Source organism: Bacillus sp. FSL R5-0593 (genome assembly GCF_038603755.1).
Taxonomy (GTDB): Bacteria; Bacillota; Bacilli; order Bacillales; family Bacillaceae; genus Bacillus; species Bacillus velezensis.
Genome location: NZ_CP152011.1, coordinates 2967667 through 3025337, shown reverse-complemented (window position 1 = coordinate 3025337; position 57671 = coordinate 2967667). Strand labels below are relative to the sequence as shown.

Genomic DNA, 57671 nt, shown 5'->3' with positions numbered 1-57671 from the left:
TGATATTGTTTCAAGGGGATTTAAAGAAGACGAAGATGACAAAACGCCGGCCGTTTATCAATATGAAGTCACGCCGCAAATGACCAATCAGCTCGGCACGATTTCTTACGGGGTGTTTACGACGATTTTAACCCAGGCCGCCAGCCGATTTTTACGCTCCCGCAAACGCGGCGAGCTGGTCATTGAAAGCATTACGATTTTCTTCCTGAAGCCCGTACAGATGGAGTCGGTCATTGAAGTGAAACCGCGCATTTTAGAGGCGGGCCGGAAATTCGGGAAAATGGAAGTGGAAGTGTCAAGCCAAAGCGGCATCGTTTCAAAAGCGATGCTCATGGTGCAGCTGATGGAGAGAAGTTAAGGGACGCACCCGGGTCCCTTGGCATTCATTATGCGTGGTCCCTCTCCGCTTCCTTTGCATGGATGGGCTCATAATGCTTATAGGCTCTATACCCGGCCCATGCGCTGCCTGCTCCGATTAAAATGAAGACGCCGCCGATGACCAGAGTCAGGACGGAGTGAAACAGAATTATTTGGTTTACTCCGTACAAAAACACCAGCGCGCCTAATGCCATACTTGATTTAGCCGAAAAACATTCTTTCTCCAGCGCCCGTTTCGTCTGGATTCCTTTTACTTTGTAATACACGTAAAAGCAGGCAGAAAGCCCGATGAGAAAAACAAAAACCAGCATAAATGAAATCCTCCATTATATGAGTTTGCAAAACCGTTTATACCGTTGCTGAAAGATTTTCCTTTTCCATGGATAAAGAGTATGATTAAATGAATAAAAACGAAAAGGAGAAAGCGATGAAATCCGAACTGATCAGAACCATATCATTATATGACACCATTATCTTACATAGACATGTGAGGCCTGACCCGGACGCCTACGGTTCACAGTGCGGCCTTACGGAAATCCTGCGGGAAACGTATCCCGAAAAAAATATTTTTGCCGTCGGACAGCCTGAGCCGTCCTTGTCTTTTTTATATTCCCTCGATGAGGTGGATGACGAAACCTATAAAGATGCTCTTGTCATCGTGTGCGACACCGCAAACCAAGGCAGGGTCGACGATCAGCGCTACCATTCCGGCGCAAAGCTCATGAAAATAGACCACCATCCAAATGAAGATCCGTATGGCGATCTGTTATGGGTCGATACGAATGCAAGCTCCGTAAGCGAAATGATCTATGAGCTGTACCTGGAAGGAAAACAGCACGGCTGGAAACTGAATACGAAAGCAGCTGAGCTGATCTACGCGGGTATCGTCGGTGATACGGGGCGTTTCTTATTCCCGAACACCACAAAAAAGACATTAAAATACGCGGGAGAGCTCATTGAGTTCCCATTTTCATCGTCAGAGCTGTTCAATCAATTGTATGAAACAAAATTAAATGTGGTGAAGCTTAACGGCTTTATTTATCAAAATGTGTCACTGTCTGAAAACGGCGTCGCTTCCGTGTTCATTAAAAAAGACATTTTGGAGACATATGGAACCACCGCTTCTGAAGCGTCGCAGCTTGTCGGGACACTCGGAAATATTTCGGGTATCCGCGCTTGGGTGTTTTTCGTAGAAGAAGACGATCAAATCAGAGTCCGGTTCCGTTCAAAAGGTCCGGTCATCAACGGAATTGCCCGGAAATACAATGGCGGCGGACATCCGCTTGCGGCCGGCGCATCCATCTTCAGCTGGGATGAAACCGATCAGATTCTTGCTGATCTGGAAGAGGTATGTAACGAACACAAGTAGAGGGGAGACCCTCTTTCTTAGTGTTCATCTGTCACGGGGATGAACCAGCAGCCGAAATCAGTCAGGTCTTCGTAGACGCGGAGATTACAGATTTGGAGTTCTTTTTTTATGAGGGAAGCGAGTGTGTCTGTTTCTGCATATGCGGAATAGCCTTGTCTGATTCGGGCTGCATGATCTTTTGCCAAGCGTCGTTCACTAAAAACCTCCATTTTCCCTTCCTCCCTTCAGAATCATTGAAAATGTCTCATCTACAGTTTATAAAAAAGCGGAGAAAAAAGCGACAGATCTATGGAAAATTTTTAAAAATGACATAATTACGTCGCAAAAGAAATATGAATTTCGACAGACAATCTCGTATAAATCGTCAGTTCCTTTACTTCAGCTTTAAATTCCTTCTCATTTATGGTGTATATTTTGTTTTCGATCGTCCGTTTTAAAAGCTCCTTTGTTTTATACACGCTTTCAATATCTTTTGTGATGACTTCAGAAATATTATCTTTCACTTGTTCCTCAAATTTCATCTTGTCAGGCTGGGCGATTCTGTATTTTTCCCCATTGATCAGCTTCACATCAACACTTTGGATGAGAAGTCTTTGCTTATTATCCTCATTTAATTTATGAAGATCCTTCTGATAGATGGAGATTTGGTTTTTTAAATCCCGCGCGTGCTCACGCTGCTTTTCAATTAACGTCACCTGTTCTTCCTGAAACGTTCCGTATGTAAACAGAAAGAACAGCCAGCTGACGATGGCTCCGCACATCATTCCCGCGAAAAAACGCTGCCATCCCGGTTTTTTATAATACTCGGGAATTCTCATGATGACATATTCTCCTGGGTCAGCCATGAAATAATCAGCCAGCCGGTCTGCGCGCCACCCATTGCTGAAATAATTAAAAGAAGCTGTTTGAAGATGTCGCGCGTATTGCCTTCGAACAGCCCCCGCTCGAAACTGTATACCGCGTCAAATGTTCCCCCGATGGCCGCGACAAGCGCCCAGATCTTCAGCCTGTTCGCCAATTTTGTGATCGCCGTCAGCGGAGGCTCGCCTGATAAATAAGCTCCGAGGCCGCCGATCAGCGCGCCGCCGAGCAACACACCGAGGGCGATAAAATAACTGCTGATGAAATTCGCCATAAATCCGGCTTCCTGATCCATATATACACCACCTCACTTTTCTATCATATTGAGCGAAACGGACAAGTATGATGATGAGTCAAAAAAGAACATTTGTTTCTTAAGAAAACCCGTCTTATAATGTAGAAAGGCAAAATGAACGTATGGGAAAGGAGTGGCGGCATTGTCTTTTGTTCACCTGCAAGTACATAGCGGCTACAGTCTGTTAAACAGCGCCGCTTCTGTAAAAGAGCTTGTTACACAAGCGAAGGAACTCGGATATTCATCATTGGCGCTGACGGACGAAAATGTGATGTACGGCGCCATTGAGTTTTATAAAGCATGCAAATCAAACGGAATGAAGCCGATTATCGGTCTGACGGCTTCTATATACACGGACGATACGGAGCTTGAAGCACACCCGCTCATTCTTTTAGCAGAGACAAACACCGGATATCAGAACCTGGTGAAAATCTCCAGTGCGCTGCAATCCATGGCAAAGGGCGGCATGAAGCGAAAATGGATGAAGAGCTATCATGAGGGGCTGATCGCCATTACGCCCGGTGAAAACGGGTACATTGAAAGCCTGCTTCAAGCCGGGAAGTTTGAAGAAGCGGTCCGGGCTGCCGAAGGATTCCGGGAGCTGTTCGGAGACGGCCGTTTTTATTTAGGGTACCAGCCGTTTAAAGGACATGAGACGTTATCAGAAGAGATTCTCCGCCTGTCAGCCGAAACGGAAATCGCTGTCTGCGCTGCGGGAGATGTCCGTTATATCAAGAAAGAAGATCAAGATGCGTACCGCTGTCTGTGCGCTATTAAAGCCGGAGAGAAGTGGGAGGATCAGAGCGGGAATCTGCCGGACTTATACTTGAGGGCGCCTGAAGAAATGGCAGAGCTTTACACGCGGCATCCGGAAGCGATTGAAGCAGCCGCGCGTATCGCCCGGCAATGCCGGGTCGATGTCAGCCTCGGACAGACACAGCTTCCGTCTTTTCCGGCGCCGGACGGCAAATCAGCCGATGACTATTTGGCGGAGATCTGTCATGAGGGGCTGCGCCTCCGTTTCGGCACTCCTGATGAGCGCGCTGTCCGCCGGCTTGAATATGAGCTGGACGTCATCAGGCGCATGAAATTCAGTGATTATTTTCTCATCGTATGGGACTTTATGAAGTACGCGCATGAAAAGGGCATTGTGACAGGCCCGGGAAGGGGGTCCGCGGCAGGCTCGCTTGTCGCTTACTCCCTTTTCATTACCGACGTGGATCCGCTTAAACATTCTCTGCTGTTTGAGAGATTTCTTAATCCCGAGCGGATCAGCATGCCGGATATTGATATCGATTTCCCTGACACGAGAAGGGATGAGGTCATTCAGTATGTACAAAATAAGTACGGGGCCATGCACGTCGCCCAGATTATCACCTTCGGGACATTGGCCGCAAAGGCGGCGTTAAGGGATACCGGGAGAGTGTTCGGAATCAGCCCGAAAGAAGCCGACCAGCTTGCCCGCCTGATTCCGTCGAAACCGGGAATGACGCTTGAGGAAGCGAGGCGGCAGTCCGCTCAGCTGAACAGGAGGCTGTCCGAATCCGCCGTTCTTCATAAAGTGTTTCAGATCGCAAGGAAAATTGAAGGTCTTCCGCGGCACACGTCAACACACGCGGCGGGGGTCGTTCTCAGTAAAGAGCCGCTTTCGGAAGTTGTCCCTCTTCAAGAAGGGCATGACGGCGTGTATTTAACGCAGTATGCGATGGATCACTTGGAAGATCTCGGTCTTTTAAAAATGGACTTTTTAGGTTTGCGCAACCTTACGCTTATTGAATCCATTAAAACGATGATTGAAAAAGAGACGAATACGAAAATTGATTTTTCCGAGATTTCTTATCAGGATGAAAAAACGTTCTCGCTATTGTCAAACGGTGATACGACGGGTATTTTCCAGCTGGAATCATCAGGAATGAGAAACGTGCTGAAGCGCCTGAAGCCGTCAAGACTGGAAGACATTGTCGCGGTTAACGCGCTTTACAGGCCGGGACCGATGGAAAATATTCCGTTATTTATCGACCGGAAGCACGGGCGGGCGCGTGTGGAAGTGCCGCACGAGGACGTACGAAATATTCTCAGTGACACTTACGGCGTCATCGTCTATCAAGAGCAGATAATGATGATCGCCTCGCGCATGGCAGGGTTTTCATTAGGTGAAGCGGATCTGCTCAGACGGGCTGTCAGCAAAAAGCAAAAGGACATTCTGGACAGAGAGCGAAGCCATTTTGTTGAAGGGTGCTTAAAAAAGGAGTATTCTGTAGTCACTGCAAACGAGGTCTACGATCTGATTGTAAAATTCGCTAACTACGGATTCAACAGAAGCCATGCTGTCGCATACAGCATGATCGGCTATCAGCTCGCCTATTTAAAAGCGCATTATCCGTTATATTTTATGTGCGGGCTGTTGACGAGCGTCATCGGCAATGAGGACAAAATATCGCAATATCTGCATGAAGCGAAGGGGAGCGGGATTCAAGTCCTTCCGCCGTCAATAAACAAAAGCGGTTTTCCGTTTGCGCCTGAAAACGGAGCCGTCAGATACAGTTTGCGGGCCGTTAAAAACGTAGGCGTCTCGGCAGTGAAAGATATTTATAAAGCAAGAACACATAAACCGTTCGAGGATCTTTTCGATTTCTGCTTTCGCGTACCCGCAAAAAGCGTGAATCGGAAAACCATCGAAGCCCTTATATTTTCTGGCGCCATGGACGAATTCAATCAAAATCGCGCCGCCTTGCTGGCCTCCGTTGATGTGGCTTTAGAGCACGCTGAACTTTTTCGTGCAGACGATGACCAAATGGGATTGTTTTTGGAAGAATCGTTCTCCATTAAGCCAAAATATGTAGAGGCTGAGGAATTTCCGCTCGTGGACAAGCTTCGGTTCGAAAAAGAAGCTCTCGGTGTTTATTTCTCAAGCCATCCTTTATCTGCTTTCAGGGATCTCCTGAAAAAACGGGGGGCGCAAGCGATCACAGCAGCGCGGCAGATGCCGAAGGGGCAGCTGTCAATTGGCGCTTTGCTCGCGGGCATTAAAACGATTCGGACAAAGACAGGTCAGCATATGGCGTTTCTCACATTAAGCGATGAAACGGGAGAAATGGAAGCCGTCGTGTTTCCTGACCAATATAGAAGGCTGTCTCCGCTGTTAGAAGAAGGCGCGCTTTTATTCGCCGCCGGAAAAATGGAAGAGCGTCAGGAGAAGACACAATTCATCATGTCATCCGCCTCTCTTCTTGAGCAGACGGAGGCAGACAGAGCGCCGTCTGTTTACATCAAAATCGAAGGCAGCCGGCACAATCAGGAGTTTTTGGAAAAGATGAAGCGTATTTTACTGGAGCATAAAGGGGAAACCGGCGTTTATCTTTATTATGAAAAAGACAAGCAGACGATCAGGCTGCCGGATACTTTTCATATTCAGGCGGACCATCAGGCGTTATACCGTTTAAAAGAGCTGCTGGGCCGCGAAAACGTCGTGTTAAAATAGTGGTAACAATAATCGTTTTGTTATACAATTGAAACAATTGTGCTATCTTATTTAAAGATTCTGAAATTTTTCACCTCCAGCGATTGTACCAGTCTATGCGGCAGAATATGTAACAAAGTACTTAAAAGGAGTGTTTAGAATGTCATTAAGAGAAGAAGCGTTACATTTACACAAAGTAAATCAAGGAAAGCTGGAATCAAAAGCAAAGGTAGAAGTCAGAAACGCGGACGACTTAAGCCTTGCCTACTCTCCCGGAGTAGCTGAGCCTTGTAAAGAGATTTATGACGATAAAAACAAAGTATATGATTATACAATGAAGGGGAACATGGTAGCAGTCGTAACAGACGGATCAGCCGTTCTCGGTCTCGGTAATATCGGGCCTGAAGCTTCACTTCCGGTCATGGAAGGGAAAGCGGTGCTGTTCAAAAGTTTCGCGGGCGTGGATGCATTCCCGATCGCGCTTGACACAAACGATGTGGACAAAATCATTGACACTGTAAAGCTGCTTGCACCGACATTCGGCGGTGTCAACCTTGAAGATATTGCGGCGCCGAACTGCTTCATTATCGAAGAGCGCCTGAAAAAAGAAACAAACATTCCGGTTTTCCACGATGATCAGCACGGCACTGCCATCGTAACCGTTGCCGGACTTGTAAACGCGCTGAAATTATCAGGTAAATCCATGTCATCCATTAAAGTTGTGGCAAACGGAGCGGGAGCGGCAGGCATCGCGATCATCAAGCTTCTTTACCATTTCGGCGTACGCAACATCGTAATGTGCGACTCTAAAGGGGCGATTTACGAAGGGCGTCCGGCCGGCATGAACGCAGTGAAAAACGAAGTGGCGAAGTTTACAAACCAAGACCGCAACGACGGTTCGCTTCAGGATGTCATTAAAGATGCAGACGTCTTTATCGGCGTATCAGTCGAAGGCGCGCTGACGAAAGAAATGGTGGAAAGCATGGCGAAAGATCCGATTATCTTCGCAATGGCCAACCCGAATCCGGAAATCATGCCTGAAGACGCGCGCGCAGCCGGCGCAAGCGTAATCGGAACAGGCCGTTCTGATTTCCCGAACCAGGTCAACAACGTCCTGGCATTCCCTGGAATTTTCCGCGGGGCGCTTGACGTTCGCGCGACTCACATCAACGAAGAAATGAAAATTGCTGCGGTTGAAGCGATTGCTTCCCTTGTTACAGAGGAAGAATTAAGCGCTGATTATGTCATCCCGGCTCCATTTGACAAACGTGTGGCTCCTGCCGTTGCGAAAGCTGTTGCGAAAGCAGCGATGGAAACGGGCGTCGCCAGAATTACGGTCGATCCTGAGGAAGTGGCTGAAAAAACAAGACAGCTCACGGTCATCGGCGAATAATAACACAAAAATGAAATGGCAGCGCGTTGGAAAAAAACAACGCGCTGCTGTTCAATATACGGACTGCTGGCATTTTTTTAAGGGCAGGTCTTAAAAAAATTTCAGCAGAATCCTTATTTCTTTTGAAAACGCTGACAGATAAGGCTGAACAACGCTTTTTACGGTATGAAATCCGTCCGTTTCCGTCTGTTTTGAAGCAAAAAATGTCGAATGGAGGATGACACCGTTTGACAAAAAAAGTACAATAGTTTCGGTAAAGTTATTATTAAGTCTATCTAATCGGAAGACATGCAGTGAAGAGAACCCTTCACAAAAGGGAGGTAATCATTTGTTAAAGGATATATTCACAAAAAAGAAAAAATATGCTTCCGTGCCGTCTGAGCAGGCAAAACATGATGTTCCGGAAGGCATTATGACAAAGTGCCCCAAATGTAAAAAAATCATGCTCACAAAAGAGTTAGATAAAAACCTGCGCGTCTGCATGAACTGCGGGCACCATTTCCCGATGAATGCAAAGCAGCGCATTGAAAGCCTCCTGGATGAAGATTCATTCGAAGAATTCAACCAGGGAATGATATCTGAAAACCCGCTCGGTTTCCCGGAATACTTAGAAAAAATCGAAAAAGACCGTGAGAAAACATCGCTGAATGAAGCGGTGGTTACCGGAAAAGGAACCATCAGCGGATTCCCGGCCGTGATCGCGATCATGGATTCAACATTCCGAATGGGCAGCATGGGTTCGGTTGTCGGCGAAAAAATCACGCTTGCAATTGAAAAGGCAAAAGAGGAAAAAGTCCCGTTTATCATCTTTACCGCTTCCGGCGGCGCACGTATGCAGGAGGGGGTCTTAAGCCTTATGCAAATGGCAAAGACAAGCTCTGCATTAAAACTGTTCAGTGAGGAGCAGGGACTGATTATTTCTGTCATGACCCACCCGACGACAGGCGGCGTATCGGCCAGTTTCGCGTCTCTCGGTGATTATAATTTCGCTGAACCGGGCGCCTTGATCGGATTTGCCGGAAGACGTATTATTGAACAGACGATCGGGGAAAAACTGCCGGAAGATTTCCAGACGGCGGAATTTTTATTAAAGCACGGCCAGCTTGATGCGGTGATTCACCGAAACGACATGAAAGACAAACTCGCATTTCTGCTGGACATGCACCAAACAGGAGGTGAGCATGAGTGGCTGCAAGATTAGAATTTGAAAAACCAGTGATTGAACTGCAGACGAAAATCGCCGAACTGAAAAAATTCACCCAAGATTCGGAGATGGATTTAAGCGCTGAAATCGCAAGACTTGAAGACCGGCTCAGCAAGCTCCAGGATGAGATTTATAAAAACCTGAAGCCGTGGGACAGAGTGCAGATCGCACGCCTTCCCGACCGGCCGACGACGCTTGATTACATTCAATACCTGTTTACCGACTTTTTTGAGTGCCACGGAGACAGAACATACGGAGATGATGCGGCGATTGTCGGCGGAGTTGCCAAATATCACGGCATGCCGGTCACCGTCATCGGACATCAGCGCGGAAAAGACACGAAAGAAAACCTTGTCCGCAATTTCGGGATGCCTCACCCTGAGGGCTACCGCAAAGCGCTTCGTCTCATGAAGCAGGCGGATAAGTTCAACCGCCCGATTATCTGCTTCATCGACACGAAGGGAGCGTACCCGGGTAAAGCGGCGGAGGAACGGGGACAAAGTGAAGCCATCGCCAAGAACCTGTTCGAGATGGCCGGCCTGACAGTGCCTGTCGTTTGTATCGTCATCGGGGAAGGCGGCAGCGGAGGCGCGCTTGCGTTAGGTGTGGGCAACCGCATGCTGATGCTTGAGAACTCGACGTATTCCGTTATTTCTCCTGAAGGAGCCGCATCCATTTTGTGGAAAGACTCCGGCCTTGCGAAAAAAGCGGCCGAATCCATGAAGATTACTGCGCCCGATTTATTAGAATTAGGAATTATTGATGATATGATTAAAGAAGTGAAGGGCGGAGCTCACCATGATATTAAGCAGCAGGCGGGCTACATTGACGGTATTCTTAAAGAAACGTTAAAATCTCTTCTTCAATTGAACGCCGAAGAATTGATCTCACAGCGCTATGAAAAATATAAAGCAATCGGGAAAGTTTCGGTTGAGGATCAATATATCGGGGTAAACTGAATAGACGTGAAGCCTATGGCTCACGTTTATTTTTTGTGATTTTTGTGATATTCCTTAAATTTTATTTAAAAACAATTTATTTAATTGTATAATAGGTAAGGTTTCATGGGAGCTCAGGCGTCCCTTTTCATTGTTTTAGGGCAATGATCATGATATGTTTAACATATATATGTTGCTGAGGTGAATAGGAAATGAAGCGTATAGGAGTTTTAACGAGCGGCGGGGATTCCCCGGGTATGAACGCTGCGGTGCGCGCGGTTGTGCGGAAAGCTATCTACCACGACGTCGAAGTGTACGGAATTTATAACGGTTATTCAGGATTAATCAGCGGTAAAATAGAGAAACTGGAGCTTGGTTCGGTCGGTGACATCATCCACCGCGGCGGAACAAAGCTGTATACGGCCAGATGTCCTGAATTCAAAACAGTTGAAGGCCGTGAAAAAGGAATCGAAAATTTAAAGAAACTCGGCATTGAAGGTCTTGTCGTCATCGGCGGAGACGGTTCATACATGGGTGCGAAAAAATTAACGGAACACGGGTTTCCGTGTGTGGGTGTACCGGGTACGATAGATAATGACATCCCGGGAACTGATTTTACGATCGGATTTGATACGGCGTTAAACACCGTAATTGATGCGATTGATAAAATCCGTGACACCGCTACGTCTCATGAGCGTACATACGTTATTGAAGTGATGGGGCGCCATGCGGGCGACATTGCTTTATGGGCAGGTCTTGCAGGCGGAGCGGAATCAATTTTAATTCCTGAAGCGGACTACGATATGCAGGAAATTATCGGCCGTTTGAAGAGAGGGCACGACCGCGGCAAAAAACACAGTATCATCATCGTTGCAGAAGGGGTAGGCAGCGGGGTTGAATTCGGAAAACGCATCGAAGAAGAAACGAACCTTGAAACACGGGTATCCGTTTTAGGGCACATCCAGCGCGGCGGATCTCCAAGCGCTTCTGACCGGGTTCTTGCAAGCCGCCTCGGCGCTTACGCGGTTGAGCTTCTGCTTAAAGGAAAAGGCGGACGCTGCGTAGGTATACAAAACAACAAGCTTGTAGACCATGATATTATAGAAATTTTAGAATCAAAACATACTGTTGAACCAAACATGTATCAGCTTTCAAAAGAACTGTCTATTTAAGGCGGAAGAAGCTGAAGATTTCAGAAGGAAGTGAACGAGTTGAAAAAAACAAAAATCGTTTGTACAATCGGTCCGGCCAGTGAAAGTGTAGAAATGCTGACAAAATTGATGGAAGCGGGTATGAACGTTGCTCGTCTGAATTTTTCACACGGTGATTTCGAAGAGCACGGCGCAAGAATCAAAAACATCAGAGAAGCAAGCAAAAAGCTCGGCAAAAACGTGGGGATTCTCCTCGATACGAAAGGTCCGGAAATCCGCACGCACGATATGGAAAACGGCGCGCTTGAGCTTCAGGCGGGAAATGAAATTATCGTTTCTACGAAACAGGTGCTGGGAACGCTTGAAAAATTCTCAGTTTCTTATGAAGGCCTGGCAGACGACGTGTCAGCAGGGTCTATCATCCTGTTGGATGACGGTTTAATCGGATTGGAAGTGCTAGAATCAAATCCGGAAAAACACGAAATCAAAACAAAAATCTTAAACAGCGGCACGCTGAAAAATAAAAAAGGCGTAAACGTTCCCGGCGTCAGCGTCAACCTTCCCGGAATTACTGAAAAAGACGCCAAAGACATCGTATTCGGTATCGAGCAAGGCGTTGATTTCATCGCTGCGTCATTTGTACGCCGTTCTACGGATGTCCTTGAAATCCGCGAACTGCTTGAAGAGCATAACGCGTCTGACATTCAAATCATTCCTAAGATCGAGAACCAGGAAGGCGTGGACAACCTGGACGCGATCCTGGAAGTATCTGACGGCTTAATGGTAGCGCGCGGAGACCTCGGCGTAGAGATTCCGGCCGAAGAAGTGCCGCTCGTGCAAAAAGAAATGATCAAAAAATGCAACGCGCTCGGCAAACCGGTTATTACTGCGACACAAATGCTTGACAGCATGCAGCGCAACCCTCGTCCGACACGCGCTGAAGCAAGTGACGTTGCCAACGCCATTTTCGACGGCACAGACGCTATCATGCTTTCCGGTGAGACGGCTGCGGGACAATATCCTGTCGAGGCGGTTCAAACAATGTTTAACATCGCCACACGCACGGAAGAATCTCTGAACTACAAAGAAATTCTGTCTAAACGCAGAGATCAGGTCGGCATGACGATTACCGATGCGATCGGCCAATCAGTTGCGCACACGGCGATCAATCTGAGTGCGGCAGCTATCGTTACCCCTACAGAAAGCGGCCATACGGCGCGTATGATCGCGAAATACCGTCCGCAGGCTCCGATTGTAGCCGTTACGGTTAATGAGTCTGTATCACGCAAACTCGGTCTTGTATTCGGTGTATTCCCGGCAAGCGGCCAAAACGCGAATTCAACCGATGAAATGCTTGAAGACGCGGTTCAAAAATCACTTGACAGCGGCATCGTGAAACGCGGTGATCTGATTGTCATTACAGCAGGTTCTGTCGGTGAATCAGGCACGACGAATCTGATGAAAGTCCACACTGTCGGCAGCGTTATCGCGAAAGGGCAAGGCATCGGACGCAAATCTGCATTCGGTCCGGTCGTTGTTGCAAAAAATGCGAAAGAAGCTGAACAAAAAATGACAGACGGCGCAGTATTGGTTGCTTCAAGCACTGACCGCGACATGATCGCTTCACTTGAAAAAGCATCAGCGCTCATCACTGAAGAAGGCGGTCTGACAAGCCATGCAGCCGTTGTCGGTTTAAGCTTGGGCATTCCGGTTATCGTCGGTCTGGAGAACGCAACTTCAGTTTTAACAGAAGGACAGGTTATCACAGTTGACGCTGCCCGCGGCGCTGTGTATGAAGGCCGCGCAAGCGTTCTTTAAACAGCTTTAAAAAAGAGAGGGGGGTTCTCCCTTCTCTTTTGTCTTTAGGTTGATTTTCCTATTCCCATGCGGGCGGTGACGCGCTTTTAGAAGGGCAGGAGGGCAGAAAAATGAGAGTGTTATTCTTACTGTTTATCGTGTGTCCGGCAATTGAAATCGGTTTGTTTCTGCTGGCGGGAAAATGGCTCGGTATTTTTCCGACCTTCCTTCTCATCATTTTGACAGGCGTGTTAGGCGCCTTGGTGGCAAAAAGACAGGGAACCGATGTGTATCATCGGGTGATGCGCGACCTGCAGCACGGCAAAATGCCGGGGGAAGCGCTTCTTGACGGAATATGCGTCTTTTTCGGAGGCCTGCTTTTGATGCTTCCGGGTTTTCTGTCCGATATTGCAGGGGCCTGTCTTCTGATTCCGTTCACTCGGAACCGCATGAAGCCGCTTTTGTTCAAATGGCTGAGAGGAATGTCAAAAAACAAGCGGATCATTATCAAATAAAAACGGCAGCCTTCTTACAGGGCTGCTGTTTTTATTTGGACTGAACAGTAATATAGGCCCATATTTCTTTTAAAGCGCCCGTTGTGATAAAGGCCTGAATGAAAACGAGCAGCGCGGGCCCCGCAGCCAGTCCTAAAATTCCGAACAATTTAAAGCCGGCAAACAGAGCGATTAAGGTCGCAAGCGGATCAAGTCCGATTGACTTGCTTAAAATTTTCGGCTCCGTCAGCTGGCGCTGGATAAGAACCACAATATATAAAACACCGAGACCGATCGCTTGAGGAAGCTGACCGGCAATGGCCAAATACATAATCCAGGGAACAAAGACCGACCCGGCGCCGAGATACGGGAGAAGGTCCACCAGGCCGATAAAAAAGGCGATGGTTGCCGCATGCTCAATCCCTAAAAGAAAAAGTCCGATAAAGACAATGATCATCGTGAAAAGTATGAGCACGGCCTGCGCCTTAATGAAACCTGCCATCGCTTTTTTCAGCTCTCCCGATACGGCCTTGGCGTTTGCTGAAACCCGTTCCGGAAGAATGGAATAAAGCAGCGCCTTCAGCTTATGCCAGTCCTTTGTCATAAAAAAAGTCGCCAGCATTGCGAAAATGAAGACGGCAGCTGTATTGGGAAGGAAGGCAATCCATTTCGGCACCAGCTCCAAAAGATGTGAAAGCATCAGCCCCGCATTTTTAGCGGCTGTATCACCGAGGGTCTGAATATGCGTCACGATGGATGCCTGCTGATTGGTTTCCAGTCCGTTAAATAAGACGGTCAGCTCGTGGTACAATGGCTGAATGCGGGAAGTGAACAGCTCTTCGCAATACGTCATAAAGGCGCTGATATGGGGAGGGAGCGTTTTGGCCAGATAGGCGGTTCCTGAAATGATTTCCGCAACGAGAAATGTCGCCGCGCCAAGAAGAATAAGCAAAAAGAAGACCAGGACAATGACTGTATTGACTGACCGGGGCATCCCCGTCAGTTTGTCCAGCCAGTCAACAACGGGAATGATCGCTGATGACAGAATAAGGGCGATCAGAAACGGATAAGTTAACGGAAATGAGGCGTAACCGGCCGCTAAAGCGCCGCCGGCCGCAGCGAGTACAAACAGCGCGCGGAAAAAAACAGTTGCATAGTGCGGATTCACATCGATCCTCCTCTCGGTCGGCACGTCCTATTACATTAGTTTATTCGTCAAAAAAAAGGATATGAATACAGATATGATGAAAGAGGGTGCTTTCAGGATGTTTACACAGGCGAATTTATTTTTACTATTATTGCTGGCCATCGCATTGATAGCCAAAAATCAGTCATTGCTTTTTGCCGTCGGCTTTCTCATTGTGATAAAAGCTGTCGGTCTTGATCAGAAACTATTTCCGGTTATTCAGTCAAAAGGCATCAACTGGGGGGTCACCGTCATTACAATCGCCGTTTTAGTGCCGATTGCCACAGGTGATATCGGTTTTAAACAGCTTGGAGAAGCGATGAAATCATATTATGCGTGGATCGCTCTCGGTGCCGGGATCGCGGTTGCCTTAATCGCCAAAAACGGTCTCACCTTATTGGAAAACGACCCTCATATTACAACGGCGCTGGTCATCGGCACGATACTTGCCGTCGCGCTTTTCGGAGGCGTCGCCGTCGGCCCGTTAATCGGCGCCGGAATCGCCTACTTGGCCATGCAAATCGTTAAAATATTCACTTCGTAAAGTAAAAAAGCGGCGTAAAGCTGCTTTTTTTGTGGAGAAAATTAGAGTTTGCACTTGCGCATTTTGTAGTTCAGACAAATGCCATTTACATTATTCCGATGAATGAAGCGGCTTACCATGTAACAAAGAGCTTCGGGATTGACGGCGCACATGGAGCGAAAACAGCGATTGCAGTAGATTAAAAGCTGATGGGATTTATGGGCTATACCAAAGCAAAACTTGAAGTGTTGTTAAAATAAGCGGAGACCCTTTCCTTCAATTTGAAAGTTTGTTAAATTTATAATGAGAATGAAAAAACACAATTCGGTTGGTAGTCCGGATGCATGATTTAAAATGTCAGTAACCTTCCCCTCCTCGGGATGTCCATCATTCTTCAGTAAATTTAGGAGGAGGGAATCGTTATGAAATTAACGGTTTACTACGATGGTCAGTTTTGGGTAGGAGTCATTGAAGTTGTGAATGACGGGAAATTAAGAGCAATTCGTCATTTGTTTGGACAAGAGCCAAAGGATTCAGAAATAATGCATTTTGTTAATAATCAACTTTTACAGACTCTCTCCCACACTGAACAAGAAGGGGTTTGTGTTAAAGCAAAATCTAAGAAATTAAACCCAAAAAGATTGCAACGACAAGCTTCTAAAGAAATGAAAAATATCGGGATATCAACTAAGGCACAAAAAGCGATAAAACAGGAGCTTGAAGCAAGAAAAGAAAAGAAAAAACAACTGAATAGAAAACAAAGAGAAAAGATAAAGGAACAAAAATATTTAATCAGAAAACAAAAAGCAAAAGAAAAGCATAGGGGCAAATAGTTGGAGAACCCGATGAAGCCCTTCGATTGAAAAGTTGAGCGGCATCAGTTAGTTTCTTCGGACTGATTTAGAGAAAAAAAGTATAAGTCAGAGCCCTTCTCGAGATGAGGAGGGTTTTTTCTGCAATTTATTTAAATTCACTTATATCAGTAAATGAGTCAGTTTCAATTGATGAACGGTTTGATGAGGATATTTACAGCCCGAAAACAGCGCAAATGCAGTCAAACGATTCCAGTCCATGTGCGGGGAGCCAACTAAAACCAAGACCTGGATTTCTGAAGCTGATCCGAACATTGATTCAGTCGAGTAAACAAAATAACCCCCTTCTCCGGTAAAGAAGGGGGTTAAATTTGCGGTGAAGTTGTCGCGCCTGTCCTTTTAAAGTCTCCTCCAAAACTCCCCCAAATGAAAACATGAGAATACATGGTTTTACAAAGCGCCTGAAAGCAAACGATTAAATTTATCAACGCCAAGCCTTGATATATAGGGCTTTTAAAACATTTTTAGTTAAAAGTCTACAAATTAATCAGATTATTGTTTATAATAAGAATAGGCTTAAACTTAAATAAGCTTATAAGAATTTGTTATGTTCCTCTATAAGCATATCGGTTATGTAACCGCAACCAGTGAAATGTAAGCATTTTCTTGAAGGGGAAAGGGAGTGTTTGCATGACTCATTTTAAGTAAGCCGTATGTTTTATATACTCTTTAAAGGGGAATTTTGATTGAAAAGGAGAGGTTGAATATGACAGCAACACGCGGTCTTGAAGGGGTTGTAGCAACAACATCATCTGTAAGCTCTATTATCGACGATACCCTTACATATGTAGGGTACGATATTGACGACTTGACAGAGAATGCAAGTTTTGAAGAAATCATTTATTTGCTGTGGCATCTGCGCCTGCCGAATAAAACGGAACTTGCTGAACTGAAAAAACAGCTTGCGAAAGAAGCTGCCGTTCCACAAGAAATCATTGAGCACTTCAAATCCTATCCCCTCAATAACGTACATCCAATGGCTGCGCTCCGGACGGCGATTTCATTACTCGGTCTGACTGACAGTGAAGCCGATGTCATGAATCCGGAAGCGAACTACAGAAAAGCCATCCGTCTGCAGGCGAAAGTGCCGGGCATTGTCGCCGCTTTCTCAAGAATCCGCAAAGGACTTGATCCTGTTGAACCGAAGGAAGAGTACGGAATCGCGGAGAACTTCCTTTACACCTTAAACGGTGAAGAGCCTTCTCCGATCGAAGTGGAAGCGTTTAACAAAGCGCTCATTCTTCATGCGGATCATGAGCTGAACGCATCAACGTTTACGGCGAGAGTATGTGTCGCCACCTTATCTGATATTTACTCAGGCATCACTGCCGCCATCGGCGCTTTAAAAGGGCCGCTTCACGGCGGAGCCAATGAAGCCGTCATGAAAATGCTGACAGAAATCGGCGAAGTGGAAAACGCCGAGCCTTATATCCGCAGCAAAATGGAGAAAAAGGAAAAAGTAATGGGCTTCGGACACCGTGTGTATAAGCATGGAGACCCGCGCGCCAAACACTTAAAAGAAATGAGCAAACGCCTGACGAATCTGACGGGGGAAAGCAAATGGTATGAGATGTCAATCCGTGTCGAAGAAATCGTGACGTCGGAGAAAAAACTCCCGCCTAACGTTGATTTCTATTCCGCATCTGTATACCACAGTCTCGGCATTGATCACGATCTGTTCACGCCGATCTTTGCGGTCAGCAGAATGTCAGGATGGATCGCCCATATTCTTGAACAGTACGATAACAACCGCCTCATCCGCCCGCGCGCTGATTACACGGGTCCGGATAAGCAGACTTTTGTTCCGATTGATGAAAGAGCCTGATCAAACGGGAGGCTGGTGATTTTCATGTCGTTAGCCTCTTGTTAATCAAGCCCGGATTGGTTTACAATTTTGATAGAATCTTGAGAAAAATCATTTTATTTTCTATACAAGAAAAATAAAATGTTTTCTAAATATGAATTACATACTGGGAGGTAATATTGTGTCACAAGGTGAAAAAATTACAGTCTCTAATGGAGTATTAAACGTACCAAATAATCCGATTATCCCGTTTATTGAAGGCGACGGCACAGGCCCTGATATTTGGAACGCCGCTTCTAAAGTATTGGAAGCCGCTGTTGAAAAAGCATATAAAGGCGAGAAAAAAATCACGTGGAAAGAAGTTTATGCCGGTGAAAAGGCTTATAATAAAACAGGTGAGTGGCTTCCTGCCGAAACGCTGGAAGACATCAGAGAGTACTTCATCGCCATCAAAGGTCCTCTGACGACACCGGTCGGCGGCGGTATCCGTTCTCTGAACGTGGCGCTGAGACAGGAGCTTGATTTGTTTACGTGCCTGCGCCCTGTCAGATATTTCACGGGAGTGCCTTCTCCGGTCAAACGACCTGAAGATACGGATATGGTCATTTTCCGCGAGAATACGGAAGATATTTATGCCGGAATTGAGTATGCGAAAGGTTCTGAAGAGGTTGAAAAGCTGATCAGCTTCCTGCAAAATGAAATGGGTGTTAACAAAATCCGTTTCCCTGAAACGTCAGGAATCGGCATCAAACCTGTTTCTGAAGAAGGCACAAGCCGCTTAGTCAGAGCTGCCATTGAGTATGCGATCGAAAACGGCCGTAAGTCTGTCACGCTTGTCCACAAAGGAAACATCATGAAGTTCACTGAAGGGGCATTTAAAAACTGGGGCTACGAGCTTGCCGAAAGAGAATACGGAGATAAAGTATTCACTTGGGCTGAATATGACCGCATTGTCGAAAAAGACGGAAAAGAAGCTGCTGATAAAGCGCAGAGCGACGCGGAAGCGGCAGGAAAAATCATCGTCAAAGACAGCATCGCTGATATTTTCCTTCAGCAGATCTTAACCCGTCCGAGCGAATTCGACGTCGTGGCGACAATGAACTTAAACGGAGACTATATCTCTGATGCGCTTGCCGCTCAGGTAGGCGGAATCGGAATCGCGCCGGGAGCGAACATCAACTATGAAACAGGGCATGCGATTTTCGAAGCGACTCACGGAACGGCTCCAAAGTATGCCGGCCTTGACAAAGTCAACCCGTCATCCGTCATCCTTTCAGGAGTGCTTCTTCTTGAACACCTGAACTGGAATGAGGCTGCTGACTTGATCATTAAATCTATGGAAAAAACGATTGCTTCAAAAGTAGTAACGTACGATTTTGCTAGATTAATGGACGGTGCAACTGAAGTGAAATGTTCAGAGTTTGGTGAAGAGCTAATCAAAAACATGGACTGAACCTAAAGCAGACTTCTAATGAAGCCAAAAAAGGAGAAGAGAATCATGGGAAAAACACGCAGTAAAGTTTCTGTTATCGGAGCAGGATTTACGGGAGCGACAACAGCCTTTCTTACAGCTCAAAAAGAGCTTGCGGACGTTGTGCTCGTTGATATTCCGCAATTAGAAAACCCGACAAAAGGAAAAGCGCTAGACATGCTCGAAGCAAGTCCGGTCCAAGGATTTGACGCGAAAATCACAGGCACGTCCAACTACGAGGACACAGCCGGTTCTGATATCGTCGTCATCACAGCCGGAATTGCGAGAAAACCAGGCATGAGCCGTGATGATCTCGTATCTACAAACGAAAAAATCATGAGAAGCGTCACACGTGAGATCGTGAAATATTCTCCTGACTGCATTATCGTTGTATTGACAAACCCTGTTGATGCGATGACATATGCGGTGTACAAAGAATCAGGCTTCCCGAAAGAACGCGTCATCGGACAATCCGGAGTGCTTGACACTGCACGATTCAGAACATTCGTCGCTGAAGAATTAAACCTGTCTGTAAAAGATGTGACCGGTTTTGTTCTTGGCGGACACGGTGACGACATGGTTCCTCTCGTCCGTTATTCCTATGCGGGCGGCATTCCGCTTGAAACGCTTATCCCGAAAGACCGTCTTGATGCGATTGTAGAACGCACAAGAAAAGGCGGCGGGGAAATCGTCAACCTTCTCGGAAACGGAAGCGCCTACTACGCGCCTGCTGCATCACTGACTGAAATGGTAGAAGCCATTTTGAAAGATCAGCGCCGCGTGCTTCCGACCATCGCTTACTTAGAAGGCGAATACGGTCATGAAGGCATTTACTTAGGCGTACCGACGATTATCGGAGGAAACGGCCTAGAGCAAATCATCGAGCTTGAACTGACAGACTATGAAAAAGCGCAGCTGAGTAAATCAGTTGAATCTGTCAAAAACGTGATGAAAGTATTGTCATAAGAAAAAAGGGAAGGCTTCCGAATCAGAAGCCTTCCTCTTTTTACAATTAATGAAAGCGTTTTCTTTTTCCCTGAGCGATCCTTTCTCTGAAAATGATCAAAAAGGCGAATTGTCTGAACGGGCAGTATTGGATAAAATGAAATCATAAAGTGATATGCAGCACATAAAATAGAGAAAATTGGATGTCGGGGAAAATAGACAGCGGAGGGCGCAGCATGAACAAAAAAATTTTAGTTGTAGATGATGAACAATCTATCGTTACTCTTTTACAGTATAATCTGGAACGGTCCGGCTATGATGTCATTACCGCATCAGACGGTGAAGAGGCTCTGGAGCTGGCAGAGAATGAAAATCCGGATTTAATCGTACTGGATGTCATGCTGCCGAAAGTGGACGGAATCGACGTCTGTAAGCAGCTCAGACAGCAGAAAATGATGGTCCCGATCTTGATGCTGACAGCAAAAGATGAGGAGTTTGATAAAGTGCTGGGACTGGAGCTCGGAGCGGATGATTACATGACAAAGCCGTTCAGTCCGCGGGAAGTCACTGCGCGGGTGAAAGCCATTTTAAGAAGGGCTGACATTTCTTCGCTGTCACAAGGCAGAGAAGAGGAAAAGGACGGGCAGATCCTCATCGGCGAGCTGAAAATTCTTCCGGAGCATTACGAAGCGTACTTCAAGTCAGAACAGCTGGAATTGACGCCTAAAGAATTTGAACTGCTTCTGTATTTGGGAAAACACAAGGGAAGAGTGCTGACGAGAGATCTTCTGCTGAGCGCGGTCTGGAACTATGATTTTGCCGGGGACACCCGGATTGTTGACGTTCATATCAGTCATCTGCGCGACAAAATCGAATCAAATACCAAAAAACCCATCTATATTAAAACAATCAGAGGTTTGGGGTATAAACTGGAGGAGCCAAAAATGAATGAATAAAGTCCGTGTGCGTCTGTTCGCTTTACTCGTTGTATGTATCATATTGGTTTTCAGTGTTCTCGGCCTTTTTTTACAGCAGCTTATTTCTTCATCCGCTGAAGAAAGAACGGCGGATCAGCTGAAAAAGGAATCGGTATACATAGCGGGCCTTCTTGACGCCGGCAGAATCGGCAATAAAAGCAATGAAACGGTAATCCGTGACGCCGGCCGCACCCTCGGTATAAACGTCGCCGTGCTCAACGAGAAGGGTGACGCCGTATATCATTCCGGCAGTCATGCTGATGATTCAGCCGTAAAGGAGTTCATTTCTCACAATAAAAGCGAGGAAGCCGTACAGTCGAAAAGCAAAGTCATCCGCGGCACTGCCGTAAAAAATGACGCCGGGAAAATTGCGGGGTATGTACTCGTTTCCTCTGAGATCAACGGCGGTTCAAGCGTTACCGGAGAAATGTGGGGCATGCTGGCAGCAAGTCTTTGTACCGCTTTTATCATTATCGTTTTCTTTTATACAAACATGACGTCCCGTTACAAAAAATCAATCGACGCCGCGACAAAAGTGGCGACGGAGCTGTCCAAGGGGAATTATGACGCCCGCTCCTACAGCGGTTACGCAAGGCGGTCGGACCGTCTCGGGCGTGCGATGAACAGCCTGGCGGTCGATTTAATGGAAATGACGAGAACGCAGGATATGCAGCGCGATCGTCTGTTAACCGTCATTGAAAATATCGGATCCGGTTTGATTTTAATAGACGGGAGAGGTTTTATCAATCTCGTGAACCGGTCATACACGAAGCAGTTTCATACAAAGCCTGAACGTCTGCTTCGGCGTCTTTACCATGATGCGTTTGAACATGAGGAGATCATTCGGCTTGTCGAAGACATTTTTATGACGGAGACGAAAAAATGCCAGCTGCTCAGACTTCCCATCAACATTGAGCGGCGCTACTTTGAAGTTGACGGCGTTCCGATCATGGGCCCTGACGATGAATGGAAGGGCATCGTCCTCGTCTTTCACGATATGACGGAAATTAAAAAATTGGAGCAGATGAGAAAGGACTTCGTCGCCAATGTCTCCCATGAACTGAAAACACCGATCACCTCGATTAAAGGCTTTACGGAAACACTGTTAGACGGAGCGATGAAAGACGAAAAGGCGCTTTCAGACTTTCTGTCTATCATTCTGAAAGAAAGTGAGCGGCTCCAATCTCTCGTGCAGGATTTACTGGATTTATCCAAGATGGAGCAGCAAAACTTTACGATGCGCGTAGAGTCCTTTGACGCCGCAAAAATTCTGCATGAAATTGAAGCGCTTTTGCGGCATAAGGCTGAGGAAAAAGGCATCAGCTTTCAGCTCGATCTCCCGGAAGAGCCGATTTTTGTGACGGGTGACGCGCACAGGCTGAAGCAGGTGTTTTTGAATCTGGCGAACAATGCCCTGACCTACACGCCTGAAAAAGGGGCGGTGGGGATTTCGGTACATGTGAAAGAAACCGTTGTCGATATCAAAGTGTCCGATACGGGAATCGGCATTCAGAAGGAAGAGATCCCGCGGATATTTGAGAGATTCTACCGCGTGGATAAAGACAGAAGCCGCAACTCGGGAGGAACCGGGCTCGGCCTCGCCATCGTGAAGCACTTAATAGAAGCCCATGAAGGTAAAATCGAGGTCACAAGCGAGCCGGGACAGGGGACTGTATTTACCGTGACGCTGAAGCGGCAGCCGGAAGCGTGATCAGCTTTACAAAGGATTAACAATTTCTTCATGACCTGTTAAACCTATCTTGTTAGGATGTAACAGAACCCCTTCATCCAAGGAGCCAATTTTGACGGCGGGAACGTGTTTTCTTGTTCCCGTCCTTTTTTGCGTTTTCACGGGGTTCGCTCATTTTCCTTTCAAATTGAACTTTGTTAAAATAAGAGAAGCTGTGAGATTAAAAAATAGAGGAATGACGAGCTTTTGCTCTTAGGAGGATATTGAATGACGGAACGAAAAAAATTAGTGCTTGTCGACGGAAACAGTCTGGCGTATCGGGCGTTTTTTGCATTGCCGCTTTTAAGCAATGAAAAAGGCATCCATACAAATGCCGTATACGGGTTTGCGATGATTTTAATGAAAATGCTGGAAGATGAAAAGCCGACCCACATGCTGGTGGCTTTTGATGCGGGAAAAACCACTTTCCGCCACAGCACGTTTAAAGAATATAAAGGCGGAAGACAAAAAACGCCGCCGGAGCTTTCAGAACAGATGCCGTTCATCCGCGAGCTCCTTGATGCCTACAAAATCAGCCGCTACGAGCTTCCTGAATATGAAGCGGACGATATTATCGGCACCCTTGCCGTTTCTGCTGAAAAAGAAGGCTTCGAAGTAAAGGTAGTTTCGGGGGACAAGGACTTAACCCAGCTTGCAACCGGGAAAACGACCGTTGCCATTACGAGAAAAGGCATTACTGACGTGGAAGATTACACGCCGGAGCACGTGCAAGAAAAGTACGGTCTGACCCCTTTGCAAATCATTGATATGAAGGGATTAATGGGGGATTCATCCGATAACATACCGGGCGTCCCCGGCGTCGGAGAAAAAACCGCGATTAAGCTTTTAAAGCAGTTCCATTCGGTTGAGAAACTGCTTGATTCCATTGATGAAGTCAGCGGAAAAAAATTAAAAGAAAAGCTTGAAGAATATAAGGAACAAGCCCTGATGAGCAAAGAGCTGGCGACGATTATGACAAATGCGCCGATTGAAGTCAAGCCCGAAGATTTAGATTACCAAGGGTTTGACCGTGAACAAGTTGTTGCCATTTTTAAAGACCTCGGTTTTAATACGCTTCTTGAGCGGCTCGGTGAAGAAAGCGGCGAAACGGCGGAAGAAAATTTTGAAGACATCAATGTTGAAACGGCAGAAGAAATCACCGAAGATATGCTCGTTTCGCCGTCCGCTTTGGTCGTCGAACAAATCGGTGATAACTATCACGAAGAACCGATCCTCGGCTTTTCCATCGTGAATGAAACAGGTCTTTATTATATTCCGAAAGAAATCGCCATTCAGTCTGAAGCTTTTAAATCTTGGGCTGAAGATGAATCGATGAAAAAGTGGGTGTTCGACAGCAAACGTTCCGTCGTCGCTTTGCGCTGGCAGGGAATTGAGCTGAAGGGAACGGAATTTGACGCGCTTCTTGCTGCCTACATTATAAACCCGGGCAATTCGTACGACGATGTCGCGAGCGTAGCGAAAGAATACGGGCTGAATATCGTTTCAAAAGATGAAGCGGTATACGGAAAAGGCGCAAAGCGCGCCGTTCCGGCTGAAAAAGAGCTTGCCGATCATCTCGCGCGGAAAGCGTCTGCTGTTAACAGCCTCCGTGACAAACTGCTCGACGCTTTGGAAGAAAATAATCAGCTTGAATTATATGAAGATCTCGAACTCCCGCTTGCGCTTATTCTCGGAGAAATGGAATCAATGGGCGTCAAAGTGGATGTTGAAAGACTGAAGCGAATGGGCGAAGAGCTTAAGGCGAAGCTGAAAGAATATGAAGAAAAAATCCATGACATCGCCGGTGAGCCGTTTAACATCAATTCACCAAAACAGCTCGGCGTCATTCTGTTTGAAAAGCTCGGCCTGCCGCCAGTAAAGAAAACAAAAACAGGCTATTCCACTTCAGCTGATGTGCTTGAGAAGCTCGCAGACAAACATGATATCGTCGCGCACATTCTGCAATACAGACAAATCGGCAAACTCCAATCGACTTATATTGAAGGGCTGCTGAAAGTCACGCGCAAGGATTCTCATAAGGTGCATACACGATTCAATCAGGCATTGACTCAAACCGGACGCCTCAGCTCAACGGATCCGAACCTGCAAAATATTCCGATCCGGCTGGAGGAAGGGCGGAAAATCCGCCAGGCTTTCGTACCGTCCGAACCGGACTGGCTTATTTTCGCCGCCGATTATTCACAAATTGAATTAAGGGTGCTTGCGCATATTTCAAAAGATGAAAATCTGATCGAAGCGTTTACGAATGACATGGACATTCACACAAAAACCGCCATGGACGTATTTCATGTCAGTGAAGATGAAGTGACACAAGCGATGCGCCGCCAGGCAAAGGCCGTCAATTTCGGCATTGTTTACGGCATCAGTGATTACGGGCTGTCGCAAAACCTCGGCATCACCCGGAAGGAAGCGGGCGCTTTTATTGACCGCTATTTGGAGAGCTTCCCGGGCGTCAAGGCGTATATGGAAGAGTCGGTGCAGGAAGCGAAGCAAAAAGGATATGTCACGACACTTATGCAGCGCCGCCGCTATATTCCTGAGCTGACCAGCCGCAACTTCAACCTGCGGAGCTTTGCGGAACGGACGGCCATGAATACGCCGATTCAGGGAAGCGCCGCCGATATTATTAAAAAAGCCATGATTGACATGGCAGCTGAGCTGAAAGAAAAAAACCTGAAGGCGCGACTGCTGCTTCAGGTGCACGATGAATTGATTTTTGAAGCGCCTAAGGAAGAAATTGAAATATTAGAGAAGCTGGTTCCTGAAGTGATGGAGCATGCTTTGGCATTAGACGTGCCGCTGAAGGCGGATTATGCTTCAGGGCCGTCTTGGTACGATGCAAAATAAACAGAGAAAAAGGAAGTGATGATTGTGCCGGAATTACCAGAAGTTGAAACGGTCCGGCGCACTCTGACCGGTCTTGTGAAGGGGAAAACGATTGAATCGGCGGATATCAGATGGCCGAATATCATCAAAAAACCCGCCGAGCCGGAGGAATTCGCGCGGCAGATTGCAGGAGAAACAATCCGATCCATCGGAAGAAGGGGAAAGTTTTTGCTTTTCCATCTGGATCATTATGTCATGGTGTCCCACCTGCGGATGGAGGGGAAATACGGTCTTCATCAGGCCGATGAGCCTGACGATAAACATGTGCACGTCGTGTTTCACATGACGGACGGAACACAGCTCCGCTACCGGGATGTCCGGAAATTCGGCACGATGCATTTGTTTGCGCCGGGAGAGGAATTGAATGCATTACCGCTTTCACAGCTCGGGCCCGAACCCGATGATGAAGCATTTACCGCTGCTTATTTAAAAGAGCGGCTTGCAAAAACGAACCGCGCGGTGAAAACCGCCCTGCTCGACCAAAAAGCGGTCGTCGGCCTCGGCAATATTTATGTCGATGAAGCTTTATTCCGGGCGCGTATTCATCCTGAGACAAAAGCGAACAGTCTGTCAGACGGGCAGATAAAAACGCTTCATACAGAAATTAAAGACACCCTTCAGGAAGCGATTGACGCGGGCGGGAGCACCGTCCGGTCTTATATCAATTCTCAAGGGGAAATCGGAATGTTTCAGCTCAAACATTACGTATACGGCAAAAAGGATGAACCGTGCAAAACGTGCGGCACGATGATTTCTAAAATCGTGGTCGGCGGAAGGGGTACGCATTTTTGCGCCCGCTGCCAAAAAAAATCATGAACTGAAGCGGTTCAAGCAGGCGCAGCAGAATGACTTTTTTCTAACACAGTTGATGACCTTTCTCCATATATATATTGTGATTCACCCAATAGGCATATGTCACAATTGCCGATCAAGAGAAAGGGAGAAACGGATATGGAGATTGTTTCTTTGCTGCTTTTGGCTTTTGCTGTCAGCTTGGACAGTTTTTCAGTCGGGTTTACGTATGGTTTGAGAAAAATGAAAATCCCGTTCAAAGCGATTGCCGTGATCGCTTGCTGTTCAGCCTCTGTGATGTTTATATCCATGCTGATCGGCCATTTTCTGACAAAGATTTTTCCCGTATCCGTCACGGAAAAACTGGGCGGACTGATCTTAATCGGAATCGGGGCATGGGTCATCTGGCAATTTTTCAAACCGGCTAAAGAGCCGGATTACTTATTGCATGAAAAAACGTTACTTAATCTTGAAGTGAAATCGCTCGGCATCGTCATTCATATTTTGAAAAAACCGACCAGCGCCGATATTGATCAATCCGGAACCATTAACGGAGTCGAGGCGCTTCTGCTCGGTATCGCCTTATCCATTGACGCGTTTGGCGCCGGGCTGGGAGCGGCCATTCTCGGCTTTTCTCCGGTTATGATGAGCGTGACTGTCGGGCTGATGAGCTCGCTGTTTGTTTCACTCGGCATAAACGCGGGGCATTTGCTTTCAAGATGGAATTGGATAGATAAAATGACATTTTTGCCGGGAGTCCTGCTGATTATCATCGGGATTTGGAAAATGTAAGAAGGAGTGGGCTTTTTGAGCTTGGTCATCGGTTTAACGGGAGGCATCGCAAGCGGCAAAAGCACGGTAGCGCGTATGCTGATCGACAAAAAAATAACAGTCATTGATGCGGATGTCATCGCAAAACAGGCGGTGGAAAAAGGAATGCCGGCTTACGGACAAATTGTGGAGGCATTCGGAAAAGACATCCTGCTGGAAAATGGCGGTATTGACAGAAAAAAACTCGGTTCTATCGTTTTCACTGACGAACAGAAGCGTCTGAAGCTGAATCAGATCGTTCATCCGGCAGTACGTGCGGAAATGCTGAAACAGCGGGATGAAGCCGTTGCGCGAAAAGAGCAGTTCGTCGTTTTGGATATACCGCTTTTGTATGAAAGCGGGCTTGATTATCTTGTCGGCAAGGTGCTCGTCGTCACCGTACCGGCAGACATTCAGCTTAAACGGCTGATGGAGCGGAATTCCCTTACAGAAGAAGAAGCGATGAGCCGGATAACGTCGCAAATGCCTTTAGCGGATAAAACAAAAAAAGCTGACGCCGTCATTGATAACAGCGGCAGTCTTGAATATACAAAGCACCAGCTTGAGGAAGTATTGAGCGGCTGGGCATAAACAAACACCGTTCGGAAAGCCGAACGGTGTTTTTCTGGTTAAAAATCAAAATTGTCAGGATCAGGACCGACACGGAGATTTTCGTTCAGATCATCAATCCGCTTCATATCGTCAGCTGACAGTTCGAAATCAAAGACATTTGCATTTTCTTCAATACGGTGTTTTTTCGTTGATTTCGGAATGGTGATGACACCGTTCTGCAAATCCCAGCGCAAAATCACTTGGGCGGCTGATTTGCCGTACTTCTCAGCGATTTCCTGTAAGACGGTGTGATCAAGCAGCTGACCTTGCATCAATGGCGACCACGCTTCAAGCTGAATGCCTTGTTCAGTGCAGAAAGCAAGCAGTTCTTTCTGTGTCAGACGAGGATGGTACTCCACCTGGTTGATCATCGGCTTGATTTCCGTCTCTTTCATGAGATGTTTCAGATGGTGAATTTGGAAATTGCTGACCCCGATCGCCTTAATGCGTCCATCCCGGTAGAGAGTTTCGAGCGCCCGCCACGCATCGATGTACTTTCCTTCGACAGGCCAATGGATCAAATATAAATCCAAATAATCTAAACCGAGTTTTTCTAAGCTTGTGTCAAACGCTTTTAACGTTTCTTCATATCCTAAATCGGCATTCCACACTTTTGACGTGACAAAAATGTCTTCACGTTTTAATCCCGCTTCTTGCAGCCCTTGGCGGATGCCTTCGCCGACACCTTCTTCATTTCCGTAAATCGCGGCGGTATCAACGCTGCGATAGCCGTGCACCAATGCCGTTTTCACCGCGTTGACGAGTTCCGCGCCTTCCTCTACTTTGAAAACTCCGATGCCGAACCAAGGCATCTCTACTCCGTTATGCAATGTTGCTTTTGCTTGTAAATGTGTTGTCATGTATATATTCCTCCTATTAGTTGTCTGTTGAAACAATCAAAATGCGCTGAAGAAAAACTCACCTCCTTTCAAGGGCAGTGCGATCCCGCTTTTCAAGCTTCCTGCTCCATCCGGTTAATACGACCGCGCTGAGCACCATCAGCGCCCCGATCCAAGCGGTATGAATGATTCCGATTGAGTCTGTAATGATTCCGCCGGCAAACGAGCCGATCGCGATTCCGGCATTAAATGCCGCGATATTTAATGCTGATGCTGTATCAACGGCGCTTGGCGCAAAACGTTCACTCAGCATCACGACATATACCTGAAGCCCCGGCACATTCATAAACGCCAACAGCCCCATGAAAATAATGGTGATCAGCCCGGCTGTTTTAAACGGCGCGGTAAAAGTCAGAACAAACAGCACAGCAGCCTGGACAATGAACATATAAAACAAGGCTTTCAGCGGATTTCGGTTTGATAAACGGCCGCCAATCATGTTTCCGATGGCAATCGCAATTCCGTAAATGAGCAGGATGGCCGCGACGGTTTCTTTCTGAAAACCGGTTACCTCCTGAAGAAGCGGAGATAAATACGTAAACACGACAAACGTTCCGCCGTAGCCTAACGCGGTAATGATAAATAAAAGCAATAACCGGCCGTTTGTGACGAGTTTGACCTGCTCGGCAAATGCGGTTTTCGTCCCTTTGCGCAAATGTGACGGAACGAGAAGCGCGTTTGTGAGGAATGCGATGATTCCTACCGCCACAATGACGGCAAATGCGATTCTCCATCCGAATTGCTGGCCGAGATAGGTGCCGAATGGAACGCCGGTCACCGTAGCCACCGTCAGCCCCGTAAACATGATAGAAATCGCGCTTGCTCTTTTATGCTCCGGCACGATATTGGCGGCGATTGTTGCCCCGATTGACATGAAAATGCCGTGGGAAAAAGCCGAAATGACCCGTGCCGCCAGTAAGACGCCGATTGAGGAAGCGCTCGCTGCGAGTGTATTTCCGGCGATAAAAATTAACATCACCCAGAGCAGCAGCGTTTTCCGCGACATGCCGGATGTGAGAGACGTTAAAACCGGCGCGCCGAATGTCACGCCCAGAGCATACATGGAAACGGTAAGTCCCGCCGTGGTCACAGGTATATGCAGATCTTGAGATATAAGCGGCAGCAGCCCGACGCTGATAAATTCGGTTGTGCCGATCGCAAAAGCGCTGACGGCTAATGCCAGCAGCGCTGGTAAATAGCTTTGGCGATGTGAAGACATCTGTTTTCCTCCTTGAACGATAATGTATGGTTGAAATGATGCCGGGTAAACGATATAAGTATAAGAGTACATTCCTTTTCAGCCGGCAAATGTCATTATGATCGATAGAAGTGTCATTGAAAAGAACGTACTTTTAAGTGCCATAGGCACTTTTTAGTTCCTATAGATGAGGAGGAATTACCGTTGCTGAAGAAAAAATACAATATATCCGTAGAGGCGGCGCTTGAAGTGATCGGCGGAAAATGGAAGTGTGTGATCCTCTGCCACCTCATGCGCGGGAAAAAACGGACAAGCGAATTGAAGCGGCTTATGCCGGACATCACCCAGAAGATGCTGACACAGCAATTGCGGGAGCTGGAAGCTGACGGCGTCATCAACCGGATCGTATACAATCAGGTGCCGCCGAAAGTGGAATACGAGCTGAGTGAATACGGGCACAGTCTGGAAAGAATTTTAAACGCGCTGTGCGACTGGGGCGCGATGCATATTGCTAAACGGTACGGCGAGGTGTCTTCCGTTTTAGAGGACAGCATTTTAAATGACAAATTTAAAGAACCGGGACAAATATAAGAAAAAAGCAGGCAGCCTGAGACGCTGATCCTGCTTTTTTTATGGAAGAAAGATCATTTTATATGCAAAAAAACCGATTGAACAACATATTGATCGGTATAAGGGTGGATTTTTATCAAGTTGTACTGGCGGATTTCTTTTAATGTGTTATACTATATATAAATGAAGGTAAATTAGAGTGGCATATTAAAAAGGGGTGACCTGAGCATGAAGGTAAAAGTAGCAATCAACGGGTTTGGAAGAATCGGAAGAATGGTGTTCAGAAAAGCAATGGAAGATGATCAAATTCAAATAACAGCCATTAATGCAAGCTATCCCCCGGAAACGCTTGCTCATTTGATAAAGTATGACACAATTCACGGCAAATATGATCAAGAAGTTGAGACCTCCGACGACAGCCTGATCGTCAACGGAAAACATATTATGCTGTTCAACCGCCGGGACCCGAGAGAGCTTCCGTGGAAAGAATGCGGAATAGACATCGTCGTAGAGGCAACGGGGAAATTTAATTCAAAAGAAAAAGCGATGAGCCATATTGAAGCAGGGGCGAAAAAAGTCATTTTAACGGCTCCGGGCAAAAATGAAGACGTTACCATTGTCATGGGAGTAAATGAAGAGCAGTTCAATCCCGATGAACATGTCATTATTTCAAATGCATCCTGCACGACAAACTGTCTTGCGCCGGTCGTCAAAGTGCTTGATCAGGAATTCGGGATTGAAAGCGGCCTGATGACGACTGTTCACGCTTACACGAATGATCAAAAAAATATCGACAATCCGCATAAAGATCTGCGGAGGGCGAGAGCGTGCGGAGAATCCATCATTCCGACTTCTACAGGCGCCGCCAAAGCGCTGTCGCTCGTGCTGCCTCATTTGAAAGGAAAACTTCACGGTCTCGCTTTGCGTGTTCCCGTTCCGAATGTGTCATTAGTGGACCTTGTCTGCGATCTGAAAACAGATGTGTCGGCCGAGCAAGTGAACGCCGCTTTCCAAAGAGCCGCAAAAACGTCGATGTACGGAATTCTTGATTATTCGGATGAGCCGCTCGTTTCTTCGGATTATAATACGAATTCACACTCTGCGATCATCGACGGTCTGACAACGATGGTGATGGAAGACCGAAAAGTAAAGGTGCTCGCCTGGTATGACAATGAATGGGGATATTCCTGCCGGGTCGTTGATCTTATCCGTCACGTCGCCGCGCGAATGAAACACCCGTCAGCTGTGTAGACTAAAGATCATGGACATTTGTTAGAAAAAAACCCTTAACGGCATATTCGCAAAAAACACACCTTGCAAAATAAACTTAAACACAGTATACTATCTTTCGTGAACTTCTTGCTCGTGACTGCTTCGGAATTACTTAAAGGGTTAGGACCTCTCCGGACTAACTTTCCCCCGTGGTAAATGGCCGGGTCAGTTCTCGGAAATTCACTTTTTTAATTCTTGTTAAGGGGGGTCCATGATTATGGAAACAATGGGGCGTCACGTCATCTCCGAGCTGTGGGGATGCGATTTTGATAAGCTCAATGACATGGATTTTATTGAAAAAACGTTTGTAAATGCTGCTTTGAAATCAGGAGCTGAAGTGCGCGAGGTCGCATTTCACAAATTTGCACCGCAAGGCGTAAGCGGAGTCGTTATTATCTCTGAGTCACATTTAACGATTCACAGTTTTCCTGAACACGGATATGCAAGCATTGATGTTTATACTTGTGGAGACCTGGATCCTAATGTGGCTGCGGATTACATTGCGGACGCATTACATGCAGATACAAGAGAAAACATTGAAATACCGCGAGGAATGGGGCCTGTACAGATTAAACAGGCACAAGCGAAAGTACTGTAATTTTCAAAACGCAAACACAAGGGAGCTAAGCTGAAAAAGCCATTACGCGCTTTGAAGCTGATGCTCCTTTTCTAATGTAAAAAAACAGCATTGCTTTTTCTTTAAGCATTTTTTTTGTAAAATAGAAAAGATAAGGCCGGTCTATCGGCTCTCCCAACAAATAGGCTCATCCTAGAAACGTTGGCGGGCATTTACCGGAAGCTTGCGAACCGCATTACAGCAACGAAACAGATGGGAGCTGATCCAATTTGAAATGTCCTTCATGCCAGCACAACGGTTCCCGCGTACTTGATTCACGGCCTGCGGACGAAGGGAAATCAATCCGCAGAAGGCGGGAATGCGAAGCCTGCCATTACCGCTTCACTACATTTGAGAAGTTTGAAGAGATGCCTCTGATCGTCGTGAAAAAAGAAGGCGTCCGGGAAGAATTCAGCCGTGAAAAAATGCTGCGCGGGTTAATTAAAGCTTGTGAAAAAAGGCCCGTTCCTTTAAAAACATTGGAAGACATGTGCTTTGACATTGAAAAAGAGCTGAGAAACCAAGGTGTATCTGAAGTCAAAAGCGAACTTGTCGGAGAAATGGTAATGGACCGTCTGGCGAAAATCGATGAGGTGTCTTATGTCCGCTTTGCCTCCGTCTACCGGCAGTTTAAGGATATAAACGTGTTTATCGATGAATTGAAAGATTTAATAAAGAAAGAACGCTGAGAGAGCTAAGAGATTGTGTCTGGCTCTTTTCTCATGAGCAAAATTGGCATTTGATAGATCGCAGAAACGGTGTAAAATGAGAGTAGAAACATATCGGAAGGTTTGAGAATCATGGCTGACTATTGGAATGACGTATTACCTGTAGATCCTTATACGGTCAAAAGCCGTTCGCTTCTTCAGGATGTCGACAGACAGGTTTTGACACATCTGTACCAGCCGCTGATCGGTTCTTTTGCATTCTCCCTTTATATGACCTTATGGGGGGAGCTTGAGCAGAACCGCTTGTGGGGAGCGGAATCCACGCACAGGCAGCTGATGGGCATGATGCAGTCAAATTTAAAAAAGATTCATCATGAACAGGGAAAGCTTGAAGGAATCGGGCTGCTGAAAGTGTATATCCGGGAGTCCGAGCAGAAAGAGCGGATGTTTATTTATGAGCTGCTGCCCCCGCTCAGACCGAATGATTTTTTTGAAGACGGCATGCTGAATGTCTTTCTTTATAACAGAGTCGGTAAAACGAAATACCAGCAGCTGAGACAATTTTACACGCACCCTTCCGTCGGCGCGGGCGCAAGGGAAATTACCCGTCCGTTTAATCACGCTTTTGCCTCTTTTCAGCCGAGTGAATGGAAAATGACGCCTGATATGGAAGAGGCGATGAAGCTCCCCGAGGACTATGAGACGGCGTCTGTCGGACAAGCGCCTTCCTATACGGTGACGGAGGAAGTATTTGATTTTGAGCTTTTCATGGCGGGACTGTCAGAAACGATGATACCGCGTAAATCAATCACGCAGGACGTGCGGGAGAGCATTAAAAAGCTTTCATATTTATACGGAATAGATCCTATCTCCATGCAGCACGTCGTCATGACCGCAATTAATGAACAGGATACGATAACGGCCGAAGCGCTGAGGAAAGCGGCCAGCGACTGGTACCAAATTGAAAGAAGCGGTAAGCTTCCGGAACTGATTGATAAAACACAGCCTGTCACCTTGAGAGAAAACCGGACGGAAAAGGACGATTCATTGAACGGCGAACTCATCGCACAGCTTGAGACCATATCACCGAGAAAGCTTCTTCAGGACATTGCGGACGGGACCGAGCCGTCAAAAGCCGACTTGCAGATTATTGCCGATATTATGTTCGAACAAAAGCTTGAGCCTGGCGTCACCAATGTGCTGATTTATTATGTCATGCTGAAAACGGATATGAAGCTGTCCAAAAACTATATCCAAAAAATCGCCGCCCACTGGGCCAGAAAGAAAGTCAAAACGGTACGGGAAGCAATGAAACTCGCAATAGAAGAGCACAGGCAATATCTTGATTGGGCGGACGGCAAAACAAACGGCGCGGCGCGCGGTAAAAAAACCGTCCGGGAAGAAAAGCGCCCTGATTGGATGAAAGAAGAAGAAACCGGGAAGAAACAAGAACAGCCGGCTCTTTCCGCGCAGGATCTTGAAGAACAGAAGAAAAAAATGATGGAAGAAATGAAAAAACTGAAAAAATACTCTGCCTATTGAGACAGAGAAGCGGGGTGATATTGAATGGAACCGATCAGCCGATCCTTAGAAGGCGTGACGAAAAGACCTGACTTTCAAAAACGCCTGGAACGAATGCAGCAGCAAGTCATGGCCGACGAAGACGTCCAGGCTTTTTTGAAGGAACAGAAAGATGTAATCAATCAAAGCATGATTGACAGAGGGTTAAATAAACTGTACGAATTTGTTCAGCAAAGCAAACAGTGCGCCTTCTGTTCGAAAGACAGCCGGACGAACAGCCTGCTTGAAGGCTATCATCCGAAGCTTGTGATCAACGGGCGTTCCATCGATATTGAATATTACGAATGTCCGGAAAAGAGAAAGCTCGACCGCCAGAAAAGGCAAAAGTCCCTGATGAAGAGCATGTATATCCAGCAGGATCTTCTCGGCGCGACCTTTCAGCAGATCGACATTACCGATCCGAGCAGAGTCGGCATTTTCCAGCATGTGACGGATTTTCTGAAGAGCTATAATGAAACGGGAAAAGGCAAAGGGCTGTATCTGTACGGAAAATTCGGAATCGGAAAGACATTTATTTTAGCCGCCATTGCTAACGAACTGGCGGAAAAAGAGTATTCATCAATGATCGTATATGTTCCCGAATTTGTCAGAGAGCTGAAAAACTCGCTCCAGGATCAGTCGTTGGAGGCGAAACTGAATATGGTGAAAACGACGCCCGTACTGATGCTTGATGACATCGGAGCGGAATCAATGACAAGCTGGGTCAGAGATGAAGTCATCGGCACCGTGCTTCAGCACAGAATGAGCCAGCAGCTTCCCACTTTCTTCTCGTCTAATTTCTCACCTGACGAGCTGAAGCATCATTTTACGTATTCACAGCGGGGAGAAAAGGAAGAAGTAAAAGCGGCAAGACTGATGGAGCGGATTTTATATTTGGCTTCGCCCGTCCGTCTTGACGGGGAAAACCGCCGCCGTTCATGATGCCGGCGTCCAATGGGAAGGATTTGAAGGGAATGAGGAATAAGAAGGCTGTCACTTGGGCTGCGGCTGCGGCGGGAGCGGGCCTTTTGCTGTGGGCAAACCGCAAATATCTGAATCTGTCGCCTAAGGAGATCCGGCTGTGGGTATTATCGTTCGGTGTTTTTGCGCCGCTTGTGTTTATCGGAATTTCCATCGTCAGGCCTTTTGTGCTGTTTCCCGTATCAATCGTTTCCGTCGCCGGAGGATTGGCGTTCGGCCCGCTTTTCGGCACCATGTATACGCTGGCGGGCTCAATGGGCGCTGCCGCCGCGTCTTTTTTTGCGGCGGGGCTGTTTGCCTTTAATGAGAAAAGCCGTCATGGAAAAATGGAAGCCATTCAAAAGCAGATGAAAACCAATGGCTTCTTTTATATTTTTATCCTGCGCATTCTGCCTGTTAACTTTGATGTGATCAGCTATGCCGCGGGCCTATCGAAAGTCAGGCCGATGACGTATTTTTTGGCGACCGCAGCGGGCATCATTCCGGGGACGATCGTCCTGAATGTGCTCGGCGCGAGCTTTATGTCCGGAAATGTGCTGACCGTACTCGGCGTGATCTGTCTTTACATCGTATTTTTATCGCTTCCCGTTATATTTAAAAAGAAGGTGCGCCATTTGTTCGGCGGTGAAAGCTAACCTTTACGTCTATTTTAAAAACATCCCCCATATACTTGTAACAGATGCCGTAAGGGGGGACAAATATGCTTGAAGTGATCTTTGAAGATGACCACGATACCGCCGCTTTTTTACATCTCATTCAGCAATCGGACGACCGGAGACATTTTATTGTCCGTGAAGGCATAAAAAAAGTCGGAATTGCAAGGTCTGAAACGGCTTTTTGCGTTCAGCGCTTTATTGAGCCGATACTTGTCAGGTTTTTTTTGGAATGCAAAGAAGACGAGCATATGCTTTCGCTTATTGAGGATGCATACTGCTTCACCGATCAGGATGAACAGCAGCAAATCCTTCAGCTTGCACACAGCATTATGGAAGGAGAGCTTGATGATCATCCGTTCGAGCCGAAGAAAGAGCCGCGCACACAGTTTATTTCAGATGCGCTCCGGACGATTTCACTTGATGCGGGTGTTTTTTCCGTGCGTTCGTTTCAGACGTTCCGGCTCGGCAGGTATTATGAGCGGCTCAGAGAATACGCGGAGGCTGCGATAGATGAATACCGGATGGAACAGGAATATCAAAACTTTATCCAGTCTCTGAGAGATTATGTGACATCCAATCCGCCGCGGATGAAGAAAGTCCGCATCGTACATGACCGGGCTTTTACGCTGTGGGAGCTGCGCTATTTGTCAGAACGGGAACAGAAAAAATACATAGACAGACGGTTTGTGCGGGAGCACCCGATGTATATAGATTCCCATCTCCTTGCGCCGCTGATCTCCATTGCGCCTGAGACGGTAGAACTGTATACGGACAAACCGGAGCATATGATGTCCAGAACGATTCAAAACGTGTTTCAGGAGAGGGTGCGCCTTTTTCCGCTGGGCGCGTTTGCAGCCGAGAAGACGGAAGGATAGCCGTACGGACGGCCTTGCGTAAGCGGCAGGGCTGTCTGTGCGAAATCAGACGGAAAACCGAGTTGCATTTTTCTCGCAGACATTTTATAATACATAAAAGATTAATGATTGCTACACGTATTGATAAGGACATGAAGCATTGATACCGGCTTTATAAGAGAGGAGAGCCCAGGCTGAAAGCTTTCCAGCTATGGATCATTGTCTTTACCGCCTTTGAACTTCAGCTGTGAACGCCGGAAGAAGCGCCAGTAATAGCTGACGGGAACTCCCGTTACAGAGTTTAGAGCCGCAGGTGCCGAAACAATCGGCCGCGCGGAAAAAAGGGTGGAACCACGATTCCGTTTATTTAACCTCGTCCCTTTCATAGGGGGCGGGGTTTTTGATTTGCATAAAAAAAGGAGTGACGAAGATGTCAGATATGATCAACATCACATTTCCGGACGGAGCGGTAAAGGAATTTCCGAAAGGAACAACAACAGAAGATATCGCGGCATCCATCAGTCCGGGATTAAAGAAAAAGTCTTTAGCCGGAAAACTGAACGGACAGGAAATTGATTTAAGAACGCCGATTCAAGAGGATGGTGCCGTAGAAATCATAACAGAAGGCACAGAAGAAGGTTTGAACATCATGCGGCACAGCACGGCGCATTTATTGGCCCAGGCGATTAAACGCATTTATAAAGATGTGAAATTCGGAGTCGGCCCCGTCATTGAAAACGGGTTCTATTATGACATTGAAATGGAGCAGGCGCTGACGCCGGATGACCTTCCGAAGATTGAAAAAGAAATGAAACGCATCGTCGGTGAAAATCTGCCGATTATCCGAAAAGAAGTGAGCCGTGATGAAGCAAAAGCCATGTTTGCGGAAATCGGCGATAATCTGAAGCTTGAACTGCTGGATGCCATCCCTGAAGACGAAACGGTCTCCATTTATGAGCAGGGCGAATTTTTTGACCTGTGCCGCGGCGTGCACGTGCCGTCTACAGGCAAAATTAAAGAATTTAAGCTGCTGAGCCTTGCGGGCGCATACTGGCGCGGCGACAGCAAAAACCAAATGCTTCAGCGCATTTACGGCACGGCCTTCTTTAAAAAGGATGACTTGAAAGAGCATTTGCGCATGCTTGAAGAAGCGAAAGAGCGCGACCACCGAAAACTGGGCAAAGAATTAAAATTGTTTGCCAACTCTCAAAAAGTCGGACAAGGTCTGCCGCTCTGGCTGCCGAAAGGCGCGACCATCCGCCGCGTGATCGAGCGCTACATTGTGGATAAAGAGCTGAGCCTCGGTTATGAGCACGTCTATACGCCTGTTCTCGGAAGCAAAGACCTGTACGAAACATCGGGCCATTGGGATCATTATCAGGATACGATGTTCCCGCCGATGGAAATGGACAATGAAACACTCGTGCTCCGTCCGATGAACTGTCCTCACCATATGATGATTTACAAGCAGGACATTCACAGCTACCGCGAGCTTCCGATCCGGATTGCAGAGCTGGGAACGATGCACCGATACGAAATGTCCGGGGCGCTTTCAGGTCTTCAGCGCGTACGCGGCATGACGTTAAATGACGCGCACATTTTCGTCCGCCCTGATCAGATTAAAGAAGAATTCATCCGCACGGTCCGTTTGATTCAAGACGTATACGAAGACTTCGGCCTGAATGATTACACATTCCGCCTGTCTTACCGCGATCCTGAAGACACGGAAAAATATTTTGATGATGATGAGATGTGGAACAAAGCGCAATCCATGCTGAAGGCGGCAATGGATGAGATGGGGCACGACTATTATGAAGCGGAAGGCGAAGCGGCGTTTTACGGCCCTAAACTTGACGTGCAGGTGAAAACGGCGATCGGCAAAGAAGAGACATTGTCAACTGTACAGCTTGACTTCCTTCTTCCGGAACGCTTTGATCTCACTTACGTCGGAGAAGACGGCAAACAGCACCGCCCTGTCGTTATTCACCGCGGCGTCGTGTCAACGATGGAGCGTTTCGTTGCTTTCTTAATCGAAGAGCACAAAGGCGCCCTTCCGACATGGCTTGCGCCGGTGCAATTCCAAGTCATTCCTGTATCACCGTCCGTGCATCTTGACTATGCGAAAAAAGTGCAGGAGCGCCTGCAGCGCGAAGGCCTGCGTGTCGAGCTTGACAGCCGGGACGAAAAAATCGGCTATAAAATCCGTGAAGCGCAAATGCAAAAAATCCCGTACATGCTTGTGGTCGGTGACCAAGAAGCGGAAAACGGCGCGGTAAACGTCCGGAAATACGGCGAGCAGAAATCAGAAACCGTCTCATTGGACGATTTTGTGAAAAAGGCTGTAGCCGAAGCGAAAAAATAACCGGAAATACAAAAACCCCGTTCATTCAGAATGGGGTTTTTTTGCGTATAACATTATCTTTCTTTTTGTTTCTCTATAATCGCAAACAGCTCGTGAAGATCGCTGATCACGTAATCAGGCGCAATGTCCGTATCATTTTTCTTTTGCGTCCGGTTTACCCAGACTGTCGTAATGCCTGCCCGTTTCGCTCCCAATATATCAGTATTGAGGTTATCTCCGACCATAATGGCGTCTTCTTTTTTCAGGTTCAGGAGGCCGAGGCAATGTTCGAATATGGAGGCGTCGGGTTTCCCTTTTCCGAAAGCGCCTGAGATGACGATTTCATTAAAATAAGGCGCGAGCTCAGGAACGCCGGCGAGTTTTTCTTTCTGCAGGCTGGGATCGCCGTTTGTCAGCAGAAGCAATTCATAAACACCTTTCAGCTTATCAAGCACCGCAAACGTTTCATCATACACGTACGGACGCTGTCTGCGTTCCGCCGCGAAAAACTCCGCCAAATATTCGCCGTAAGCCGCATCGTCTATACCGACGCTTTTTAAGCCGTTCGTCCAGGCGTTTCGTCTGTATTCCGGGGCAATCCGATTCAGCTGTTTAAATCCTTCGCTGACCGGCTCGGAAAAATTCGCCCACAATCCTTCAAACGGATTAATGCCGATCATGACCGTATAAGGATAGGTTTCGTATGACATATACAATTCCCGTGCCGCTTTCCGAACCGCATCTTCAAATGTATGCGGGTCAAGGCCATATTTTTTTTCCGCTTGTAAACATGTTTCCCTGAATGTTGTTCTGACGCTTTTTTCATCCCATAACAGTGTATCGTCCAAATCAAAAAATACGGCTTTCATGATCTTCTCCTCTTTGTTATATTCTGAAACTCTCTGCCGCAAGGCTCCCGTTTATTCTACAATAGATATATAGACTGTGAAAGATTTGTTTTCAGATGATTTGAAAAAAACAGGCAGGTTTGTGTCAGATTCTGTCTCAGGCTCTAAAACGTGATAAAATAAAATTTGAAAGAACAGGTGAAAAGTATGCTGCATTTGATCATCATGATGCTGGAAAGAGTCGGAATTATCGTCATATTGGGATTTGTTCTGGCTCATACTAGATTGTTCAGACAGGCGCTCCAGCAGCCTGAGAGCTATAAAGGCAAAGCGGTGCTGATTTCAATTTTCTCGCTGTTCAGTATCATCAGCAACTATACGGGAATAGAAATTCAGCGGAATACAATCATGAATAATGACTGGGTGTTTCAAATTAATCCGTCCGGTTCAATTGCCAATACAAGAATTATGGGCGTTGAAATCGGCGGACTCTTAGGCGGCCCGTATGTGGGGATCGGCGTCGGCATACTGGCCGGCCTGCATCGTTTATCACTCGGCGGCGCGACCGCAGTCAGCTGTGCCGTCTCATCCGTTTTAGCGGGCATTTTGTCCGGCTGGATCGGACGGTATTTCAGAAAACGCTATGCGATGCCGACACCGCGGGTGGCCGCGCTTGTCGGACTCGGGATGGAATCGCTGCAAATGCTGCTCATCCTCTTGATGGCCAAGCCGTTTTCTGATGCTTGGACGCTTGTGAGCATCATCGGCATCCCGATGATATTGGTAAACGGGTCAGGGACTTTTATTTTTCTTTCGATCATTCAGTCGATTATCCGGAAGGAAGAACGGGCGAGAGCCCTTGAAACCCACAGGGTGCTGATGATTGCAGACCAGACGCTTCCGTTTTTCCGCCAGGGGCTGAATGAAAGCTCATGCAAAAGCGTCGCCGCCATCATTCACAGGCAAACAGGAACGGACGCGGTATCGCTTACGGATAACGAAAAGATTTTGGCGCACGTCGGCGCGGGTGCCGACCATCATATTCCGTCTGAAAGCCTGATCACCGGATTGTCAAAACGTGTCATTAAAACGGGTCATATTATGAAAGCGACATCGAAGGAAGAAATTGAATGCACGCACGATCCCTGTCCGCTGCATGCGGCGATCGTATTGCCGCTGACGTCAAACGGCAAAACGATCGGGACGTTGAAAATGTACTTTAAAAGCCCGTCAGGTTTAAGCCGGGTTGAAGAAGAGCTTGCAGAAGGACTCGCCATGCTGTTTTCCACCCAGCTTGAACTCGGCGAGGCGGAACTGCAGAGCAAATTGCTGAAAGACGCAGAAATAAAGGCGCTTCAGGCACAGGTCAATCCGCATTTTCTGTTTAATGCGATCAATACGATTTCTGCTCTTTGCCGTACGGATGTGGAAAAAACCCGAAAGCTTCTGCTGCAGCTGAGCGTCTATTTCCGTTCCAATCTGCAGGGGGCAAGGCAGCTGCTCATCCCGCTTTCTAAAGAACTGAACCATCTGCAGGCGTATTTATCATTGGAGCAGGCCCGTTTTCCCGGGAAATATAAAATCAGTCTTGAAATCGAACGCGGTTTGGAGGACATCGAAATTCCTCCTTTTGTGCTGCAGATTCTCGTCGAAAATGCGCTCCGCCATGCATTTTCAAGAAAGCAGGACAGCTGTGCCGTCAATGTCAGCGTGGTATCCGCCGGTCAGTCGGTTTTAATGCGGGTTGGAGATAACGGGCGGGGAATTGATCCGGAATTGCTGTCCGTGCTCGGAAACCGTCCGCTGCCGTCTAAAGAAGGGACGGGAACCGCGCTTTACAATTTAAATCAACGGCTGATCGGGCTGTTCGGCCCCAAAGCAGCCCTGCGATTGGAAAGTGAGGCCGGCAAAGGTACGGACGTATCATTTGAGCTGCCTTTGAAACTGATGACTAAAGGAGAAGAACATGCTGAAGGTGTTAATCGTTGATGATGAAATGCTGGCAAGAGATGAATTAGCTTATTTGCTGAAACGGACGAATGAAGTAAGTGACATAAACGAAGCTGAAAATATTGAATCCGCTTTTGACAGTATGATGGATCAAAAACCGGATCTGCTGTTTTTGGACGTTGATTTGTCAGGAGAAAACGGATTTGACATTGCCAAACGGCTGAAAAACATGAAAAATCCGCCGGCCGTCGTTTTTGCGACGGCGTATGACCAATTTGCTTTAAAAGCCTTTGAAGTCGACGCGCTCGATTATTTAACGAAGCCTTTTGATGAAGAAAGAGTGCGCCAGACGATCAGAAAGTTTAAAAGAGTGAAGCGGGACAGGGCAGGAGCCGTCTCAGAGCAGCCGTCCGCAGCCGGAGCGCATAAACTGGCTGTATCAGCCGGTGAATCTATTGTCATTTTAGATACGAAGGACATTATTTTCGCCGGCATGGAGGACGGACACGTTTCCGTTAAAACGTTTGCCGCGTCTTATTCCGTTCATGAAACTTTGGCGGTCATTGAGAAAAAACTGCCTGATACGGGTTTCTTGAGAGTGCACCGCGCGTTCATCGTGAATACGGAGCATATTACGGAAATTCATCCGTGGTTTAATTCGACGTACAATCTTATCTTAAAAGACGGCTCTAAAATTCCCGTCAGCCGTACATACGCCAAGGACTTAAAAAAGCTGCTTCATATTATATGAGGCGGCTTTTGCATTTCAGCAGCCGTTTTTTGCATTTCAGAATGAATATTCAGCCGTTTGTTATGAAAGCGCTTTAAAAGGCGATTTCTCTTTTATAATGAACCTAACAAAGAGAAAGAGGTGAAGAAAATGAGTGCGAAAAAAGTGTACGGATTTCTGACACAAGCATTTATTTTTGCCGTAATTATGCTCATATCTAATGGGATTGCAGCGATTGTCCCCATTCCTATACCCGCTTCCGTAGTAGGTTTGGTGTTATTATTTGTCCTCTTATGCCTGAAAGTGATTAAGCTTGAACAAGTAGAAACGCTGGGAACATCATTAACGTCACTGATCGGATTTTTATTTGTCCCGTCGGGCATCTCCGTGATGAATTCACTTGGCGTCATGCAGCAGTACGGCGTGCAGATCGCACTCGTCATCTTACTCGCTACCATCATTCTGTTAGGGGCGACGGGCCTTTTTTCTCAGCTGATCTTGTCTGTCAGCCAAAAACGTCAGAAGGCAGCTCCTGAAAAACAAACGGTGCGCCGTTCCAATCAGGAAAAAGAACTTGTGCAGCATTAGGAGGGAAATCGGATGAGTCCATATTTCGGTATTGTCGTTTCACTTGCGGCCTTTGGCATCGGCACGTATTTATTTAAAAAAACGAGAGGCTTTTTCCTCTTCACCCCGCTGTTTGTCGCGATGGTGCTTGGAATCCTTTTTCTGAAGCTCGGCGGTTTTTCATATGAAGATTATAAAAGCGGGGGAGACATTATTAAATTCTTCCTGGAGCCCGCGACGATCGCTTTTGCGATCCCTTTATACAAACAGCGTGACAAACTGAAAAAATACTGGTGGCAGATCATGTCTTCTATCATTGTCGGCTCTATCTGCTCAGTCACGATTGTCTATTTGATCGCAAAAGGCATTCATCTTGACGCGGCCGTTATGAAAAGCATGCTTCCGCAGGCGGCGACAACGGCAATTGCCCTTCCGCTGTCAAAAGGAATCGGCGGCATCACCGACATCACCGCTTTCGCCGTTATTTTCAACGCCGTTATCGTCTATGCTCTGGGCGCTCTATTCTTAAAATTGTTTAAAGTGAAACACCCAATCTCTAAGGGACTGGCTCTCGGCACATCCGGACACGCACTCGGTGTTGCGGTCGGTATTGAGATGGGGGAAGTAGAAGCGGCAATGGCAAGTATCGCGGTTGTCGTCGTAGGAGTGGTGACGGTGCTGGTCATTCCGGTATTCGTTCAGCTCATCGGAGGATAAACCCGGGTATAGATCCGGGTTTTTTATTGTGTTGGCACGTCCGCGGGCGGCAAAGAACGAAATTTCACATTTTTCCTTGCGCTCGCCCCGGCATCGTGTTAAAATGAAAAAGTTGATCCGGAGAAGTCATTCTTGACTAATGATCCGGTATTGTGTAGAATAGTTATTGAATTGAATATAAATCACAAGCAGAGGCACCCGCTTCTCACCTGATTGACACATTCATGTAGTTGGCAGGTTGACCGTACATTTTTATTTATGCAGATGTTCGTAGTGTGGGTGTGTTGTCATGCCCGCACTTTTTGTTTGCCTGCAGAATGCAGTCAACAAGCGTTGTGAATCAATTCGAAGAAACTATGGAGGTGGCTCATTATTAGCAAAGATCAATTGGTTAATGAGGGTATCCGTGCACGTGAAGTTCGTCTGATCGGACAAAATGGCGATCAGCTCGGCATCAAGTCCCGTCAGGAAGCACTTGAAATCGCCGGCCGCGCAAATCTTGACCTTGTGTTAGTTGCAGCAAATGCAAAACCGCCTGTCTGCCGCATCATGGACTACGGTAAGTTCAGATTCGAGCAGCAGAAAAAGGACAAAGAAGCACGCAAAAATCAAAAAATCATTAACTTAAAAGAAGTTAGATTAAGTCCGACGATCGATGAGCATGACTTTAACACGAAATTGCGCAATGCGATTAAATTCCTTGAAAAAGGCGATAAAGTGAAAGCTTCTATCCGCTTTAAAGGGCGCGCAATCACTCATAAAGAAATCGGCCAGCGTGTATTGGACCGTTTCTCTGAAGCATGTGCGGAAGTTGCGACAGTCGAAACAAAACCAAAAATGGACGGCCGCAGCATGTTCTTAATGCTCGCGCCGAAAAACGAAAAGCAATAAGGAGGAAATCCCATGCCAAAAATGAAAACTCACCGCGGATCTGCTAAACGTTTTAAAAAGACAGGTTCTGGGAAGTTAAAACGTTCTCATGCATACACAAGTCACTTATTCGCCAACAAATCCCAAAAGCAAAAGCGTAAGCTTCGCAAGGGTGCTATTGTGAGCGCAGGAGACTTCAAACGCATTAAACAACAGCTTGCCAACATCAAGTAATCGGACAAGGAACAATTAGGAGGGAAATCTAATGCCAAGAGTAAAAGGCGGAACTGTTACACGTAAGCGTCGTAAAAAGGTTCTTAAATTAGCAAAAGGTTATTTCGGTTCAAAACATACATTATACAAAGTAGCAAACCAGCAGGTCATGAAATCAGGAAACTATGCATTCCGTGACCGCCGTCAGAAAAAACGTGATTTCCGTAAGCTTTGGATCACTCGTATCAACGCTGCTGCACGTATGAACGGTCTTTCTTACAGCCGTTTAATGCACGGTCTTAAGCTTTCAGGCATCGAAGTAAACCGCAAAATGCTTGCTGATCTTGCTGTAAACGATCTTACTGCTTTCAATCAGCTTGCTGATGCTGCTAAAGCTCAGTTAGACAAGTAAGTTGAAAAAGCCGCTCTCTTTCCGGGAGCGGTTTTTTTACGTAAAGGGTGACAATCAATGGCTCTCTTCATTTACGCCGTATTGATAAACGGATACGGCTTTTGGATCATGGGCGCTGATAAAAGAAGAGCAAAGGCGCACCGGTGGAGAATATCAGAGAAACGAATATGGCTCACAGCCGCCATGTTCGGCTCACTCGGCGTATGGATCGGCATGCGCACCTTCAGGCATAAGACGAAACACAAATCCTTTTTATACGGGGTGCCGCTGCTTTTTCTCACTGAAGCCGCCCTTGTGCTGATGTATTTGGTGTATAAAACATAAAAAGCAGGAGAGCTTATCGCTCGCCTGCTTTTTTCGCTTTTTTGATGGGCTGGTCCCAATCAATCTTGCAATTCGGATACCGCTCCAATACCTTTTTTTCGACTTCTTCAAAATCACCTGCAGAAAAGCAGTTCAGCTTTTCCGGATTTTCGGTCCATACAAATATCGTATGAATAAACAGCGGATGATCTTTGGAAGGGATATGCTTTTCTCCTTCAAAGAGCACTCCTTTATAAGTAAGCTGGAGATTTTTTCGCGTGTTTTTCTGTTCGTCAATAAAATAAAAATTCTCTTTTGATTGCGCCAGTCTGAGCCTTCTTTTCGGGTTTGCGTAAAATTTGACGCCCATGTAAATAAAATAAATAAGAAGTGCAAGCAAGACAATCCTCAATACTGTAATGGCCATATGTGTGAAGGCACCTCCTCACCTTTGTCATGATCTGATGTAATACGAAAAACAAAACAAAAGGTTTCATTTTTTTAAAAGAAATAGATAAAAACATTTACCCGTTTTTCAGGCGAATTAATCGTATGCTTCAGCATTGGTTTTGTATAATAAGAAGGGTAGTGAAAAAAAGGAGGTCTATTGATGACAAAATTAGATGAAACGCTCACCATGCTGAAAGCGTTAACGGATGCAAAAGGGATACCGGGAAATGAGAGAGAAGTAAGACAAGTGATGAAATCATACATAGAACCATTTGCCGATGATGTCACAACAGACCGGCTGGGAAGCTTAATCGCCAAAAAAACCGGCAAAGAAAACGGTCCGAAAATCATGATCTCAGGGCATTTAGACGAAGTCGGTTTTATGGTGACACAAATCACTGATAAAGGCTTTCTCCGCTTTCAAACCGTCGGCGGATGGTGGTCTCAGGTCATGCTGGCCCAGCGCGTCACCGTCGTGACAAAAAAAGGGGACATCACGGGGATCATCGGTTCGAAACCGCCTCACATTCTGCCTCCTGACGCCAGAAAAAAAGCCGCCGATATTAAAGAGATGTTCATCGATATCGGGGCGTCCAGCCGTGAAGAAGCAATGGAATGGGGCGTTCTTCCGGGTGACCAGATTGTGCCGTATTTTGAATTTACAGTGATGAACAATGAAAAACATTTATTGGCGAAGGCATGGGACAACCGTATCGGCTGCGCGATTGCCATCGATGTATTAAAAAATCTGAAAAACAGCGATCATCCGAATGAAGTATACGGGGTCGGAACGGTTCAGGAAGAAGTCGGGCTGCGCGGGGCGAAAACAGCGGCACATACGATCCAGCCTGATATCGCGTTCGGTGTGGATGTCGGAATTGCCGGAGATACACCGGGAATTTCTGAAAAAGAGGCGCAAAGCAAAATCGGCGAAGGGCCGCAAATTATTCTGTATGACGCGTCAATGGTATCTCACAAAGGGCTGCGCGACCTTGTCGTGAACACGGCGGAAGAAGCGGGAATTCCGTATCAATTCGATTCCATTGCCGGAGGGGGCACGGATTCAGGTTCCATTCATTTAACCGCAAACGGAGTGCCGGCGCTGTCCATTACGATCGCGACGCGCTACATTCACACTCATGCCGCTATTTTGCATCGGGATGATTATGAGAATACGGTAAAATTGATCACAGAAGTGATTAAAAAATTAGACCGGGAAACGGTTGACCGTATTACTTATCAATAAAGATACGGAAGAATCTGCCTTTTTACAGCAGATTCTTTTTTTGTCTGTACAAATATGAGCCCTGCGTCTACAATAAGAGAAGACATAGAAAAATCTGACAACATGTTTTTGAAAGCGCTTTAAAAAAAGGGAGGGTTTACAAATGAAAAACAGATTCAGACGCATGATCCGCTTTTCATGCGCAGCCGTTACAGCCGGTCTGCTGCTGATGTCTTCATCTCCGGCATCTGCCGCGTTTTGGGGGGCATCAAATGAATTGCTTCACGATCCGACAATGGCGAAGGAAGGAAACACGTGGTACGCTTTCGGAACCGGTTTGGAAGGGGAGAGGGGGCTTCGCGTCTTAAAGGCGGGCAGCGGCGGCATATGGACCGTTCAGAAATCAATCTTTACTTCCCCGCTGTCATGGTGGGGCAATTATGTGCCGAATTACGGGCTGAATCAATGGGCTCCCGATGTTCAATATTTTAACGGAAAGTATTGGCTGTATTATGCCGTTTCTTCATTCGGCAAAAATACCTCCGCGATCGGTCTTGCATCATCTACAAGCCTCAGTTCGGGAAACTGGAAGGACGAAGGGCTCGTCATCCGTTCAACAAGCGCCGATAACTACAATGCAATTGATCCGGAGCTGACAATTGATAAAGATGGAAACCCTTGGCTTGCCTTCGGTTCTTTTTGGAGCGGCATTAAGCTGACAAAGCTTGATAAAAATACAATGAAACCGACGGGATCACTTTATTCCATCGCTGCCAGACCGAATAACGGCGGAGCTTTGGAAGCGCCGGCCATCACCTACCAGAACGGCTACTATTACTTAATGGTGTCGTTTGATAAATGCTGTTCAGGCGTGAATAGTACGTACAAAATCGCTTATGGAAGATCCAAAAGCATCACCGGCCCATATCTCGATAAAAGCGGGAAAAGCATGTCAGAAGGCGGAGGGACGATTCTTGACTCCGGCAATGACCGCTGGAAAGGCCCGGGCGGTCAAGACATTGTGAACGGGAATATTTTAGTGCGTCATGCGTATGATGCCGAAAACAGCGGAATTCCGAAGATGCTCATCAATGATATCGATTGGAGTTCAGGCTGGCCTTCCTATTAATTGATCAGCCGGGCATGTGTGTCCGGCTTTTTTACTTGCAATAAAAGATTGACAGTTTGATTCCTCCTTAACTATAATAAAATTGTTCGTACAAATAAAAGGATAAAAGTTTTGTTGTTTATATTCGTACGTATATTTTTTAAAAATGCAAGCGCTTTATTTTGATGGGAAGGGGAAATGAATGTGCTTCAGAACAAAGAATATGAATTTTGGTTTGTAACGGGAAGCCAGCACTTATACGGAGAGGAAACGCTGCAGCTTGTCGATAAACACGCAAAGGGAATATGTGACGGCCTCAGCGGGGTGTCATCAAGATACAAGATCAGGCATAAACCGGTTGTCACGTCATCTGAAACGATCAGAGAGGTTTTGCGGGAAGCGCAGTATCAAGAAAACTGTGCCGGGGTCGTGACATGGATGCATACATTTTCCCCTGCGAAAATGTGGATTGAAGGTCTTTCCGCTTTTCAAAAGCCGATGCTTCATCTTCATACCCAGTATCATCGCGACATCCCGTGGGAAACGATTGATATGGACTTTATGAACAGCAACCAATCCGCTCACGGAGACCGGGAATACGGGTATATCCAGTCAAGAATGGGGCAGACGAGAAAAGTCATCGCAGGCTATTGGGATGATGAGGAAGTCAAACATGACATTTCGCAATGGATGAACACTGCTGCCGCCTGGAATGAAAGCAGGAATATTAAAGTAGCCCGGTTCGGCGACAATATGCGGAATGTGGCGGTTACTGACGGAGACAAAGTCGGCGCCCACATCCAATTCGGCTGGCAGGTTGACGGGTACGGAATCGGCGATCTTACCGAGGTGATGAACAACGTCACCGACGCAGAAATTGAGGCGCTTTATGAGGAATACGACAAATTGTATGTCATCAGCGGCGAAACAAAACGGGATGAAGCAAAAGTTGCTTCCATTAAAGAACAGGCGAAAATTGAACTCGGATTAACGGCCTTTCTCGAACGGGGCGGATATACAGCGTTTTCGACCTCCTTTGAAGTTTTGCACGGAATGAAGCAGCTTCCGGGTCTTGCCGTTCAGCGTCTCATGGAAAAAGGGTACGGATTTGCCGGCGAAGGCGATTGGAAAACGGCTGCCCTTGTGCGAATGATGAAAATAATGGCGGACGGAGAACAAACCTCCTTCATGGAAGATTATACGTACCATTTTGAACCGGGGCGTGCGATGATTCTCGGATCACATATGCTTGAAGTATGTCCGACGATCGCCCTTGATCAGCCGAAAATCGAAGTCCATCCTCTCTCAATCGGAGGGAAGGAAGATCCGGCCCGGTTGGTCTTTAACGGAATCGGCGGTTCAGCCATCATCGCCAGCATCATTGATATCGGCGGGCGATTCCGTCTCATTCTGAATGAAGCGGAAGGCAGGGAGATTGATCATGATATGCCGAATCTTCCTGTGGCGCGGGTGCTGTGGAAGCCGGAGCCATCGCTGAAAACAGCTGCGGAAGCATGGATTTTGGCGGGAGGCGCCCATCATACTTGTATGTCCTTCCGGCTTACGGCTGAACAGATGCTTGACTGGGCTGAGATGGCAGGCATTGAAAGCATCTTTATTTCCCGCAATACCGAAATACATGAGCTGAAAAAAGAGTTGAAATGGAATGACGTATTATACCGGCTGGGAGGGAATTGATATGGCGTATACGATTGGTGTTGATTTCGGCACATTGTCCGGCCGGGCGGTGCTTGTCAATGTCCGCACGGGCGAAGAAATCGCGTCTGCGGTAAAAGAATACACTCATGCCGTCATCGACCGCACGCTGCCGAAGACGGGTGAAAAACTCCCTCGGGACTGGGCGCTTCAGCATCCTGCCGATTATATCGAAGTTCTGGAAACAGCGATTCCGAACCTGCTTCAAGAGGCGGGCACTGATCCAAAAGACGTGATCGGCATAGGAATTGATTTTACCGCCTGCACGATTTTGCCGATAGACGTCGCGGGGCAGCCGCTTTGTATGCTGCCGGAATTTGAACGGGAGCCCCACAGTTATGTGAAGCTGTGGAAGCATCATGCGGCTCAAAAACATGCAGACCGTTTGAACACGATTGCCGAAGACACAAAAGAAACATTCCTTAAAAGATACGGCGGTAAAATTTCTTCTGAATGGATGATCCCGAAAATCATGCAAATCGCGGAAGAAGCGCCGCATATATACAAGGCGGCAGATCGGATTGTGGAAGCGGCAGACTGGATCGTCTATCAATTGTGCGGTTCATTGAAGCGAAGCAACTGCACGGCCGGCTACAAAGCAATCTGGAATGAGGAGACGGGGTATCCGCCGGATCATTTTTTCGAAAGGCTCAACCCGTTAATGAAAACGATTACAAAGGATAAATTAAGCGGCACCATTTATTCAGTTGGGGAAAAGGCAGGAGGTCTGACCGAAAAAATGGCGGAGCTGACCGGGCTTCTGCCGGGGACGGCCGTTGCCGTCGCCAATGTCGACGCCCACGTGTCAGTGCCCGCGGTCGGTATTACAGAGCCGGGGAAAATGCTGATGATTATGGGAACCTCTACCTGCCATGTGCTGCTCGGCGAGGAAGAACATATCGTCCCCGGTATGTGCGGGGTCGTCAATAACGGCATCTTGCCCGGATATGCGGGATATGAAGCGGGGCAGTCCTGTGTCGGCGACCACTTTGAATGGTTCGTCAAAACGTGCGTTCCGAGAGACTATGAGAAGGAAGCTGAGGATAAACACATAGACATTCACGAGCTGCTCAGCAAAAAAGCAGCTGAACTTGTTCCGGGGGAAAGCGGCCTTCTCGCGCTTGACTGGTGGAACGGAAACCGGTCAACCTTGGTGGACGCCGATTTGACGGGCATGATGCTCGGCATGACGCTGCACACGAAGCCGGAAGAAATCTACAGGGCATTGGTTGAAGCGACGGCGTTCGGAACGAGGATGATTATCGAAACGTTTCGGGAAAACGGCGTTCCGGTCGAGGAGCTTTACGCAGCCGGAGGAATCGCCGAAAAAAATCCGTTTGTCATGCAGATTTATGCAGACGTCACAAATATGGACATTCAATTATCCGGGTCTCCGCAGGCGCCTGCACTCGGCTCCGCGATTTTCGGAGCGCTCGCCGCGGGACGGGAAAACGGGGGTTTCTCCAATATTGCTGAAGCATGTGCGCATATGGGGAAATTAAAAGACGGCTTTTATGCCCCGAACCGGGAAAGAGTTGAGATTTATGACAGCTTATATGCTGAATATAAAGAGCTCGTACACTACTTCGGCAAAGAAAACAATGTCATGAAACGCCTGAAAGCCATTAAAAACCGTGATTTTGCGAAAGGGGGGAGCCGCCATGCTTGAAGCGTTAAAAGAAGAAGTGCTCGCCGCCAATCTGAAGCTTGAGGAGCATAACCTTGTCACGTTTACATGGGGGAATGTCAGCGGCATTGACAGAGAGAGCGGGAGAATCGTCATTAAACCGAGCGGTGTCGATTACAGTGAGCTGACCGCTGACAAACTGGTCGTCCTGAATGAGGACGGAGACATTCTCGAAGGCTCGCTGAAACCGTCTTCTGACACGCCGACCCATCTTTATCTGTATAAAGCGTTTCCGGCTATCGGCGGAATCGTTCATACGCACTCCCGCTGGGCGACGAGCTGGGCGCAGTCCGGAAGAGACATACCCGCTCTCGGAACGACTCACGCGGATTACTTTGAAAGCGCTATACCCTGCACGAGGGAAATGTATGAAGAAGAAATTGTGAAAGATTACGAATATCATACAGGCAAAGTCATAGCCGAAACTTTTCAAAACGAACCGTATGAACAAAATCCGGGTGTCCTCGTCCACAGCCACGGCCCGTTCTGCTGGGGAACGGACGCGCTGAATGCCCTGCATAACGCCGTTGTGCTCGAAACGGTAGCGGAAATGGCCTACCATTCGCTTATGCTGAACAAACAGCTCAGTCCGATCGACAGAGTGCTGCATGATAAGCATTTTTACAGAAAACACGGGGCGAATGCTTATTATGGCCAAACTTGACGCAGCCGGGTTTCTGATTGATTTAGACGGAACCGTATTCAGGGGGCGGGAGCTGATTGACGGCGCAAAAGAAGCCGTTCATACCCTTCAGTCACTGGGCAAAGCCGTTGTCTTTTTAAGCAACCGCGGCAATCTATCAAGAGCAATGTGCCGAAAGAAACTGTTGGGTGCCGGTATCCGCACGGATGAACGGAGCATCGTGCTGTCCTCCAGTGTGACGGCATCATTTTTAAAGAAGCATTATCCTTTGTCAAAGGCGTGGGTGTTAGGAGAGAAAGGGCTGACTGATGAACTCGCTTTAGCGGGTGTCGCCCTGGCGCAAAACCCGCAGGCGGCAGACTGGCTTGTCATCTCCCTGCATGAAACCGTCACCTATGAGGATCTGAATCTCGCTTTTAAGGCGGCTTCCTCCGGCGCGCGCATCATCGCCACGAACCGGGACCGCTCCTTTCCGAATGAAGGCGGCCATGCCATGGACGTCGCGGGAATGATCGGGGCCATTGAAGCATCCGCCGGAGCAAAAACGGAGCTTGTCATCGGCAAACCGTCTTGGCTGATGGCTGAGGCGGCATGTGAAGCGCTCGGACTTCCCTCTGAGGAATGCGCCATTATCGGAGACAGCCTCGAATCAGATATCGCAATGGGCAGCCTGTACGGGATGAAAAGCGTATTGGTTCTGACGGGGTCGGCCAAACTTGGGGAGCCCCGTCTATATGAACCTGACGTCGTCCTTGATTCTATTAAAGACCTGACAGAATTAGCGAAGGAGGGAATCCTTTCATGAAACGTTCTCCTGAGGACATTCAATCCGAGTTTGACAAGGAAGGGGCCAGCCGCTCACCGATTCAAATAGAAGATATCGTGATCGGGGCGAATGCAAAAGAAGAGCTTCTCAGATTTCTGCAAAAAAAATGCTGGAATTATCCGGTCATCGTCTGTGACCGGAACACGTACGAGGCGGCGGGGCGTCTGCTTGCGGACGAATTGAGGGCAGGCGGGATCAAAGCGTCAAAAGTCATTATTCCGGAGCATGAAGCCGGGGCCGCCGCGGCTGATGAGAGGACATTGGTCTATACGCTGATCAACCTCGCGGAAGAGACGGATGTCATCATTGCGGCCGGTTCAGGAACGATTCACGACATTACGCGGTTTGCCGCCTGCCAGCGCGGATTGCCGTTTATCTCATTCCCCACCGCTCCGTCAGTCGACGGTTTTACGTCGGCGGGAGCGCCGCTCATATTAAACGGAATCAAAACGACGATTCAAACGAAAGCGCCGATCGCCTTATTTGCGGATACGAATGTATTAAAAGAAGCGCCCCGTTCAATGACAGCCGCGGGCTTCGGAGACATGCTCGGAAAAATAACATCGCTGGCAGATTGGGAGATTTCCCGCAGGCTTGCGGGTGAGCCGTACTCAGAAGCCGGGGCGAAGCTTGTGAAAGACGCGCTTTGGCAGTGCATTGATCACCGCGCTGACATTGCCATGGGAACGGAGACCGGCATTCAGATACTGATGGAAGCGCTGATCGTTTCGGGTCTTGTCATGCTTGCGCTTGACCACTCCCGCCCCGCCTCAGGAGGAGAACATCACATCTCGCATTGGATTGAGATGGAAATGCTGAAGGCAAAACAGCCTCCGATTCTCCACGGTGCGAAGGTCGGCTGTGCGTGCGCGGTGCTGAGTGATATTTACAAAGAACTGGCTTGTCACGAAAAGCTTGCTGAACTGCCGCCGCACTTTCGCGAGGCGATTCAATCTGCATATGAAGGGCTTCCCGACGGCAAGACAATTGCCGGGTGGCTCGCATCTGCGGGAGGTCCCGCCTGTTTCGATGAGATCGGTGTAAAACAGGACCTTGTCAGCGATGCGCTTAAGCATGCGCACACACTGAGAGACCGTTATACCGGTTTAACCATCATAAATGAAAATGCAGCGCTCTTTGCACATCATTTGCATCAATAGCCGCACAGCCTAAAGTGGAAGGGGTAATGACATGAAAAAAACGACCGCTGTATGTTTGGTGCTGATGATGCTCTTCTTGTTTACCGCCGGCTGTTCACAAAAACGGACTGCCGGCCGGCCGGGAGAAACAGAGCTGACGTTTTGGACGTTTAACGGTCTGCACGAACAGTTTTATCAGGAAATGGTCAAAGAATGGAATCAGAAATATCCGGATCGCAAAATCAAGCTGAATACCGTTGTTTATCCTTATGGACAAATGCATGATAATTTATCGGTTTCGCTGATCGCGGGTGAGGGGCTTCCCGATATAGCCGACGTGGAATTAAGCCGGTTCTCGAACTTTCTGAAGGGGAAGGATATCCCGCTTGCCGATCTGACGCCGCTGATTGAACAAGACCGCGATAAGTTTGTGGAAGCGCGTCTGGCCTTATACAGCAAAAACGGAAAATTGTACGGCCTTGATACACATGTGGGGACGACCGTCATGTTTTACAACATGGATATCATGAAAAAAGCGGGCGTTGATCCCGCCTCCATTAAAACATGGGAAGATTACCGGCGGGCAGGGAAAAAAGTGCGTGAAGCCGCTGGGAAACCGATGGGAACGGTTGAAACAAACGACTCCGCCACATTTCTATCCATGATTTCGCAGCAAGGGTCAGGCTACTACAGCAAAAACGGAAAATTGATTCTGAACAGCAAGACGAATACAGACACACTGAATTATGTAAAGGACATGGTAAATGATAAAACCCTTCTGCCGGCTCCCGGCGGCGGCCATCACAGCGAAGAATACTACGGTTTTATGAATCAGGGCGGGGCAGCCTCAGTGCTGATGCCCATTTGGTACATGGGACGGTTTATCGATTATATGCCTGATTTAAAAGGCAAAATGGCGATTTACCCTATGCCGGCCTGGAAAGAAGGCGGTGACAGATCAGCGGGTTTAGGCGGAACAGCCACCGTTGTGCCGAAGCAGGCTGAACATCTGAAGCTCGCGAAAGAATTTCTCGGTTTTGCGAAAGGTTCGAAGGAAGGGAATATAAAGCTTTGGACGGTGCTCGGCTTTGACCCGCTCCGCTGGGACGTGTGGGATTCAAAAGAATTGAAGGAGAAAAACAAGTACACGGATTTCTTCCGGAACGGTACGTCAATTTTTTCCTCGCTCCTTGAAATAAAAGATGAGATCAATCCGATTTATCTGCATGAAGACTTCTCTAAAGCGGCTGATCTCGTTGTCAGACAAGTGCTGTTCGATGCGCTGAAGACGCAGGAAAAAACACCTAAGGAAGCCTTGGACGAGGCGGCAGAGCAATTAGAGAAATAGGAGAAGCCGCCCTATTTAACAGTGAAAGCGGGGGAGCTTTTATGAGACCTGTAAAGACAGAGACAGCGCAAACCGTTTCTGCAGTCCGGAAGAAGCCGCGCCGGCGCAATGTGCTGTATTCAAAAAAAGCGGCGCCTTATCTGTTTACGGCGCCATTTATCATTTCGTTTCTCGTTTTCTTTTTGTATCCGATTATCAGCGTGTTTATCATGAGCTTTCAGCGGATACTGCCGGGAGAAGTTACATTTGTCGGGTTTTCCAATTATACCGCTCTTCTTAATCCAACCTTTTATACGGCATTATTTAACACATTGAAATATACCTTCTGGACGCTGATCGTGCTGATTCCGGTGCCGCTTCTTTTGGCGGTGATTCTGAATTCGAAGCTCGTCAGGTTCAGAAATGTGTTTAAATCGGCTCTGTTTGTACCGGCTTTAACATCGACGATCGTAGCGGGGATTATTTTCCGTCTGATGTTCGGAGAAATGAATACGTCGCTTGCAAACGAGCTGATGATGAAGCTTGGCGCATCACCCCAAAACTGGCTCAACAACAAAGGCACCGGCATGTTTTTAATGGTGCTGCTTGCGTCATGGAGGTGGATGGGGATTAACATTCTTTACTTTCTGGCGGGATTGCAAAACGTGCCGAAAGAATTGTATGAAGCGGCTGAAATTGACGGGGCGAGTACGTGGAAAAAGTTCCGGCATATTACCCTTCCATTTTTAAAGCCGGTGTCCGTTTATGTGTTAACGATCAGTATTATCGGCGGTTTCAGAATGTTTGAGGAAAGCTATGTGCTTTGGCAGAATAATTCCCCGGGCAATATCGGCCTCACGCTTGTCGGTTATTTATATCAGCAGGGGCTTGCATACAACGAAATGGGGTACGGGGCCGCAATCGGAATTGTCCTTTTGCTTGTCATCTTACTAGTCAGTCTTGTTTCACTGAAACTGTCCGGTTCGTTTAAAGGGGAGGGATAAGCGTTGCGTAACAATCACATGTCTTCCGTGTACAGAGTCGCGTTTACCTTGTTTTTTATCATGCTGAGCCTGTTGTATATCTTTCCGATGATCTGCCTATTGCTCGGTTCTTTAAAGCCGTCATCTGAGCTGATGCGTATCGGGCTGAATCTGCGTCTTGATCTGGATGTGATGAGCCTTGATAACTACACCTATTTGTTCAACGGGGGGAGCATTTATTTCAAATGGTTTTTTAACAGCCTGCTGCTCGGCGTTCTCACCACGGTTCTCACGCTGTTTTTTTCCTCTTTGATCGGCTACGGACTCGGTGTCTACGAATTTAAAGGCAGAAATATTATTTTCGTTCTTGTGCT

The 57671-nt window shown here is 47.3% G+C and carries 57 protein-coding genes and 1 other annotated feature (2 of these 58 only partly in view); of the genes, 48 read left to right on the top strand and 9 right to left on the bottom strand.

Going from position 1 to position 57671, the window contains the following annotated elements; translation table 11 throughout:
- Positions 1-358, top strand: the 3' portion of a protein-coding gene (locus NYE36_RS14915) for a CBS domain-containing protein (RefSeq protein WP_012118175.1). The gene continues 959 nt to the left of window position 1, outside the view; only the last 358 of its 1317 coding nucleotides appear in the window; the start codon falls outside the window, past its left edge; it ends in the stop codon at positions 356-358.
- Between the two features lie 28 nt (positions 359-386).
- On the opposite strand, the gene NYE36_RS14910 is transcribed toward NYE36_RS14915, so the two are convergent.
- Positions 387-689, bottom strand: coding sequence for a YtpI family protein (locus NYE36_RS14910; RefSeq protein WP_265451124.1), 303 nt, complete (start codon positions 687-689; stop codon positions 387-389).
- Between the two features lie 116 nt (positions 690-805).
- Between NYE36_RS14910 and NYE36_RS14905 the strand changes: the two genes are divergently transcribed.
- Complete coding sequence (locus NYE36_RS14905; RefSeq protein ID WP_003152435.1) at positions 806-1747, top strand: bifunctional oligoribonuclease/PAP phosphatase NrnA; 942 nt, start codon at positions 806-808, stop codon at positions 1745-1747.
- A gap of 17 nt (positions 1748-1764) precedes the next feature.
- On the opposite strand, the gene NYE36_RS14900 is transcribed toward NYE36_RS14905, so the two are convergent.
- The 3 genes from NYE36_RS14900 to NYE36_RS14890 form a co-directional block, all read right to left on the bottom strand.
- Positions 1765-1956: a hypothetical protein gene (locus NYE36_RS14900; protein ID WP_007408061.1), complete on the bottom strand. Its 192-nt coding sequence runs from the start codon at positions 1954-1956 to the stop codon at positions 1765-1767.
- Between the two features lie 105 nt (positions 1957-2061).
- On the bottom strand, positions 2062-2565 hold the full coding sequence (gene ytrI, locus NYE36_RS14895) for a sporulation membrane protein YtrI (RefSeq protein WP_007408062.1): 504 nt from the start codon (positions 2563-2565) through the stop codon (positions 2062-2064).
- Positions 2562-2903 (bottom strand): YtrH family sporulation protein, encoded by a 342-nt coding sequence (locus NYE36_RS14890; protein ID WP_003152438.1) that lies wholly within the window; start codon positions 2901-2903, stop codon positions 2562-2564. The genes ytrI and NYE36_RS14890 overlap by 4 nt, the downstream gene beginning before the upstream one ends.
- A gap of 142 nt (positions 2904-3045) precedes the next feature.
- Here NYE36_RS14890 and dnaE point away from each other — a divergent pair, with 142 nt between their 5' ends.
- From dnaE to NYE36_RS14855, 7 genes are all read left to right on the top strand, one after another.
- Positions 3046-6384, top strand: coding sequence for a DNA polymerase III subunit alpha (dnaE, locus tag NYE36_RS14885; protein WP_265451125.1), 3339 nt, complete (start codon positions 3046-3048; stop codon positions 6382-6384).
- A 139-nt stretch (positions 6385-6523) separates the two neighbouring features.
- Entirely contained in the window at positions 6524-7756 is a 1233-nt protein-coding gene (locus NYE36_RS14880; RefSeq protein WP_015240371.1) for a malic enzyme-like NAD(P)-binding protein, read from the top strand.
- Positions 7757-8084: 328 nt separating this feature from the next.
- Entirely contained in the window at positions 8085-8957 is an 873-nt protein-coding gene (accD, locus tag NYE36_RS14875; protein ID WP_003152441.1) for an acetyl-CoA carboxylase, carboxyltransferase subunit beta, read from the top strand.
- Positions 8942-9919, top strand: a complete 978-nt coding sequence (gene accA, locus NYE36_RS14870) for an acetyl-CoA carboxylase carboxyl transferase subunit alpha (RefSeq protein ID WP_015417990.1) — start codon at positions 8942-8944, stop codon at positions 9917-9919. The genes accD and accA overlap by 16 nt, the downstream gene beginning before the upstream one ends.
- A 191-nt stretch (positions 9920-10110) precedes the next feature.
- Complete coding sequence (pfkA, locus tag NYE36_RS14865) at positions 10111-11070, top strand: 6-phosphofructokinase (protein WP_007408068.1); 960 nt, start codon at positions 10111-10113, stop codon at positions 11068-11070.
- A 39-nt stretch (positions 11071-11109) separates the two neighbouring features.
- Entirely contained in the window at positions 11110-12867 is a 1758-nt protein-coding gene (gene pyk / locus NYE36_RS14860; RefSeq protein ID WP_007408069.1) for a pyruvate kinase, read from the top strand.
- 110 nt (positions 12868-12977) lie between these two features.
- Positions 12978-13361 carry an FxsA family protein gene (locus tag NYE36_RS14855; protein ID WP_012118168.1) on the top strand — a complete coding sequence of 128 codons (384 nt, stop codon included), beginning with the start codon at positions 12978-12980 and terminating at the stop codon, positions 13359-13361.
- A gap of 31 nt (positions 13362-13392) precedes the next feature.
- Here the strand turns inward: NYE36_RS14855 and ytvI are convergent, their stop codons facing one another.
- Positions 13393-14508 carry a sporulation integral membrane protein YtvI gene (gene ytvI / locus NYE36_RS14850; protein WP_012118167.1) on the bottom strand — a complete coding sequence of 372 codons (1116 nt, stop codon included), beginning with the start codon at positions 14506-14508 and terminating at the stop codon, positions 13393-13395.
- A gap of 97 nt (positions 14509-14605) precedes the next feature.
- Here ytvI and NYE36_RS14845 point away from each other — a divergent pair, with 97 nt between their 5' ends.
- The 12 genes from NYE36_RS14845 (at position 14606) to coaE (ending at position 27947) form a co-directional block, all read left to right on the top strand.
- On the top strand, positions 14606-15070 hold the full coding sequence (locus NYE36_RS14845; protein WP_007408072.1) for a DUF441 domain-containing protein: 465 nt from the start codon (positions 14606-14608) through the stop codon (positions 15068-15070).
- Positions 15071-15099: 29 nt separating this feature from the next.
- A complete protein-coding gene (locus tag NYE36_RS14840) occupies positions 15100-15252 on the top strand; it encodes a hypothetical protein (protein ID WP_007408073.1) in 153 nt (50 codons plus the stop codon).
- Between the two features lie 219 nt (positions 15253-15471).
- Positions 15472-15882, top strand: coding sequence for a YjdF family protein (locus NYE36_RS14835; protein ID WP_015240369.1), 411 nt, complete (start codon positions 15472-15474; stop codon positions 15880-15882).
- A 745-nt stretch (positions 15883-16627) separates the two neighbouring features.
- Entirely contained in the window at positions 16628-17746 is a 1119-nt protein-coding gene (citZ, locus tag NYE36_RS14830; protein WP_003152453.1) for a citrate synthase, read from the top strand.
- Positions 17747-17906: 160 nt separating this feature from the next.
- Positions 17907-19178, top strand: a complete 1272-nt coding sequence (gene icd, locus NYE36_RS14825; RefSeq protein WP_007408075.1) for an NADP-dependent isocitrate dehydrogenase — start codon at positions 17907-17909, stop codon at positions 19176-19178.
- 45 nt (positions 19179-19223) lie between these two features.
- The gene (gene mdh, locus NYE36_RS14820; RefSeq protein ID WP_003152455.1) at positions 19224-20162 is read left to right on the top strand and encodes a malate dehydrogenase; all 939 of its coding nucleotides are present in this window, start codon (positions 19224-19226) and stop codon (positions 20160-20162) included.
- Between the two features lie 215 nt (positions 20163-20377).
- Positions 20378-21097: a response regulator transcription factor gene (locus NYE36_RS14815; RefSeq protein ID WP_003152457.1), complete on the top strand. Its 720-nt coding sequence runs from the start codon at positions 20378-20380 to the stop codon at positions 21095-21097.
- Entirely contained in the window at positions 21090-22829 is a 1740-nt protein-coding gene (locus tag NYE36_RS14810; RefSeq protein ID WP_032866541.1) for an ATP-binding protein, read from the top strand. Before NYE36_RS14815 ends, NYE36_RS14810 begins: the two co-directional genes overlap by 8 nt.
- A 246-nt stretch (positions 22830-23075) precedes the next feature.
- Positions 23076-25715: a DNA polymerase I gene (gene polA / locus NYE36_RS14805; protein ID WP_015417985.1), complete on the top strand. Its 2640-nt coding sequence runs from the start codon at positions 23076-23078 to the stop codon at positions 25713-25715.
- A 24-nt stretch (positions 25716-25739) separates the two neighbouring features.
- Positions 25740-26570 carry a DNA-formamidopyrimidine glycosylase gene (gene mutM, locus NYE36_RS14800; protein ID WP_015417984.1) on the top strand — a complete coding sequence of 277 codons (831 nt, stop codon included), beginning with the start codon at positions 25740-25742 and terminating at the stop codon, positions 26568-26570.
- A 135-nt stretch (positions 26571-26705) separates the two neighbouring features.
- Positions 26706-27338, top strand: coding sequence for a sporulation membrane protein YtaF (gene ytaF, locus NYE36_RS14795; protein ID WP_003152461.1), 633 nt, complete (start codon positions 26706-26708; stop codon positions 27336-27338).
- 15 nt (positions 27339-27353) lie between these two features.
- Positions 27354-27947: a dephospho-CoA kinase gene (gene coaE / locus NYE36_RS14790; protein ID WP_061890767.1), complete on the top strand. Its 594-nt coding sequence runs from the start codon at positions 27354-27356 to the stop codon at positions 27945-27947.
- A 38-nt stretch (positions 27948-27985) separates the two neighbouring features.
- Here the strand turns inward: coaE and NYE36_RS14785 are convergent, their stop codons facing one another.
- Entirely contained in the window at positions 27986-28828 is an 843-nt protein-coding gene (locus NYE36_RS14785) for an aldo/keto reductase (protein WP_007408081.1), read from the bottom strand.
- Positions 28829-28886: 58 nt separating this feature from the next.
- Positions 28887-30086: an MFS transporter gene (locus NYE36_RS14780; RefSeq protein WP_007408082.1), complete on the bottom strand. Its 1200-nt coding sequence runs from the start codon at positions 30084-30086 to the stop codon at positions 28887-28889.
- Positions 30087-30269: 183 nt separating this feature from the next.
- Here NYE36_RS14780 and NYE36_RS14775 point away from each other — a divergent pair, with 183 nt between their 5' ends.
- The 9 genes from NYE36_RS14775 to thrS all read left to right on the top strand — a co-directional run bounded on the left by NYE36_RS14775 (position 30270) and on the right by thrS (position 39604).
- Positions 30270-30656, top strand: a complete 387-nt coding sequence (locus NYE36_RS14775) for a winged helix-turn-helix transcriptional regulator (protein ID WP_003152469.1) — start codon at positions 30270-30272, stop codon at positions 30654-30656.
- Between the two features lie 207 nt (positions 30657-30863).
- Positions 30864-31886 carry a glyceraldehyde-3-phosphate dehydrogenase gene (locus NYE36_RS14770; RefSeq protein WP_007408083.1) on the top strand — a complete coding sequence of 341 codons (1023 nt, stop codon included), beginning with the start codon at positions 30864-30866 and terminating at the stop codon, positions 31884-31886.
- 238 nt (positions 31887-32124) lie between these two features.
- Positions 32125-32505 (top strand): adenosylmethionine decarboxylase, encoded by a 381-nt coding sequence (speD, locus tag NYE36_RS14765; protein ID WP_003152471.1) that lies wholly within the window; start codon positions 32125-32127, stop codon positions 32503-32505.
- A 248-nt stretch (positions 32506-32753) separates the two neighbouring features.
- Positions 32754-33212: a transcriptional regulator NrdR gene (gene nrdR / locus NYE36_RS14760; protein WP_003152473.1), complete on the top strand. Its 459-nt coding sequence runs from the start codon at positions 32754-32756 to the stop codon at positions 33210-33212.
- Positions 33213-33323: 111 nt separating this feature from the next.
- The gene (locus NYE36_RS14755; protein WP_012118158.1) at positions 33324-34733 is read left to right on the top strand and encodes a replication initiation and membrane attachment family protein; all 1410 of its coding nucleotides are present in this window, start codon (positions 33324-33326) and stop codon (positions 34731-34733) included.
- A 24-nt stretch (positions 34734-34757) separates the two neighbouring features.
- Positions 34758-35693, top strand: a complete 936-nt coding sequence (gene dnaI, locus NYE36_RS14750) for a primosomal protein DnaI (protein ID WP_012118157.1) — start codon at positions 34758-34760, stop codon at positions 35691-35693.
- A gap of 32 nt (positions 35694-35725) precedes the next feature.
- On the top strand, positions 35726-36367 hold the full coding sequence (locus tag NYE36_RS14745) for a TVP38/TMEM64 family protein (RefSeq protein WP_265451126.1): 642 nt from the start codon (positions 35726-35728) through the stop codon (positions 36365-36367).
- Positions 36368-36432: 65 nt separating this feature from the next.
- Entirely contained in the window at positions 36433-37263 is an 831-nt protein-coding gene (gene ytxC, locus NYE36_RS14740) for a putative sporulation protein YtxC (RefSeq protein ID WP_015240356.1), read from the top strand.
- Positions 37264-37672: 409 nt separating this feature from the next.
- Complete coding sequence (gene thrS, locus NYE36_RS14735) at positions 37673-39604, top strand: threonine--tRNA ligase (RefSeq protein ID WP_043021587.1); 1932 nt, start codon at positions 37673-37675, stop codon at positions 39602-39604.
- A gap of 53 nt (positions 39605-39657) precedes the next feature.
- Here the strand turns inward: thrS and NYE36_RS14730 are convergent, their stop codons facing one another.
- Positions 39658-40452, bottom strand: a complete 795-nt coding sequence (locus tag NYE36_RS14730) for an HAD family hydrolase (protein WP_015240354.1) — start codon at positions 40450-40452, stop codon at positions 39658-39660.
- Positions 40453-40638: 186 nt separating this feature from the next.
- Between NYE36_RS14730 and NYE36_RS14725 the strand changes: the two genes are divergently transcribed.
- The 8 genes from NYE36_RS14725 to NYE36_RS14690 all read left to right on the top strand — a co-directional run bounded on the left by NYE36_RS14725 (position 40639) and on the right by NYE36_RS14690 (position 46214).
- Positions 40639-42420, top strand: coding sequence for a sensor histidine kinase (locus tag NYE36_RS14725; RefSeq protein ID WP_007408090.1), 1782 nt, complete (start codon positions 40639-40641; stop codon positions 42418-42420).
- Positions 42398-43132, top strand: coding sequence for a LytTR family transcriptional regulator DNA-binding domain-containing protein (locus NYE36_RS14720; RefSeq protein WP_007408091.1), 735 nt, complete (start codon positions 42398-42400; stop codon positions 43130-43132). Before NYE36_RS14725 ends, NYE36_RS14720 begins: the two co-directional genes overlap by 23 nt.
- Positions 43133-43261: 129 nt before the next feature.
- Complete coding sequence (gene lrgA / locus NYE36_RS14715; protein WP_007408092.1) at positions 43262-43699, top strand: antiholin-like murein hydrolase modulator LrgA; 438 nt, start codon at positions 43262-43264, stop codon at positions 43697-43699.
- A 12-nt stretch (positions 43700-43711) separates the two neighbouring features.
- Complete coding sequence (lrgB, locus tag NYE36_RS14710) at positions 43712-44395, top strand: antiholin-like protein LrgB (protein WP_007408093.1); 684 nt, start codon at positions 43712-43714, stop codon at positions 44393-44395.
- Between the two features lie 180 nt (positions 44396-44575).
- Positions 44576-44706, top strand: a sequence feature (ribosomal protein L20 leader region).
- Between the two features lie 58 nt (positions 44707-44764).
- Positions 44765-45286, top strand: coding sequence for a translation initiation factor IF-3 (infC, locus tag NYE36_RS14705; protein WP_071543361.1), 522 nt, complete (start codon positions 44765-44767; stop codon positions 45284-45286).
- A 12-nt stretch (positions 45287-45298) separates the two neighbouring features.
- Positions 45299-45499: a 50S ribosomal protein L35 gene (gene rpmI / locus NYE36_RS14700; protein ID WP_003152493.1), complete on the top strand. Its 201-nt coding sequence runs from the start codon at positions 45299-45301 to the stop codon at positions 45497-45499.
- 31 nt (positions 45500-45530) lie between these two features.
- A complete protein-coding gene (gene rplT, locus NYE36_RS14695) occupies positions 45531-45890 on the top strand; it encodes a 50S ribosomal protein L20 (RefSeq protein ID WP_003152495.1) in 360 nt (119 codons plus the stop codon).
- A gap of 57 nt (positions 45891-45947) precedes the next feature.
- Positions 45948-46214: a DUF1294 domain-containing protein gene (locus NYE36_RS14690; RefSeq protein WP_060562715.1), complete on the top strand. Its 267-nt coding sequence runs from the start codon at positions 45948-45950 to the stop codon at positions 46212-46214.
- A gap of 13 nt (positions 46215-46227) precedes the next feature.
- Here the strand turns inward: NYE36_RS14690 and NYE36_RS14685 are convergent, their stop codons facing one another.
- Entirely contained in the window at positions 46228-46620 is a 393-nt protein-coding gene (locus NYE36_RS14685) for a sigma-w pathway protein ysdB (RefSeq protein ID WP_265451127.1), read from the bottom strand.
- A 183-nt stretch (positions 46621-46803) separates the two neighbouring features.
- Here NYE36_RS14685 and NYE36_RS14680 point away from each other — a divergent pair, with 183 nt between their 5' ends.
- From NYE36_RS14680 to NYE36_RS14635, 10 genes are all read left to right on the top strand, one after another.
- Entirely contained in the window at positions 46804-47889 is a 1086-nt protein-coding gene (locus tag NYE36_RS14680; RefSeq protein WP_007408096.1) for a M42 family metallopeptidase, read from the top strand.
- Between the two features lie 142 nt (positions 47890-48031).
- Positions 48032-48997 carry a glycoside hydrolase family 43 protein gene (locus tag NYE36_RS14675; protein ID WP_064115668.1) on the top strand — a complete coding sequence of 322 codons (966 nt, stop codon included), beginning with the start codon at positions 48032-48034 and terminating at the stop codon, positions 48995-48997.
- A gap of 183 nt (positions 48998-49180) precedes the next feature.
- Positions 49181-50674 carry an L-arabinose isomerase gene (araA, locus tag NYE36_RS14670; protein WP_015240350.1) on the top strand — a complete coding sequence of 498 codons (1494 nt, stop codon included), beginning with the start codon at positions 49181-49183 and terminating at the stop codon, positions 50672-50674.
- Between the two features lies 1 nt (position 50675).
- Positions 50676-52361, top strand: a complete 1686-nt coding sequence (gene araB, locus NYE36_RS14665; protein WP_053573132.1) for a ribulokinase — start codon at positions 50676-50678, stop codon at positions 52359-52361.
- Positions 52354-53043, top strand: a complete 690-nt coding sequence (gene araD / locus NYE36_RS14660) for an L-ribulose-5-phosphate 4-epimerase (RefSeq protein ID WP_003152509.1) — start codon at positions 52354-52356, stop codon at positions 53041-53043. Before araB ends, araD begins: the two co-directional genes overlap by 8 nt.
- Positions 53030-53827, top strand: coding sequence for an HAD-IIA family hydrolase (locus NYE36_RS14655; RefSeq protein WP_064107208.1), 798 nt, complete (start codon positions 53030-53032; stop codon positions 53825-53827). The genes araD and NYE36_RS14655 overlap by 14 nt, the downstream gene beginning before the upstream one ends.
- Positions 53824-55008 carry a sn-glycerol-1-phosphate dehydrogenase gene (locus NYE36_RS14650; RefSeq protein WP_094032194.1) on the top strand — a complete coding sequence of 395 codons (1185 nt, stop codon included), beginning with the start codon at positions 53824-53826 and terminating at the stop codon, positions 55006-55008. Before NYE36_RS14655 ends, NYE36_RS14650 begins: the two co-directional genes overlap by 4 nt.
- A 31-nt stretch (positions 55009-55039) precedes the next feature.
- Positions 55040-56335, top strand: a complete 1296-nt coding sequence (locus NYE36_RS14645) for an ABC transporter substrate-binding protein (RefSeq protein ID WP_265451130.1) — start codon at positions 55040-55042, stop codon at positions 56333-56335.
- A 41-nt stretch (positions 56336-56376) separates the two neighbouring features.
- On the top strand, positions 56377-57318 hold the full coding sequence (locus NYE36_RS14640) for a sugar ABC transporter permease (protein ID WP_094032195.1): 942 nt from the start codon (positions 56377-56379) through the stop codon (positions 57316-57318).
- 18 nt (positions 57319-57336) lie between these two features.
- Positions 57337-57671, top strand: partial view of a carbohydrate ABC transporter permease gene (locus NYE36_RS14635; protein WP_094032318.1) — the 5' portion only. The gene runs 493 nt beyond the window's last position; only the first 335 of its 828 coding nucleotides appear in the window; the start codon lies at positions 57337-57339; its stop codon lies beyond the right edge, outside the window.

What these genes read in the sequence shown, in the direction of transcription:
- NYE36_RS14680 (WP_007408096.1), top strand. Translation starts at nt 46,804, where the DNA reads ATGACAAAATTAGATGAAACGCTCACCATGCTGAAAGCGTTAACGGAT.
- NYE36_RS14835 (WP_015240369.1), top strand. Translation starts at nt 15,472, where the DNA reads ATGAAATTAACGGTTTACTACGATGGTCAGTTTTGGGTAGGAGTCATT.
- NYE36_RS14780 (WP_007408082.1), bottom strand. Translation starts at nt 30,086, where the DNA reads ATGTCTTCACATCGCCAAAGCTATTTACCAGCGCTGCTGGCATTAGCC.
- NYE36_RS14685 (WP_265451127.1), bottom strand. Translation starts at nt 46,620, where the DNA reads ATGGCCATTACAGTATTGAGGATTGTCTTGCTTGCACTTCTTATTTAT.
- ytrI (WP_007408062.1), bottom strand. Translation starts at nt 2,565, where the DNA reads ATGAGAATTCCCGAGTATTATAAAAAACCGGGATGGCAGCGTTTTTTC.
- NYE36_RS14640 (WP_094032195.1), top strand. Translation starts at nt 56,377, where the DNA reads ATGAGACCTGTAAAGACAGAGACAGCGCAAACCGTTTCTGCAGTCCGG.
- mdh (WP_003152455.1), top strand. Translation starts at nt 19,224, where the DNA reads ATGGGAAAAACACGCAGTAAAGTTTCTGTTATCGGAGCAGGATTTACG.
- ytaF (WP_003152461.1), top strand. Translation starts at nt 26,706, where the DNA reads ATGGAGATTGTTTCTTTGCTGCTTTTGGCTTTTGCTGTCAGCTTGGAC.
- polA (WP_015417985.1), top strand. Translation starts at nt 23,076, where the DNA reads ATGACGGAACGAAAAAAATTAGTGCTTGTCGACGGAAACAGTCTGGCG.
- NYE36_RS14645 (WP_265451130.1), top strand. Translation starts at nt 55,040, where the DNA reads ATGAAAAAAACGACCGCTGTATGTTTGGTGCTGATGATGCTCTTCTTG.
- NYE36_RS14905 (WP_003152435.1), top strand. Translation starts at nt 806, where the DNA reads ATGAAATCCGAACTGATCAGAACCATATCATTATATGACACCATTATC.
- araB (WP_053573132.1), top strand. Translation starts at nt 50,676, where the DNA reads ATGGCGTATACGATTGGTGTTGATTTCGGCACATTGTCCGGCCGGGCG.
- NYE36_RS14725 (WP_007408090.1), top strand. Translation starts at nt 40,639, where the DNA reads ATGCTGCATTTGATCATCATGATGCTGGAAAGAGTCGGAATTATCGTC.
- NYE36_RS14745 (WP_265451126.1), top strand. Translation starts at nt 35,726, where the DNA reads ATGAGGAATAAGAAGGCTGTCACTTGGGCTGCGGCTGCGGCGGGAGCG.
- NYE36_RS14650 (WP_094032194.1), top strand. Translation starts at nt 53,824, where the DNA reads ATGAAACGTTCTCCTGAGGACATTCAATCCGAGTTTGACAAGGAAGGG.
- lrgB (WP_007408093.1), top strand. Translation starts at nt 43,712, where the DNA reads ATGAGTCCATATTTCGGTATTGTCGTTTCACTTGCGGCCTTTGGCATC.
- dnaI (WP_012118157.1), top strand. Translation starts at nt 34,758, where the DNA reads ATGGAACCGATCAGCCGATCCTTAGAAGGCGTGACGAAAAGACCTGAC.
- NYE36_RS14690 (WP_060562715.1), top strand. Translation starts at nt 45,948, where the DNA reads ATGGCTCTCTTCATTTACGCCGTATTGATAAACGGATACGGCTTTTGG.
- pfkA (WP_007408068.1), top strand. Translation starts at nt 10,111, where the DNA reads ATGAAGCGTATAGGAGTTTTAACGAGCGGCGGGGATTCCCCGGGTATG.
- araD (WP_003152509.1), top strand. Translation starts at nt 52,354, where the DNA reads ATGCTTGAAGCGTTAAAAGAAGAAGTGCTCGCCGCCAATCTGAAGCTT.
- NYE36_RS14675 (WP_064115668.1), top strand. Translation starts at nt 48,032, where the DNA reads ATGAAAAACAGATTCAGACGCATGATCCGCTTTTCATGCGCAGCCGTT.
- NYE36_RS14900 (WP_007408061.1), bottom strand. Translation starts at nt 1,956, where the DNA reads ATGGAGGTTTTTAGTGAACGACGCTTGGCAAAAGATCATGCAGCCCGA.
- NYE36_RS14655 (WP_064107208.1), top strand. Translation starts at nt 53,030, where the DNA reads ATGGCCAAACTTGACGCAGCCGGGTTTCTGATTGATTTAGACGGAACC.
- NYE36_RS14785 (WP_007408081.1), bottom strand. Translation starts at nt 28,828, where the DNA reads ATGACAACACATTTACAAGCAAAAGCAACATTGCATAACGGAGTAGAG.
- NYE36_RS14845 (WP_007408072.1), top strand. Translation starts at nt 14,606, where the DNA reads ATGTTTACACAGGCGAATTTATTTTTACTATTATTGCTGGCCATCGCA.
- thrS (WP_043021587.1), top strand. Translation starts at nt 37,673, where the DNA reads ATGTCAGATATGATCAACATCACATTTCCGGACGGAGCGGTAAAGGAA.
- NYE36_RS14890 (WP_003152438.1), bottom strand. Translation starts at nt 2,903, where the DNA reads ATGGATCAGGAAGCCGGATTTATGGCGAATTTCATCAGCAGTTATTTT.
- NYE36_RS14730 (WP_015240354.1), bottom strand. Translation starts at nt 40,452, where the DNA reads ATGAAAGCCGTATTTTTTGATTTGGACGATACACTGTTATGGGATGAA.
- NYE36_RS14755 (WP_012118158.1), top strand. Translation starts at nt 33,324, where the DNA reads ATGGCTGACTATTGGAATGACGTATTACCTGTAGATCCTTATACGGTC.
- NYE36_RS14810 (WP_032866541.1), top strand. Translation starts at nt 21,090, where the DNA reads ATGAATAAAGTCCGTGTGCGTCTGTTCGCTTTACTCGTTGTATGTATC.
- citZ (WP_003152453.1), top strand. Translation starts at nt 16,628, where the DNA reads ATGACAGCAACACGCGGTCTTGAAGGGGTTGTAGCAACAACATCATCT.
- NYE36_RS14910 (WP_265451124.1), bottom strand. Translation starts at nt 689, where the DNA reads ATGCTGGTTTTTGTTTTTCTCATCGGGCTTTCTGCCTGCTTTTACGTG.
- lrgA (WP_007408092.1), top strand. Translation starts at nt 43,262, where the DNA reads ATGAGTGCGAAAAAAGTGTACGGATTTCTGACACAAGCATTTATTTTT.
- NYE36_RS14815 (WP_003152457.1), top strand. Translation starts at nt 20,378, where the DNA reads ATGAACAAAAAAATTTTAGTTGTAGATGATGAACAATCTATCGTTACT.
- NYE36_RS14880 (WP_015240371.1), top strand. Translation starts at nt 6,524, where the DNA reads ATGTCATTAAGAGAAGAAGCGTTACATTTACACAAAGTAAATCAAGGA.
- rpmI (WP_003152493.1), top strand. Translation starts at nt 45,299, where the DNA reads ATGCCAAAAATGAAAACTCACCGCGGATCTGCTAAACGTTTTAAAAAG.
- NYE36_RS14770 (WP_007408083.1), top strand. Translation starts at nt 30,864, where the DNA reads ATGAAGGTAAAAGTAGCAATCAACGGGTTTGGAAGAATCGGAAGAATG.
- speD (WP_003152471.1), top strand. Translation starts at nt 32,125, where the DNA reads ATGGAAACAATGGGGCGTCACGTCATCTCCGAGCTGTGGGGATGCGAT.
- rplT (WP_003152495.1), top strand. Translation starts at nt 45,531, where the DNA reads ATGCCAAGAGTAAAAGGCGGAACTGTTACACGTAAGCGTCGTAAAAAG.
- NYE36_RS14855 (WP_012118168.1), top strand. Translation starts at nt 12,978, where the DNA reads ATGAGAGTGTTATTCTTACTGTTTATCGTGTGTCCGGCAATTGAAATC.
- ytxC (WP_015240356.1), top strand. Translation starts at nt 36,433, where the DNA reads ATGCTTGAAGTGATCTTTGAAGATGACCACGATACCGCCGCTTTTTTA.
- NYE36_RS14720 (WP_007408091.1), top strand. Translation starts at nt 42,398, where the DNA reads ATGCTGAAGGTGTTAATCGTTGATGATGAAATGCTGGCAAGAGATGAA.